The sequence below is a fragment of the Vibrio sp. 10N.261.51.F11 genome (assembly GCF_041471665.1).
GTDB lineage: Bacteria > Pseudomonadota > Gammaproteobacteria > Enterobacterales > Vibrionaceae > Vibrio > Vibrio crassostreae_C.
In genome coordinates, this window is record NZ_JBFROW010000034.1 from 57,672 (window position 1) to 115,342 (window position 57,671).

The following is a 57,671-nucleotide window of genomic DNA, read 5'->3' on the forward strand; positions in this document are numbered from 1 at the left end:
TCCAGTACTGTACGCAATCCACGCTCTACTAGCTGGTTCTGCATACGTTCTTGCGAACACTCTAGGTTTTGTACACGGTACATCTTTCTCACACGGTCTAATCGACTTCCTAGTTCTATCTGGCAACGCGTCTAAGATGGGCCTAATGGTTGTATGTGGTATTGCTTACGCTGCAATTTACTACATCGTATTCCGCACTGTGATTAAAGCTCTAGACCTTAAAACTCCAGGCCGTGAAGACGAGACTGAAGAAGAGTCAGTTGCGACTGGTTCTGAACTTGCTGGTGAGCTAGTTGCTGCATTCGGTGGCAAAGCGAACATCACTGGTCTTGACGCTTGTATTACTCGTCTACGTGTTGCAGTAGCTGATACAGCTCTTGTTGACCAAGACAAGCTGAAGAAACTAGGCGCTGCAGGTGTTGTAGTAGTAGCGGGTGGCGTACAAGCTATCTTCGGTACTAAGTCTGACAACCTTAAGACAGACATGGATGAGTGGATCCGTAACAACGGTTAATTCTCTGATTCAATAAATTGAAAGGAGGCCGAAAGGCCTCCTTTTTTGTTTTCTGCTCTATGAAAGATCTATTGTGCTTAATCTCCATTAACTCAGATACTTATCATTCAACTCGATCAGTTGATGGTTGCTCTTAAATTTTTCGTGTCTTTTATCTTTTACCCAGCGATGACACCTTTTGCTGAGATTCCAGTAGACTTCCGTTTTTTAAATACAGTCTGAGAATATTATGAAACATCGTTACTTGATCGGCCTTATGTGCTGCAGCGGAGCCTCGTTTGCTCAAGCTTCTGAAGCTCCAGCTTTGGAAGTGGGACTCGCCATTGACCAAGACCTGAGTGTCGTTGTGGAATTTGATCAGAAATACCGTGCTACGATTGGCAATGACGGCGCTGCCTTTGATTACATTTTGAAGCGTGGTCAGTTCGAGACTGAAGCTCCGTTGAGCTGGTACGTCGGTGCTGGTGCTTGGGCTGAATGGAATGACGACTTTGGCTTACGCTTGCCGTTAGGCGTGAAAGTGAATTTCTACGAAGGTTGGAATGCTTACGCTCAAGTTCACCCTGAACTCGATATGTATAAAGGTGTTGAGTTGCAAGTGGGCGGCGCTTTAGGTGTTACCTATAAGTTCTAACCTGAACTAAAACCGTTTTAATAATGAAAAAACCAGCATTTAGCTGGTTTTTTAGTTTGGGCCGATCTTATATTTTTGCTTCATTGAGCCGCTTAGAAAGTAAAACTCAGTCCGACATTGGCTTGGAATTGGTTCATCCAGTCGGTATCAAAGCGAATGATGCACTCTTGCCCGTTATTTGGGATATTACAAACACCGGAGGTATCGTTGTCGACAACCGTGCCTAACCAACGTACTTGTGTGTTCAACGCTAGTCGGTCACTAAATTTGTACTCTAAGCCACCAAAGATAGAAGTTGAGAATCCATACTTATCTTTTGCCCAGTCTACATCGACGTAAGAAGCACCCAGGCCTAGCCCTAGATAACCCGACAACACAGGCGAAGCAGGGTAGTAGATGCTGCTTTGAAGGTGCAGGTATTGGATGGAGGAGCTTAGGTTAAGCGTTTCTAATTCCGAGCTCTGATTGGAGTAGAAGAAGCCGATGCGTCCTTTTTCAAGTGGCGTTTCAATGGCAAAGGTGTAATTTTCAGAGCCTTTCATGTCATAGGTTTTACCGTCCTGGTCTTCGACACTGCCACCGCCGGTATAACCTACCATAGGTGTAATGATGATCTCCGGCGAAGCATACGCGCTTGAAACGGAGAGAAGCGTAATCAGTGCCATCATATTTGCTTTGTTATTCATGAGTATATCCTTATCCATACACTTACTAATTGTGATGGTTACATCAATATTGTGCGACTAATTTCGACGATTCTTGAAGATACTTCACACACCTGATAGTACTTAAATAGAGACTCGACAAATTAATAATAAACCAGAGGTGTCTATGGACCATAATCTGAAAAATGCCCTACAAATTACCGTGTTTATCTACATGATCATTCTTTCATTTGGCTTTATTGCGATTGGTAGTTAATACCATCTATTGCGAGGCTGAGTTTTGATACTCAGGGAATAATGAATAGTGGGATTATAACCAATATTGATACAGCAATAGACTTGGATTATTACGCTAAGTTTATTGCTGGAAAAACAGCACTAGTCGCTCAAGGTGGCGGACAGAGAAGTATTTTTACTTCTGGAGTGCTGGATGCCTTTCTTCTCTCAAATTTTGACCCCTTCGACGAATTTTTTGGTACCTCAGCAGGTGCTCTCAACTTATGCGCTTATCTGTGCCGTGATAAAGGCCTTGGCCGTTCTTTTGTTCTCGACCTCACAACCTCACCAGAGTTCTTCAATCTCTTTTCCTATATACGACACAGAAAGAACCTAGGATTAGAATGGGCACTAGAACAAATTATGGCTTACCCATATAAGCTCGATCTGGATTTAGGGCGGCAAACGCTAGGCGATCGCCACTTCTATGCGGCTGTAACGGATTCCAAAGACTTACGAGACCACTACTTCCCATTATTGGGTGAAGATTGGTACAAGGTGATGATTGCGACCTGCGCCATTCCTCGTTTGTACAATGATGAAGTCTTTATTGGTGACAGTGCTTATGTGGACGGTGGTGTATCGGCGTGTATCCCAGTTCAGGAAGCGTGGCGAAGACAAGCCCGTTCTATTGTAGTGATTCGTACTGAGCCAGTGGTTGAGGAAGGTAATACCCAATTGGTTGAAGCACCAGTTAAGGGATCTTCAGTCAAAGCGCCTAAACCAATCTCTGCCGAAGAACTGGAGTGGTTTCGCGAATCTTTCGACAGTGTTCAAGGTCATTGGCAACAGAAAGTGGAGCAGTGGAAAACCGATTGGACCTCTTTCTTCCAACAACAAATTATGCGCTCAAAAGAGCAGAAGCGTGACCGTGGGCATTTAGACCTGCTGAACGGTGGTCGCTGGCTATTTGGTGCAGATGATATTTATCGCTTAAGTCATTTGATTGGCGATAAGTTTGATTCAGGCTTGGCTGACATGCTGATGGTGCATTATCAGACCTACTCATTGACTCAGGATTTTTTGAATTCGCCACCAGACGACGCGTTTGTGGTTCAGATAGCACCTAGTCAAACGCTTAAATCGAGCTCATTAATGAGTCATAAAGATGATTTACTGCATGATTACGAATTGGGTTTAGAAGCCGGTTACCGATTTGTGGAGACCTATACCTCAACGGAAAACGCTCGCAACTCGCATATGCCACAGTTAGCCACCATTGCTGCGGGTAACTAATTCCCGAAGTTGATGAGCTAGCATGCTGTGAGCTCGTTATGCTGTTTAAGCAGATTGTAGTGAGTCGTGTTCTGAAATGAAAAAGGGTTATTGAACTTGGTTCGATAACCCTTTTAAGTTTTTGAGATTAGGCGAATCGTTTCGCCTTAAGGTCAAATATTAGGTGACAGGCAAGATTCTCATACAGTTGGTTGACCCTGCTACATCCATAATGTCTCCTTGGGTGACGATCACTAGGTCGCCAAACTTAAGGTATCCTTCTTCTTTCAGGCAATCTAACGTTGATAGTGCAATATCAAAGCTGTCTTTGGCTTCTGTCTCGAAGTAGATAGGTGTTACACCTCGGTACAAGGTACAGCGATTAAGCGTTCCTTCGTTACGAGACAGCGCGTAAATAGGCATGTCAGCACTTAGGCGAGACATCATCAGTGCAGTGCGGCCCGACTCGGTTAGAGTGACAACGCCTTTAATGCCTTCCATATGGTTTGCAGAGTAGATGGTCGCCATCGAAACGGTTTCTTCGGCAGTAACAAAGGTGCGGTCAATACGGTAATTGGATTGGTTATTAATGCCTGCCATTTTTTCCGCACCAATACAGACTTCAGCCATCGATTTTACGGTCTCGACTGGGTAGTCACCAGCTGCAGTTTCACCAGACAGCATCACAGCATCGGTGCCATCGAGTACGGCGTTGGCAACATCCATAACTTCGGCACGGGTTGGCATTGGCGCAGAAATCATTGATTCCATCATCTGAGTTGCGGTGATGACAGTTCGGTTAAGCGCTCTGGCACGGCGTATAAGCTGTTTTTGTACTCCGACTAACTCAGGGTCGCCAATTTCCACTCCGAGGTCACCACGAGCCACCATGACCACATCTGAGGCCATTATGATGTCATCCATGTTCTCAACTGTAGCTACTGTCTCTGCTCGCTCCACTTTTGCGACGAGGTGAGCTTCTAAGCCGGCTTCTCGTGCAAGCTGACGAGCATAGTGCATGTCTTCACCATTACGAGGGAAAGACACCGCTAGGTAATCCACTTTGATTTGTGCGGCGGTGACGATGTCGCGCTTGTCTTTTTCTGTTAGCGCTTCTGCGGAAAGGCCACCCCCTTTTTTGTTGATGCCTTTGTTATTTGAGAGTGGGCCGCCAATGATGACTTCGGTATGAACGCGACAGCCTTCCACTTTGGTTACTTTGAGTTGAACACGACCATCGTCAAGCAACAGTATATCGCCGGCGGATACGTCGTTAGGCAGTTCTTTGTAATCAAGGCCAACGGCTTCTTGATTGCCTTCACCTAAACCTAGGCTGCTATCGAGAGTGAACAGGTCGCCTACGGCAAGTTGGATTTTGCCATCTTTGAATGTCGACACACGAATCTTGGGACCTTGTAAGTCTCCGAGAATGGCGATTTGAGTACCGTGTCTTTTTGCTATTGCTCTGACTTTTTCTGCGCGTTGTATATGGTCGTCGCTGGTGCCGTGAGAGAAGTTCATACGGACTATATTGGCACCGGCTTTGATGATCTCTTCAAGCACGTTACCTTTATCAGTAGAAGGGCCTAGCGTTGTGACGATTTTCGTTTTTCTTAATTCGGCTGTCATGAATACTCCTAGAGTGAGGCCAAGTAATCTTTTAAAAGACTGAATTAAGTATATGCATTAATTGATAATTTATTGGGAGCTAGGAGGATATTTCTTGATTTGCCTTTAATTATTGAATTCAGGGCTCAAACGCGATGTTTTATTCTGAAAATTAAGTCGCAAATTATCGATGTGGGTGTTAATTTCCCTCGAACTATTTGACTCGATACACAAAGATTCATGTATATACGTGATACTGGTCACGGCGATATACCAAGTGACTTCACAATTACTTCGCAAAGTAAAAAAATTACCTCGTTGATGATTTCTGGAGCGTAAAATGTACATGGCTCAACCGGGCCATATTGATCATATCAAACAGGTCAATGCTGGTCGTGTATATAAACTAATTGACCTTAAAGGTCCTATTTCTCGTATCGATCTGTCCAAGCAAAGTGAGTTGGCTCCGGCGAGTATTACTAAAATTACCCGTGAACTCATTGAAGCTCACCTTATTCACGAAACGACGGTTCAAGAAGCCACGACTCGTGGGCGTCCTGCTGTCGGTCTGCAAACCAATAACGAAGGTTGGCAATTTTTGTCGATGCGTCTTGGTCGCGGATACTTGACGATCGCGCTCCATGAATTGGGCGGCGACGTGCTTATCGATACCAAGATTGATATCCATGAACGTGATCAAGACGATGTGCTTGCGCGTCTTCTCCATGAAATCGATGAGTTCTTCCAAACCTATGCCGAGCAACTCGACAGGGTGACGAGTATCGCTATCACACTGCCAGGTCTGGTGAATTCAGAGCAAGGTATTGTGTTGCAGATGCCGCACTATAACGTTGAAAACTTAGCGTTGGGGCCGGAGATCTACAAAGAAACCGGTTTGCCAGTTTTTATTGCCAATGATACCCGAGCGTGGGCATTAGCAGAAAAGCTGTTTGGTAACTCACAAGACAACGACAACTCTGTTCTTATCTCGATTCACCACGGTTTAGGTGCCGGGATCATTCTTGATGGTCGCGTTCTGCAAGGACGTCACGGTAACATCGGTGAGTTGGGGCATATCCAGATCGACAAGGAAGGCAAGCTTTGCCACTGTGGTAATCGAGGCTGTTTAGAAACGGTGGCGAGTTCTCAGGCAATCCGTGAGCAAGTCAAAGAGCGATTGGTAAATGGTGAAGAATCAACGCTAACGGTGTTTGAAGACGTCACTATTGAACAGATCTGTGCTGCCGCTGCTAATGGGGATCCGCTGGCTGTCGAAGTGATTGAACAGTTAGGCCGTTATCTAGGTTCTGCGATTGCGATTGTGATTAACCTGTTCAACCCAGAGAAAATCTTGGTGGGTGGTGTTATCAATCAGGCGAAGAGCGTGTTATACCCGGCGATTCAAAAGTGTATCGAAGAGCAGAGTCTATCGGTTTACCATAAAGACTTAGAGCTGGTGGAATCTCGTTTTTATAAGCAGGCAACCATGCCAGGTGCTGCGCTCATCAAGCAGGCCTTATACGATGGCCAACTGTTAATGAAAGTTATTGAAGGTTGACCCCTTTTTCTCGTCTTGTAGCCTTACCTTGAACCTTTCCATGTACTTAAGCTTTGTATAACATCATTTGTTGTACTTAGTTTAAGCATTCTGTGCATTGGCGCTTTGCTTTAACCTATTGAAGTAGGCTATTGTAGCCACAGTTATTATTTGTCACTAAGGTGTTGTATGTCTGGCGTTTTAAATTCGGTTGATCAGAGAACCAAACTGGTCGGTGAAAACCGTCTGGAACTCTTGTTATTCAGCTTAAATAGTCGTCAACTATTTGCGATTAACGTATTTAAAGTGAAAGAAGTCCTCAAAGTGCCAGTACTCACTCGCTTACCGGGCTCTCATCATCATATTACGGGTGTTGCGTCTTTACGTGGTGAATCGGTGCCTGTTATCGATTTACGCAGTGCCATTGGCTTTCCGCCATCTCGTGCGGAGTCTCAAGAGAGCAACCTGATTATTACGGAATACAACCGAACCGTACAAGGTTTCTTGGTTGGGCAAGTTCGTAATATCGTGAACACGACATGGACAGAAATCCAGCCGCCGCCAAAGACAACAGGCCGTGCAAACTACCTAACCGCTATTACGCATATTCAAGAAGAAGAGCAGCACAAGATCGTCGAGATCATCGATGTTGAGAAAGTGTTGGCTGAGATCATTGATTACGATGTCTCGATCTCTGAAGGCGTTTTAGATGAACAATTAGCTCAGGAGATGATAGGACGCAATGTGCTTATCGTTGATGACTCTTCAACAGCGCGTAACCAGATCAAAGGCACCTTGTCGCAGTTGGGTTTGAACATTATTGAGTGTTGTGATGGCTTAGAAGCACTGACCTTACTTAAGGGCTGGTGTGATGAAGGCAAAGACATCAATCAAGAAATATTGTTGATGATCACCGATGCTGAAATGCCTGAAATGGACGGCTACAAGCTGACACACGAAGTACGTACTGACCCAAGAATGCATGACCTATTCATCACGCTAAATACTTCATTAAGTGGAAGTTTTAATGAAGCTATGGTTGAGAAAGTAGGGTGTAACCGCTTTATTTCTAAGTTCCAGCCAGACCTCTTGGTTGAAGTGACTCAAGAGCGAATGCGTCAGATTTTATAATTAATGCTGCTGTACGGTTTGTTTTGAGTGATCTTATAGAAAACGCTTGCTAATATTCACGTAGCATATTTTTCTTAACGAAATATGCTTAACTACTAGCGTGATTTTTCACACACAATCTAAGGTAGTTCCTCTTAATGATATGGTTAACGTCTAAAGTCGTCATGACTTTGAGCTTATTACTGTATAGGGAATTTAAGAAAAGACGTACGGAAGCTGAAGTTGAGTCATAACTCAACAACTGGAATTGAAGGGAAGCGGATGCTTCCCTTTTTCGTTTTTCTTTCTCTCTTTTCTTTAGCCAATGATCGATTGAGAACAGTTGGTACTTCGCTAATGAAAATCCCGAGATTTGGTTTTCAAGCCAACAATTTCATCGGTAATATCGATAAGTTTTCCCGCGATAACATGCACGACTTCACCTTCTTTTTCTAATATCCCTTGTACTTTTAACGCCTTGGCTGTGAGATAAGCTTGCTGTTGAGCGCGTGCGGTTGCTCCCCATACCACGACATTAATATTGCCAGTGCTATCTTCCAGCGTAACAAAGGTGACACCTGCCGCGGTGCCGGGAGATTGTTTACCTGTGACTAATCCGACAACGGTGACCATAGATTTGTGTCTTTGCTGTATTAAATCTTTCATGTGTGTGAATCGACCTAATCGTCCTGCTTCTTCGAGTAAAGTGATGGGGTGCTTGTTCAATGAAATTCCGACACTGGTGAAGTCTTCGAGTAGATCTTGCATCTCATTGGGCTTGTGCAGTACATGTTCGTCATGTCCTGCCTCAGCATCGTCATAGGCTTGGCTAAACAGAGGTAAATCCGACGCCGAGTCCATGATCGCCCAGCGAGTCTGGAAGCGGTCTCCAGAAACGTTATGTAGCGCATTGGCCGATGCCAGTAGCTCGATATCTTTCTTATTCATCGATAACTGTTTCACCTGACTAGGGTGGCGATAACCGGATGGTGGACGATTGGCGAGCACGCTTTGAATTCCATGCTCGCTGAATCCTTTGATTTGTCGCAGCCCTAAGCGAATCGCTAGACCATTCTGATGAGGGGCAACCGTGTGGTCGTTTTGAGAAGCGTTCACACATACCGGAAGTATCACCACATTGTGTCGTTGTGCGTCTTGTACTAACTGTGAAGGGCTATAAAACCCCATCGGTTGGCTATTCAACAGAGAAGCGTAGAAGCACTCTGGGTAGTAGCATTTCAACCAAGCGGAGCAATACGCTAACACCGCAAACGAAGCGGAGTGGCTTTCAGGAAAACCGTACTCGCCAAAGCCGCATATCTGTTTAAAGATCTGCTCAGCAAACTCTGTCTCATAGCCGCGCTTTTGCATTCCTTCGATGAGTTTGTTTTTAAACTTAAAGACGTTGCCATTTTTCTTCCAAGCGGCCATTGCCCGTCTGAGTTGATCTGCTTCTCCGCCTGTGAACCCTGCAGCGACCATCGCGAGTTTGATCACTTGCTCTTGGAATATCGGTACACCTAAGGTGCGCGACAGTACTGATTCCACGTCTTTAGATGGATAACTGATTGGCTCAATGCCATCTCGACGCTTGAGAAACGGATGCACCATATCACCCTGAATAGGGCCTGGGCGTACGATAGCGATTTGAATCACCAAGTCGTAATAAGTCTTCGGTTTAAGCCTTGGCAGCATGCTCATTTGTGCGCGTGACTCAATTTGGAATATCCCGACTGTGTCTGCTCGCTGAATCATGCCGTAAACCTGAGGATCGTCCTTAAGGCGAGTGATCTCAGCAATGGTCAGTGATCGCCCGTGAATACGTTTGATCAGGTCGAAACATTTACGAATCGCAGAGAGCATACCCAACGCGAGCACATCAACTTTCAGCAAGCCTAAGGTTTCTAGATCATCCTTATCCCATTGGATAATGGTTCGATCGTGCATCGCTGCATTTTCGACGGGAACCAGCTCATACAAAGGCCCTGAGGATATGACAAAGCCACCGACATGTTGAGATAAGTGACGTGGGAAGCCGATAATCTCATTAACCAAGTGGATAAACTGCTGCCCCTTCAAAGAATCAGGTTGTAGCCCTAATTGAGTGAGCTGAGCCTGCCAACCTAAGCTTTTGTCCCTGCGATTGGTGTTCTTGATGAAGTAGTCGAGCTGAGTTTCTTGTAGCCCTAATGCTTTTCCTACATCCCTTACCGCGCTTTTAAAGCGATAAGAAATGACCGTTGCGGCAAGTGCAGCCCTTTCTCTACCGTATTTTTGATAGATGTATTGAATAACTTCTTCACGGCGTTCGTGTTCAAAATCGACATCAATATCGGGCGGCTCATCACGTTCTTTACTGATGAAACGTTCAAATAGCACTGAAATCTGCCTTGGGTCGACTGAGGTGATTTCTAAGCAATAACACACCACGGAATTGGCAGCTGAACCTCGACCTTGGTAAAGAATGCCTTGGCTTTTAGCAAACATCACGATGTCGTGAATCGTGAGAAAAAAGAAAGGGTAGTCGAGCTCGCCAATCAGCCCCAGCTCTTTATCTATGATTTGTTGAATGTCATTAGGGACACCTTGTGGAAAGCGAGCCTTTTTTCCTTTCTCGACCAACATACGTAGATAACTCATGGGTGTCTCACCTTGAGGAATCAGTTCACTTGGGTATTCGTAACGTAGGCTACCTAAATCAAATTCACACAGCTCAGAAATTCGGTTGCTCTCTTCCAGCCACTCAGCTTTGAATATATGAGAGAGCTTATTGATGCTGCGTAAACAGCGCTCGGCATTCGCCAGTAAGTGACTGCCCACTTCGGTAATGGGCTTTTGGTACTTTATCGCAGTGAGTGAGTGCTGTAAGGGTAAGCGGTTAGCATTGTGCATTAGCACGCCACCACAAGCTGTTATCGGCAGTTGATGATGTTGTGACAGCTCAACGCAGTAATCTGTGTACTGCTGGTCGGTTTGCTTTAGGTGTCTTTGTAAGCCGATCCAAAGCCGACCTGAATGGTGCTGGGAGAGCCATTTCCCCCAATGCGCGTCTTCATTTTTCTGTTGAGGAAGCCAAAGAATAAAGCAGTGCTTAGCCGACATGATATCCCACTCAGAGAGCTGATAATGTCCCTTACTGCTACGACGTCTCGCGTTGGTAATTATACGGCACAGCTCGGCGTAGGCTTGTCTGTTTGGGCATATCAAGATCACTTGGCACTCTTCATTTAACCAAAACATGCTCCCGACAATTTGCTTGAGTGACAGTTTATGTTGCTTGATTGCAGAGTGAACCTTAACGATGCCCGCGACTGAGCACTCATCAGTAACCGCGAGTGCTTTGTAACGTAAGAAGTCGGCCTGTAAAACAAGCTCTTCCGCATGCGAAGCTCCCTCTAGAAAGGAGTAATTACTTTGACAGAAAAGCTCTGAGTATTGCTGAGACATAACGTAATCTCACTTAACCATTGCGAGTGAACATGATTGAAAAGGGACGCTGAAATTGAATAAGTAGAACGGAGGAGCTAACAAAGTTTCTTGCTGACTTACGTTCTTACCGACTAGCTAAATAAGCCGTGCAAAAACCACTGTTTATCTGGCGTTTTAAATATCCAGAGCCACCGACCGTTTTCGCTGTGAGCAATAAAGTAGTCACGAATGACCTTCTCTCCGTCCCACCAGCCAGAGACAATGCGCTCTGGGCCTTGAGATAAGGTGACGCTTTCGGTTAAGGCTTCGGGCTCTGGCAGTAAAATACTGGGCCGGAGTCGTTGTTGATTGACGCTGAGAGCTATGGTTTGTTGCTCGATCCCTGGGGGTGTTTGCTTTTTTGCTACAGACTTACTCAGTGTTGGGAGCGAATACTGATTGGCCTTTTCTGGCCTTGGGTCGTGCTGTATTTTCGGTGTTTGAATGCAGGCTTGCCCAAGCTTTGCTTGCAGTAGTGAGAGCAAATCTAACGCGGCAAGTGTTCCGGTATTACCATCAAAAAGATCATGGTAGGCCATTTGGGGTTCTCCATGACGAATCAAGCTGAGAGTTAGCCCCTGAACCGGTGCTGTGAGCTTTAGTGACTCTAAGGTGAGATGAGTAAGGTTCGCCCATTTTTCAGCAAGGTAATCACCTTGTGCCGAATAAAAAGAGACAGGGTGATCGTCTTTATCTCTTAGGTGCAAAGTCAGAGTTAACTCGAAAGCCACTCGGTCGCGCAGCTTCAAAAAACACTCGAGTTGATTCAGTAATTTCAGCAACGGCTTTTCGATGAACAGGATGTTTTCAATATCAAACAACAGCTCCAAATATTGCTGGAAATTCTCTGGTGGGTGATAGAAATCAATCGGGTGCTTGAACTGGCCGTTAAGGCGACCGACATAATTCACCAAGTCGATATCAAAGCGGCGTGCGACCTCTTGCAAAGGCAGCTTTAATAGGTCTTCAACGGTATTGATACCGACACGGTTCAGGCGTTCTACTTGCTTGGTCGGTAGCTCACTGGAATTCAATGCTTGTTGATTGACCCAAATTTTCATCTGCTCAATATTGTTTGTTGCTTGGTTGATCGCTTGCTTACCCAAAAGGATCGCAGAAAGCGGCGAATAACCCGTAGCGAAGCTGAACTGGATATTGAGCGTTTTTAAGTGGCTTTTGAGCTCATGCCAGTAGTTATCTAGCCCGTCGTAAAGTGACAGCATGTTAGAGGCTTTAATCAACAAGCCATTAGGTGGCAATAACGCCATGTCGGAAGTGACCAGATACGCCCATTGAGCGATCTCTTTGAGCTTACTTTTCTCCAGTTCAATACTGTAAGGGTGTACGTGTAAGTTGTGACACAGCGCCGCCGCAGACCCTAAGCCCATACCAAGTGAAATTCCCGATTGCAGCGCAGCTGGGTTCGCTTGCAGTACACGGTGATCTTTTTCATCCACGATGATAATAGGTTGTTCGCGTGAGTCTTCGCTCGAACCCAATTCATTAGAGTTAAACAAGGTATCCAACTGCAGGGACGGAAAGTGCAGATAAAGCCACAACATACGCTAGCCTTGCTTCGCAATAGGAAAAGCCAGCACAGTGTTACCTGACAAAGCACGATCTAAATTGTCTTCATGAATGACGTTCTCTGTGAGTAACGGCCAGTTGTGTGTCATGTCTAGAATAAAGCCGCCATACGACCAACTGCCTTTTCTTTTTGTTACCTCTACCTTCAATCCTTGGGCGTGAGAAGACAGCTTCATGCTTAAAGAAACGGGTAGGGATAGTTGATTATGGCTGGTGGCTTTAAAGTGAAACTGCAGGCACTTACCGGTTTCGCTTGCTGCTTGTAAGCGCTTGGTTTGGTGTATTTCTAGATCGGCTCCCCATAGCAATACAGAGTGACAAGCACCGCTTTTGAGGCACTGCTCAGCCGCCCACAACGCATCGAGATCGCGTTGAGGCTGGATAACAAGAATATTCTCTAATTCAATGCCTTGGCCGTTAAAAAACTCGGCACAGATCTTCCCTGGCGGATTAATGAATATGGCCAGTTTTTGCGAGTTTTGTTGAGATAAATAGGGCGTAAGGAGGCGAAGCTCGCCGATCCCTTGTTGTGATTCAACTTCAATAACGCCGTGCGTCGGGAAGCCGCCATCAAGCTGTTTATCCAGTTGAGGATAGCCTGTTGAAGTGGTACTTCCTTGCGTTGTTGATTGTAACCCTTTCCAGATTAGCTGGCGGTCTTGTAAGTTTTTTATTAGTTCATGCATAATTAAATACCTGTATATCTATACAGTATATTTAACAATGAAAAAGATGCAAAGAGAAATGATGAAAATTAGCGGCAGTAAGTATTAGATGGTTGATTTAGATACAAAAAAAGTCGCTATGGAAGCGACTTTTTACTGTTGGTTAATGATATCAGTTACTTAGGTTGAGCATCGATACATTGGCCATTAATATCTGTCACGCTTGGGTTCATTAAATGTAGGTACAGTGGGATGATGTCGAGTGGCGTTTTTAGCTTATTCGCATCTTCTCCTGGGTACGCTTTTGCACGCATGCGTGTTTGAGTGCCGCCCGGGTTGATTGCGTTAACACGGATGTTCGTGTCTTCAAGCTCGTCCGCTAAGATTTGCATCATACCTTCGGTAGCAAACTTAGAAATCGCGTAAGTGCCCCAGAATGCGCGGCCAGAGTGACCAACCGTTGAAGAGGTAAATACGATGCGACCCGCTTCTGCTTTTTTAAGTGCAGGTAGCAGAGCTTGAGTCATCAAGAACTCAGATTTCACATTGATCTGCATAACATCATCAAAGGTTTCTTCATCAATCTGCTCAAACGGGCTTAGAGTGCCAAGAACGCCAGCATTATGCAGTAGACCGTCTAAACGACCGAACTGTGATTGAATGGTTTCAGCCATATCAACGTAGTTCTGCTTTGTCGCACCTTTTAAATCCAATGGGATAATCGCAGGTTGTGGGTAACCAGCGCTTTCGATTTCATCGTAAATGAATTCAAGGTTTTTAACATTGCGGCCTAACAGAATGACAGTTGCACCATGTTGAGCGAAGCTTAGTGCTGCTTGGCGACCAATGCCAGCACCGGCACCTGTAACCAAAATTACTTTATCTTTGAGGGCATCTGTAGAGATTGGGTGATCCACTGTGCTTATCCTTCTTTCTTTTATTATGTTCGTCATTCCATTGATGTTTAATCACACAGATAACCGCAGGAATGATGAGAAATTCTTGGTAATCGTGACAAGATGGTTACAATACACTAATTCATACAATAGGGGATATGACATTGGAATTTTTGTTGGACTACGGCTTGTTTTTAGCCAAGATTGCGACCGTTGTAATCGCCATCATCGCAATTTTAGTGATTGCTAAATCTGTAGGTGGGAAATCAAGCGCGATTAAAGGTGAGCTGGAAATCACGAACCTATCTGAACATCATAAACAGACGATTGAACAACTAGAGCACCATCTACATGATGATGCTTTCATCAAAGCCCGTGATAAAGCAGAAAAGAAAGCGGAAAAAGAGAAAGTAAAATCACGCGGTAAAGAAGTGAAGAAAGCAGCGAAAGAGGGTGAGCTTGATAGTAAGCGTGAACCACATCTATTCGTTCTTGATTTTAACGGCAGCATTGATGCGAAAGAAGTGGCTTCATTACGTGAAGAGGTAACGGCGGTTCTGGCTGTGGCTCGTGAAGGTGATGAAGTATTGCTGAAACTTGAGTCTGGCGGTGGCATGGTTCACGGCTATGGTTTAGCGTCTTCTCAACTTGATCGTATCAAAGCGGCAGGTTTGCCTCTGACTATCTCGGTAGACAAAGTGGCGGCAAGCGGCGGTTACATGATGGCATGTATCGCAGACAAAATTGTATCTGCACCGTTTGCTATTGTTGGCTCTATTGGCGTGATTGCTCAACTGCCAAACTTCAACAAACTACTTAAAAAGCACGATATTGAGTTCGAGCAGCTAACGGCGGGTGAGTACAAACGCACGCTTACTATGTTTGGTGAGAACAGCGATAAAGCACGTGAGAAGTTTAAAGAAGAGCTAGAAGAGACACATGGCCTATTCAAAGACTTCATCCGTGACCATCGTCCTGCGTTAGATCTTGAAAAAGTAGCAACGGGTGAACACTGGTTTGGTACACAAGCACATGAACTTGGACTGGTGGATGAGATCAGCACTTCTGATGACTTAGTCGTAGCGGCATGTAAGGACAAAACGGTTCTAGCGATCCACTACGTACAGAAGAAAAAGCTGTCAGACAAACTAGCGGGCGTGGCAGGTAAATCTGCAGACAGCGTGTTGATGAAGCTGATTGAACGCGGTCAAAAGCCGATTGTTTAAGCTTATTTAGTTCGAGCCTTAAAAAGAAAGCGCATAAGTCATCAGACTTATGCGCTTTTTTATTGCTCCACTTCCGAGCGGGTGACCACTATGTTGTAGGGGGAGCGGAGTTTTATACCCATAATCTACTTACTATGATGGGTATTAAATCTTGGCTCCATAGTCATTGCGTTTCGGACAAGTCGTCAGGATTTCTCGATGACCCGTGTCTTTGAGCTCTTCCAAAATCACATCAAAGCCCCACAAGCGATAGAGATGCTTCATCACTTCGTCGTAGCCTTTATCAAGCGGGATGCGGTCGTGAGGCACATATTGCAGTGTCATTGAGCGGTCACCACGAACATCGACATTAAACACCTGAATGTTTGGTTCAAGGTTACTTAGGTTGTATTGCGCCGCAAGCTTCTCACGAATCAGGCGATAGCCCGGATCATCATGAATAGCACTCACCTCAATGGTATTTTTACGGTCGTCGTCGAGTACAGAGAACAGCTTAAAGTCTCGAATGATTTTTGGAGAAAGGTATTGGCTGATGAAACTTTCATCTTTGAAGTTGTGCATCGCAAAGTGCACCGCTTCTAACCAATCACTTCCGGCTAACTCAGGGAACCACTCTCTATCTTCATCGGTTGGCTCTTCACAGATGCGTCGGATGTCTCTAAACATCGCAAAGCCAAGCGCATAAGGGTTTATCCCGCTGAAATAAGGACTGTTGTAGGCAGGTTGTGCGACGACACTGGTATGGCTGTGTAGGAATTCTAAGATGAACTTATCACTCACCAAGCCTTCGTCGTAAAGGTGGTTAAGAATGGTGTAATGCCAGAAGGTTGCCCAGCCTTCGTTCATCACTTGAGTTTGTTTTTGAGGGTAGAAGTATTGGCTCACTTTGCGAACGATGCGAACACACTCTCGTTGCCAAGGTTCAAGCAGTGGTGCGTTCTTCTCGATAAAGTAGAGAATGTTTTCTTGAGGCTCGCTAGGAAAGCGGATCTTGGTCTCTTCTTCCTTACTTTTATTTTGAGGAACGGTTCGCCATAGCTCATTCACTTGAGATTGCAGATAAGCTTCGCGTTCTTCTTGTCTTGCTGTCTCTTCTGCAATGGAAATCTTCTCAGGGCGTTTGTATCGGTCTACGCCGTAATTCATCAGTGCGTGACAAGAATCAAGGAGCTGCTCGACTTCAGCAACACCATATTTCTCTTCACAACCACTGATGTACTTCTTAGCAAACAACAAGTAATCGATGATGGAACTGGCATCAGTCCATGTTTGGAACAGGTAGTTGCCTTTAAAGAAAGAGTTGTGGCCATAACAAGCGTGAGCCATTACCAGCGCCTGCATTGTGACCGTGTTCTCTTCCATCAGGTAAGCGATACAAGGATCGGAGTTGATTACGATTTCGTATGCCAAGCCCATTTGGCCATGCTTGTAGTTTTGCTCGGTTTGAATGAATTTCTTACCAAAAGACCAGTGGTTGTAATTGATAGGCATACCAATGCTCGAGTAGGCATCCATCATCTGTTCTGAAGTAATCACTTCAATCTGGTTTGGGTAAGTATCTAAACGGTAATGCTGCGCAACACGTTTGATTTCTACGTGGTATTTCTCCAAGAGGTTGAACGTCCAATCTGGACCATCAGGCAGCATCTTGTCGTTTTTCTTTTTTGCAGCTTTGTTTTTCTCTGCAACGTTTGATTTCGCTGTCATGGCAAACTCCCTTACGCTGTCTCTTTCTGGAACAGTTCTCTAAACACAGGAAAAATATCATCCACCGTTTTAATGTTTTTCATGGCGAAGTTGTCAAAGCTACTCTCGAGTTTTTCGTATTCGTGCCAAAGTGTTTGATGAGAGCGGCGTGTAATTTCGATATAAGAGTAATACTGACAAGTTGGCAGAAGCGTGTTGACCAACAGCTCTTTACAACGAGGCGAGTCGTCAGCCCAGTTATCACCATCAGATGCTTGTGCCGCATAGATATTCCACTCATTAGCTGGGTAACGGTCTGCGACAATTTCTTTCATTAATTTCAATGCGCTAGAAACGATGGTGCCGCCCGTCTCTTGTGAGTAGAAGAACTCATGTTCGTCGACCTCTTTAGCCTGAGTATGGTGACGAATAAACACAACATCGACGTTTTCGTAGGTGCGATTTAAGAACAGATACAGAAGAACATAAAAGCGCTTCGCAATATCTTTTGTGGCCTGATCCATAGAGCCCGATACATCCATTAGACAGAACATCACGGCTTGGCTAGATGGAATAGGGCGCTTCTCGTAGTTTTTAAAACGTAAGTCGAAGGTGTCAATGAACGGCACGCTTTCAATCTTTTTACGTAACTCGGCAATCTCTTCTTTGAGGCGACCTTCCTCAAAAGGTTGTGCCGGCTCCGTCATTTTAACTTGGTCAAGCTGTTCCATCAGTAGGTTAAGCTCGCGCTTTTTACCTGCTGTCATCGCGGTTCTACGAGCCAGAGATTGCTGTAGTGAACGAACGATAGCGATGTTGGATGGAATCCCCGCGCTTTGGTAACCAGAGCGGTGAGTTTTCCATTCGGTGATTTTGTTGACCTGATTTTTCTCTAGATTAGGTAGAGCTAAATCTTCAAAGAGAATATCAAGATACTCATCTTTTGAAATTTGGAAGGTAAATTCATCTTGGCCTTCGCCATCAGGGCTTGCGTCGCCTTGGCCTTCGCCACCACCTTGACCACCACCTTTAGGGCGTTCGATTTTATCGCCAGTGATGAACTGATCATTACCTGGGTGAACGCGCTCTCTTACGCCGCCTTGACCTTGGTGAAAGTTCGGCTCTTTGATGTCTTTATGGGGAATAGTGACGTCTTCACCTGTTTCTGTATTGGTGATTGAGCGTCGGTTAACTGCATCGGCCACAGATTCTTTGATTTGCTCTTTATGGCGTCGTAAGAAACGCTGTCTATTCACAGCACTCTTATTTTTGCCATTGAGCCTCCGATCGATAAATTGTGCCATAAGAACTCCCTCTCAGCTGATGTCGCGATCCTACTTTTTATAGGTTGTAAGAGTTATTGGTTTACTAGAGCTATTCGTTTATTAGGGTATAAAGTTATTGGTTTGTACGAGCTGCTCACTTGAGCAGCTCAGTACGGTTTGGTTATGAGGATTTACGAACTCTTAGGTACCACTCAGATAGCAGTCTCACTTGCTTCTCGGTGTAGCCTTTTTCCATCATACGAGCAACGAAGTCGTCATGTTTTTTCTGATCATCCGTTGAGGTCTTAGCATTGAACGAAATAACAGGAAGTAGCTCTTCTGTGTTAGAGAACATTTTCTTCTCAATCACAGTGCGCAGTTTCTCGTAGCTCGTCCACACTGGGTTTTGACCGTTATTGTTGGCTTTGGCACGAAGCACAAAGTTCACAATCTCATTTCGGAAGTCTTTAGGGTTACTGATACCGGCTGTCTTCTCGATTTTCTCTAGTTCACCATTCAGAGAAGCACGGTCAAATAGTTGGCCTGTTTCTGGGTCGCGGTACTCTTGGTCTTGAATCCAGAAATCTGCGTAGGTGACATAGCGGTCGAAGATATTCTGACCGTACTCAGAGTAAGACTCTAGATAAGCGGTTTGAATTTCTTTACCGATGAACTCTACGTAGCGTGGCACTAGGTATCCTTTCAAGAACTCTAGGTACTTCTCGGCGGTCTCTTGAGGGAACTGCTCCCGTTCGATTTGCTGCTCAATAACGTAGAACAGGTGCACTGGGTTCGCGGCCACTTCGGCTTGGTCGAAGTTAAACACACGAGACAGGATCTTAAAGGCGAAACGCGTTGATAGCCCAGACATGCCTTCGTCAACGCCAGCATAATCTCGGTACTCTTGGTAGCTCTTCGCTTTTGGATCGGTGTCTTTTAGAGTCTCACCATCGTAAACACGCATCTTAGAGAATAGAGATGAGTTTTCAGGCTCTTTTAGTCTCGAAAGAATGCTGAATTGCGATAGCAGATCGAGTGTGCTTGGTGAGCAAGGCGCTTGGGATAGCTCACTGTGCTCAAGCAGTTTCTTGTAGATCTTAACTTCTTCAGACACACGCAGACAGTAAGGGACTTTTACAATGTACACACGGTCGAGGAATGCTTCGTTGTTTTTGTTGTTACGGAAGGTCTGCCACTCAGATTCGTTCGAGTGAGCGAGAATCATACCGTCAAATGGCAGTGCAGAAAGCCCTTCGGTACCGTTGAAGTTACCTTCTTGTGTTGCCGTAAGTAGAGGGTGTAATACTTTGATTGGCGCTTTGAACATCTCCACGAATTCCATCACACCTTGGTTGGCTTTACAAAGCGCACCAGAGTAGCTGTAGGCATCAGGATCATCTTGAGAGAAGTGTTCAAGTTTACGAATATCAACTTTACCAACCAGAGACGAGATATCTTGGTTGTTTTCATCACCTGGCTCCGTTTTCGCGATCGCAACTTGATCGAGAATAGAAGGGCGCAGTTTGATGACTTTGAATTTGGAAATATCACCGCCAAAATCGTGTAGACGTTTCGCTGCCCACGGAGACATAATTGAGCGAAGATAGCGTTTCTCAATGCCATATTCGTTCTTCAATAAGTCGCCGTCTTCGTTAACGTCGAATAGACAGAATGGGTGATCGTTTACTGGGCTTCGTTCACCGTCAGCAGACAATATATAGATTGGTAGTTTCTGCATCAGGGCTTTGAGTTTTTCAGCGAGAGAAGATTTACCACCGCCCACAGGGCCAAGTAGGTAAAGGATTTGTTTACGTTCTTCTAAACCTTGCGCAGCATGTTTTAAGTAAGAAACAATCTGTTCAATCGCATCTTCCATACCGTAGAAATCTTTAAATTCGCTGTAGCGTGAGATGACACGGTTCGAGAAAATACGACTCAGTTGAGGGTCTTGAGCAGTGTCAATAACCTCTGGTTCGCCAATGGCTAGTAATAAGCGCTCGGCAGCATTAGCGTAAGCACTTTTATCGTCTTTACACAGCCCTAAGAACTCCTGCAATGTCAGCTCTTCTTCCTTGGCTGCTTCATAACGTGATTGATAGTGGTCAAAGATACTCATAGTCACATTCCCCTTGTTAACCAGTCAAAACTGACGAGCGATTGAAAAATAGGCTCTCCCTACATTTTAAGGTTAGACCCGCTTCCACAATTTTGCTTAACAATTATGTATTTATTTACAATTTTGCGTGTGAAAAACGTGGCGAGCGCAATAGGCAACTTGAGGCGCGTAGAATCAAATTATTTTACATTCGAGGGGATCTGGCCGTTTGTTTTGAGATTTTAGGTCGCTTAACAATACTCAAAATGGATTTATGTGCATTAGATGTATAACTGGGCTCTATTGATTTTTGGAATGGAGTACCATATAATGCGCGAAGTTATCAAAAATTGCTCAATAAATAGGTAGATGTAGTGAAGAATAATGGGTTCAAAATAGTGGCTATCTGCATGTTACGCCAAATGTTCGAGTAACTGGTGGCGTTCGTTATACCAACCTTGAAGGTGATATAGAGAATAGCCCAATACTTGAAAGTGGTATCAACATGGCCGCGAACGTTGGTGTTGCTTACGTTTTCTAGTTGCTTTGGTTTTTCTCTTTGTGTGCGAACATTAAAAAAAGGGTTACTCATGATGAGTAACCCTTTTTCTTGAAACTTTTTAAAAGTTATCGCTGATCTATTAACGAATTAAGCGCTAAAGATTTGAGATAGCTCTGTCGCACATAGGTGGTACTGACGAGGGCAGTTGCGCCATGTTGTTAGCATGCGACGGTACTTCTCTAGCATTGGCATCTGGCTATTGAAGTGGTGATCGGCTTTGTCGAATTGAGGGTAAAGACCTTCAGAATCAACAAGGAAACGCACGTAGTGTACGATCTGCGCTTCAGAAGCGATATCAAAACCTAAGAACTGCAGGCGACGTTGGTCTACTTCAGCACGCTCTTGTTCTGCAAGCATTTTGTTCGACTCTTGCATTGCATGGTACATCTCCATGATGTCGATAATTTCGCGACATTCTGCTTCAGTCAAACAACCAAACTCTTTGTTAAGTTCACGCATTTGGAGTTCGTAACCACGTTCTACAATCGTTTGTAGACGCTGGTATTTCGCCGAGTTCTCAGGGTTCATTTGAGACATTAGGTAGTATTGATTTGATAGAATTAGACGCTGAGCATTGGTCATTTCCATGGGATGAGCCTCACTAAAAAACTAAATGTTATATTCTTTTGTTGCAGTAAGAGTAACAGCATTCCTACGCGTGGAAACATGATCTCAACACGGATTTAATATGATTTTTTTAATTGATAAACAAAAGTTGTAAAGAAAAGTGAAAGGATAGTTAGCGCTAGAAAAGAAAACGCCCCAATCGAAATTGAGGCGTTTAAAATAGAGGTTGAGCATCGTCTGCAGTATTAGTATTTTACGTTTGAATGATACTGGCTAAGAACAGCAACAATCTCATCCATTTTCTCTTTGCTTGGCGGATTTGTACCTTCAAGAGGGTAGTCAAAACCAAGTGCTTCCCACTTATGTGCACCCAGCTTATGGTATGGAAGCAGCTCTACTTTCTCGATGTTATCCATGTCTTTGATGAATTCACCTAGCAGATGAGCATCTTCAGGCGTGTCCGTGTAGCCAGGGACAATCACATAACGAATCCACGTCTTCTTACCGATTTTGTGTAGGTAGCGCGCAAAATCCAGAGTACGTCTGTTTGATACACCAATGAAATCGTGGTGAATCTCATCTCGCATGTGCTTAAGATCGAGCATCACTAGATCAGAGGCTTCTAGTACTTCGTCAACCACTTCAGTGTGCTTACGAATGTAGCCATTAGTATCAAGACAAGTGTGGATGCCTTCAGCTTGAGCTGCGCGGAAAAAATCACGAACAAACTCAGGTTGTAGCATCGCTTCACCACCAGAACAGGTGATACCACCGCCCGATGCTTTCATGAAATGACGGTATGATTTTGCTTCGTTGATGATCTCTTCGACCGTTACTTCCTTTCCGTCATGAAGATCCCATGTATCACGGTTATGACAGTACATACAACGCATTAAGCAGCCTTGAAGAAACACAATAAAGCGGATACCAGGGCCATCGACAGTACCACAAGATTCGAATGAGTGAATGCGACCAGTTGTAGACATGAGCTATTCTCGTAGAGGAATTTATACCGTTTATTTTATTACAAAAACGGTACATAAAATAGGGTCAAATGGTAACGAGACCTTTAAAAATAAAGGCAACCACCTGTGAAGATGATTGCCTTTATTAAACTTGAAAAGTAAAGGACGAAAGCCCTTACTGGTGGCTAGAAGAAAGCAAACATTGTGATACCGCCAGTGGTGTACACTGACTCTTTCGCTTCTTCGTAATCCGGTGTTTTTGCGGTTAGCGCGAAAGAGGCACCAACGTATCGGTTATACCAAGCGACACCCAATACAGCAGTTGCTTGAATGTTCTCTAAAGTCACATCGTAGATCGCTGGATCTTCGTTGTTTTTATTAGCGTACTCATCAACACCTGAGCGATCGCCTTCGATAGTCAGGTCGTTGAATCGGTAGCGACCTTCGAGGCCTGCATAGGTAAACCAACCAGCGTTTGATGCGCCGATCATGCCCGGTTTGAATGGGTTTTCTGTGGTGATGTTAGCTGCACCAAAGTTACCGCCTAAGTCTGTACCCCAACGAAACATGAAGCCCGTTGAAATGTCACTTCTAAAGTTACCGACGTTGATTTCAGAAACGTTAGAGATTTCGTAGTCAGTATTCGCAAGAGCTTGATTACGCATTAGGTTGAAATGGCTTAGGTAACCAACGCTTCCCGCCCATTCATCATCGACTTGGTATTCCCAACCCATCGGCTCATCCGACTTAGTGATTGAGTGAACCAGCTTTTGAGCATCTTCAGACAGTGCACGTTCGCCCGTAGTACCAAACGTGATATTAAAACGCTGGGCTTGCTGTGGGTTTAAGCTGATGTAATTGAATTCAGTGTGAAGGTAACCTGCGTATGGGCGATCATTAGGCGATGGCGTTTCTAACTCAATGTCAGAAGGCGTATACATCTTGTGGCCAATGGTGATTTCCCACTTGTCTAGAGAGCTTGCGCCCCAGTAGGAAAGACTCAATGGTTTTACCCAGTTATATGGCGTAATACTTGATGATGTGTAACCCAGAAATAAGCCGTTGGTATAGTCTTGGTCGACACCAAAAATACCATCATTATCTAAAGCAAAAGTTAACGTAGAACGCTCAGAGGCTAAAGATGAGAAAGAGAGAAGAATCAGGGGTAAACAACGCAGGTATTTCATGGAGCAGTTACTCTTAAATTATGAACCGCGATATTACCGTAATTTGACAGAATTTGTGGAAAAAAAGTGAATGGCAGGGTGCTTTTTTGCTCAACCTAACATTTCGCGGGATAGGTGAGTGTAGTGCGATTTATTTCAGATATAAAAAAGCCCCGCACATTGGCGAGGCTAATATTATTTACTGTCTATTGAGCGTGAGCTTATAGAGACTCAGTAAATGTACGTGCGATTACGTCAGCTTGTTGCTCTGCAGTTAGAGAGTTAAAGCGAACAGCGTAACCAGATACACGGATTGTTAGCTGAGGGTATTTCTCAGGGTGCTTAACTGCGTCTTCAAGAGTTTCGCGGTTAAGAACGTTAACGTTAAGGTGTTGACCACCTTCAATGCCAGCTTCGTGGTGGAAGTAACCATCCATTAGGCCTGCAAGGTTAGCACGTTGGCTGTCTTGTTCTTTACCTAGTGCGTTTGGCACGATAGAGAACGTGTAAGAGATACCATCTTGTGCGTCAGCAAACGGTAGTTTACCTACAGACGTTAGTGATGCTACAGCACCTTTCTCATCACGACCGTGCATTGGGTTTGCACCAGGAGCGAAAGGAGCGCCAGCACGACGACCGTCTGGAGTGTTACCAGTTTTCTTACCGTATACAACGTTAGACGTGATAGTAAGAACTGACTGTGTAGGGATAGAGTTACGGTAAGTCTTAAGCTTACGGATCTTGTTCATGAACGTAGAAACTAGTTCACAAGCAATATCATCTACACGAGAGTCGTTGTTACCGTATTTAGGGTAATCGCCTTCGATTTCGAAGTCAGTTGCGATGCCATCTTCGTCACGGATTGGTTTAACAGTCGCGAACTTGATTGCAGATAGTGAGTCAGCTGCAACAGATAGACCAGCGATACCACAAGCCATAGTACGACGAACGTCACGGTCATGAAGAGCCATTAGAGACGCTTCGTAGCTGTACTTGTCGTGCATGTAGTGAATGCTGTTTAGTGCAGTCACGTATTGCTTAGCTAACCAGTCCATGAATGTGTCTAGGCGACCCATTACGTCATCGTAGTTAAGAACTTCGTCAGTGATCTTGTCTGAAACAGGACCAACTTGCATCTTAAGTTTCTCGTCCACACCGCCGTTGATTGCGTAAAGCATTGTTTTCGCAAGGTTAGCACGAGCACCGAAGAACTGCATTTGCTTACCAACGATCATTGGAGATACACAACAAGCGATAGCGTAATCATCAGACTCTAGGTCAGGACGCATTAGGTCATCATTTTCGTACTGGATAGAAGAAGTATCGATAGATACCTTCGCACAGAAACGCTTGAAGCCGTCAGGTAGTTGCTCAGACCAAAGAACAGTGATGTTTGGCTCTGGAGAAGGACCCATAGTGTATAGAGAGTTTAGGAAACGGAAGTTCGAACGCGTTACTAGCGTACGACCGTCGATACCCATACCACCCATAGACTCTGTTGCCCAGATTGGGTCGCCAGAGAACAGCTCATCGTACTCAGGAGTACGTAGGAAACGAACCATACGCAGTTTCATTACGAAGTGGTCGATCATTTCTTGTGCTTGTTCTTCAGTGATCTTGCCAGCAGCGATATCACGCTCGATGTAGATGTCTAGGAAAGTCGAAGTACGACCTAGAGACATTGCAGCACCGTTTTGAGATTTAACAGCAGCTAGGTAGCCGAAGTAAGTCCACTGGATAGCTTCTTGAGCTGTTTGAGCTGGCTCAGAGATATCGAAACCGTATTTCTCAGCCATTTGCTTGATTTGACCTAGAGCACGATGTTGCTCAGAGATCTCTTCACGCAATTGCATTGTTGCAGAAAGATCTTCGCCGTTCTCGAAACGCTCTTGTAGAGAAGCGAATTGAGCCGCTTTGTCTTTCATTAGGAAATCAATACCGTAAAGTGCAACACGACGGTAGTCACCAATGATACGACCACGGCCGTAAGCATCAGGAAGACCAGTCAGAACACCAGACTTACGACATTTTAGGATATCAGGAGTGTAGATATCGAAAACGCCAGCATTGTGTGTTTTGCGGTATTCTGAGTAGATTTTTGAAACCATTGGGTCAAGAGTTTCACCGTATGCTTTACAAGAACCTTCAACCATACGCACACCACCGTTAGGGATGATTGCACGTTTTAGTGGCTTCTCAGTTTGTAGACCAACGATAGTCTCAAGATCTTTCTCAATGTAACCTGCATCGTGAGCAGTAATGGTAGAGATAACAGAAGTATCGAAATCTACAGGTGCTTTAGTTGCGTTTTCCTGTTTGATACCTTCCATTACCGAAGACCAAAGCTTGTTAGTTGCTTCAGTACCCTCAGAAACTAGGAAAGACTCGTCGCCTTCATACGGCGTGTAGTTCTTTTGAATGAAATCACGAACGTTTACTTCGCTTTGCCACTCACCTGCAGCAAAATCTTCCCAAGCTTTAGCAAATTGCTCTGCCATGACATACCTACCTTTTTAGTAGAAAAAATACGTACATTAACACTGTTGAGCCAGCGCCCCTCGTAAGGGTAGTACACTCTTATTAATAACAATATATATGAGCATATAAGCATCATATGGTTATATATATTGTCACTACCTTTTATATGTTGTCTTTACTCTATGTATTCAAGACTACGCTAAAAAATTTCTGCAAACCTTAAACTAAATCAATAAATGCCAAAAAAAGTTGAAAAAATTTGAGTGGCAGGGGTTGCCACCCAAACTTTTTTTTAATCCTAATACTACTTTTGTGTAGTAAGGACTATTATAGCCAAGCTTTTAGACCATACTGACCTTCTAGCATACCAACTGCAAGCATTGCCACTAGACAGATAACTAAAACGCCAACAGGGATAACAATCTTATCTACAAATGATAGACGCTTTGCACGCTCTTTATCACCAATTAGACCATTATTATCAAGAAGCATAGTTAGTGCCCATGCTAATACTGGGTTAACAACCGCTGAACCAAAGATACAGATACCAGCCGCTTGAGAATCTTTTGAATCCTTAACCATTTGCATACCTGCTTCAAGTAGAGGTAGAGATACACCTACAAGTAGCGCAACACGCATCACTGGTGGCCATACTGCTACGTCCATCGGGAAACCAAGAATCGCAACAATAATACATAGAGAACCAAGCAAGATTGCGCCGCCAGGGATTGGACGTTTCGCGATTGCTGCTGGGATCATGTAAGTACCCCAAGAAGATGTGATGTTACCACCACCAACTGCAGTACCTACCATTTGACGAACAGAACACATAGTCATTGTGTCATCAACATCCATCAGAACTTTTTCAGAGCGTTTAGGGTAGTTCAGTTCTTGGAAGATACGGTGACCTAGGAAGTCAGGAGACCACATTGCTACAGCAAGGATTGCAAATGGTAGAGATGCGATGAAGTGTTCAACGTTTGGCAAGCCAAGCATCCAACCTTCTGAAGTAGAACCCCACCAGTAAACTGGGTTTAGGTTTGGAATACCCATTTCAGTTTCGAATACGATGTCGAAACCAGCACCTAGAACTAATGCAATAGCAAGGCCTGTGAATGCACAAACAGGGATAGCTAACCAACGCTTGTTCACTTTTGCTAAGAAAGCGTAGATAGCAATAGTAATAGCAAGAACGATTAAACCAACGTAACCCATGCTGCCCGCTTCAACGGTAGAAGATTGAAGACCAACCGCCCACTCTTGAATTGAGTTGATTTGGCTCATGGTACCGGTTAAGCCTAAGAATATGAGCAAGCCACCTGCTGTACCTTCAGAAGTTAGGTTAACAAGTTTAGATCCGCCTTTTAGGAAACTTAGGATGAGACCGAACACACCGATCAGGATGGCCAATGCAAGAGGGTGAGCACCAGCGAGAGCGATGGTACCGATAAGAGGGATCATTGGGCCGTGGTTGCCGGCAAGGTTTGCTTTAGGGTTAAAGAAACCAGAAGCAAGGATACAAAACAGTAGTGCAGGAATAAGCATTTCTACACGAGCGACTTCAATTGCGAAGTCTTTACCTAGGTTTACGTGATCCCAAGCTTGAGTTAGGCCATCAGCCCACGACATCATTACTGCAGAGTACATCGCAATGATACCAATAGTACCAGCAAGTGCAGGAACAAGATCTTCAAGTTCAAAGCGGAAGTCACGACCTGGAAGGTTTAAACCGAAGCGGCGAGGCTTCATGATTTGAAGTTCGTGATCTAGATAATCTGAGCGGCTCTCAAATTCAGAAGCAGGACGGTGTAGCTCTTTATAGCTTTTCTCTTCTACTTCAGAGTTCGCATTATTGACAACGTCTGACATAGATTCCTCATATTTTTTGTTAGTAATTCTAAAATTGAATTCTATAAGTTCGCGTAATTGCGTTATTTCTTAGTTATAACTCATTAACATTATGTTGCACGGTTTTGCTGTGCTTTATGCAGCTAAGTTAAAAGAAATGTTTGGCATTTTTAATGCCTTATTCTTTGCTGAGGAGTCTAACAAGCTTACCCTTTAGGGTGATTGATCTTGATCACTTTATGAGTATATGTGAAAGAAAGCTACAAAACGCAGCGATTCATTAACTTCCCATTGATGAATCGTGTAATTAGTTTTCACAAATTGACGTTTACCTATCTTCTTCGAGCCTTTGTCGTCATGGCTCGAGTTCAATACTCAATTCTTACTGAGTTATTTCACTATTACTTGCTTCCCAACTGTTCCGAGTGAAATGCTTACAATGTAATAACCTTAAAATAATTGTGCCTTACGGTGTGTATGTAGTGTTGAGCGTGCAGATTATATTTTGCAGATCTCGGCGTATCTAAGTTCACAAAACTTGTTTTTCTTGTGAGACATCAAGCTACGTGAATCTCATTTTGATTAACTTTATTTAAACAATGTAAGGGGTGTAATTGCAGCTTATTGATAGAACTCATTCATTAAATTGAGGCGAAAACGCTACCTTTTGCATAATAAGTCAGAGTGAATCGCTATTTATGCCCATTTATCAGGTTAATAATTTGTTGCATGTTGTTTCGTGTGGTGCTAGTTTGTATCGCATGAAAAGGTCGGAGTACCTTGCATTTTCACAAACTTGGGAGAGAAAGCGCATGAAAGATGTACCAGCGCTGGACATAAAGGATCTACACAAAACGTTTGGTCAAAATGAAGTTTTAAAGGGAATTTCACTTTCTGCGCATAAAGGCGATGTAGTATCGATTATCGGATCTTCAGGGTCGGGTAAGAGTACTTTCCTTAGATGTATCAATCTTTTAGAGACACCTACTGCAGGCGAGATTTGGGTTAATGGCGAATTAATTCAAATGAAAAACAACCGCCAAGGTGTTTCTGTTCCTGCCAATGAAAAACAAGTACAGCGAATCCGCTCTCGTCTGGCGATGGTTTTTCAGGGTTTCAATCTGTGGTCTCACCTGACCGTTCTTGAAAATGTTATCGAAGCGCCTGTTCACGTCTTAGGTGTACCTAAAGCACAAGCGATTGAAAATGCAGAGCTACTACTGAAGAAAGTCGGCCTGTATGAGCGTAAAGATTACTACCCGGGTCATTTGTCTGGCGGCCAACAACAGCGTGCTGCTATTGCGCGAGCGCTAGCGGTTGATCCGGAAGTTATGCTGTTTGATGAACCTACATCGGCATTAGACCCTGAGTTAGTAGGCGAAGTGCTTGGTGTAATGCGAGATCTAGCAGAAGAAGGAAGAACCATGCTTGTGGTAACACATGAAATGGCTTTTGCTCGTGACGTATCAAACCATGTGATGTTCCTGCACCAAGGTCTAGTGGAAGAACAGGGCGATCCAGCTAAACTGTTTACGGAACCTGAATCTGAACGTTTACAACAATTTATCTCATCGATTTACTAATCAGAATTGAAACGCCGTTGCCAACGGTAAACAGCGACGGTGTGAACAATAAAACACAACAAGTAAGTTAATAAGCAACAACAAACACAATATTAAAACTAGCAAAACATAAAAACCTAAATCACAGGAGTAGGGATATGAAAAAGTGGTTATTAGTCGCGGCACTTGCTGCAACTGCTGCAACGGGCGTAGCTCAAGCAAAAGAATGGAAAACAGTACGCTTTGGTATTGAAGGTGCTTACCCTCCATTTAGCTGGACAGAAGCTGACGGGTCACTGAAAGGCTTCGATGTCGATATGGCTAACGCACTTTGTACTGAAATGCAGGTGCAGTGTAAGATCGTTGCACAAGACTGGGATGGTATCATTCCTTCTCTACTTGCTCGTAAATATGATGCGATCATCGCGGCAATGTCTATCACGGAAGAGCGTAAGAAAAAAATCGACTTCACTGGTAAATACGCACTTATCCCAAACAAGTTCATCGCTAAGAAAGGTGCAGGCCTTAACTTTGATGATCTAAGCGGTCAAAAGATTGCAGTTCAACGTGCAACAACTCACGATAAATACCTAACAGACAACTACGGCGATACAGTAGAGATCGTTCGTTACGGTTCATTCGACGAAGCTTACCTTGATCTAGCAAACGGTCGTGTTGCTGCTGTACTAGGTGATGCATCTGCTCTAGAAGAAGGCGTGCTGAACAAAGCTGGTGGTGAAGACTACGAGTTTGTTGGCCCCTCTCTAACGGATCCTAAGTGGTTCGGTGAAGGTATGGGTATTGCTGTTCGTAAGCAAGACAAAGATCTGACTAAGCAATTAGATGCGGCAATCCTTTCACTACGTGAAAAAGGCATCTACCAAGATATCGCGGCTAAATACTTCAACTACGACGTATACGGTCAGTAATCTTTAGCGTCAATTCTTAAGGGAGAGGTTCTCCTCTCCCTGTCTTACCAACTTTTTCGCAGTTCTGTTGGAATCCATTATGTTTGATTTACAAGGATATGAAGCGTCGATCCTGAAAGGGGCGGTGCTCACAATCGAAGTTGCCTTGCTGTCGCTAATTTTAGCTATGGTTCTTGGTATGCTAGGTGCCTTAGCAAAACTCGCGCCTTATCGCTGGGCTCGTGCTATTGCAACCCTCTACACAACCGTCATTCGAGGCATTCCAGATCTCGTACTGATGATGCTGATTTTCTTTGGTGGACAAATCCTTTTAAACAACAGTTTGTATTCCATCAACGAGTGGCTCAACGAGTGGTTTGCATCCAGTGATCCTAACCACGAATGGACCGCTTACTTACCTGATTATATTGATGTCAGCCCATTTGTTGCTGGTGTCTTAACCATAGGCTTTATTTTCGGTGCCTATATGGCAGAAACGTTCCGTGGTGCCATCATGGCTGTCGACAGCGGTGAAATGGAAGCGGCAAAAGCTTATGGTATGAGCCCTGTAAAGGCGTTTCACCGCATACTGCTACCGCAGATGATTCGTCACGCATTACCGGGTTTTGGGAATAACTGGCTGGTATTACTTAAAACCACTGCGCTGGTTTCGATTATTGGCCTAGAAGACATGGTACGTGTTAGTGCACTGGCGGCGGGTTCAACCAAAATGCCATTCACTTTCTACATGACTGTGGCGATTATCTTCTTATTCTTCACCAGTGTTTCAACGGGCTTACTTAAGCTGGTTGAACGTAAATTCAGTATCCACGCGAGGTAGTTATGGACTTTTCATTGATAATTGAAAGCCTGCCGATTTACCTTGGTGGTTTATGGACAACGGCTTGGATGGTTTGCGTTGCTTTGATCATTGGCTTATTCGTCGCCATACCACTAGCTATCGCTCGTAACAGTCCAAATATGCTGATTAATGCTCCGGCTTGGTCATTTATCTATTTCTTCCGTGGTACGCCATTACTGGTTCAGCTGTACCTGATTTACTACGGTATGGACCAATTCTTCCCAGTGAAAGACACATTATGGGAAAACGCGTGGTTCTGTGCTTTGGTGGCATTCATTCTTAACACGTCAGCTTATACTGCTGAGATCATTCGCGGTGCGATTAATGGCTTACCGAAAGGTGAAGTGGAAGCAGCAAAAGCTTACGGCATGAGCACACCTAAGACTTACCGTCGTATCATCTTACCAAGTGCTCTACGTCGTGCATTACCGGCTTACAGTAACGAAGTTATCTTCATGCTTCACGGCTCTGCGGTAGCGGGTATCGTAACCATTATGGACTTAACCGGTGCAGCACGTTTGGTTAACTCACGTTACTACGCTCCATTCGAGTCTTTCCTAACGGCAGGTCTGTTCTACATGGCACTAACGTTCATCATCATCGCGATTTTCAAATTCGCAGAGAAGCGTTTCCTTGCTTATCTAAGACCCCTTAGCTAATTGCACGGTATTCACACAGTTAACAAAACGGCGCTCATTGAGCGCCGTTCTTATTTAGGGTTTGTATAGGAATTAGTTGAGTAGCTCTTTGAAGCAAAAAGGACTTATTACACAAGCAATAAGTCCTTTAACTTTGTTTCTGATTTACTAGTTCAAAAAGCAATTAAACTTCATTAACGCCAATGAAATCACCATCAAAGGATGCATCAGTGTAGATGATGACTTCTTTGCCTCCTTTGGTGAAGCTATAAGCGGTAATCGTTTCAGTTCCATCGAGTCCAAGTTTATCTTGCATATCTTGGTCTAGCGTCACTGATGTTGCGGTTTGGTATTGGAATCCTTGAAGATGACTTGCGTCGATATCTTCAATTCCTAAAGCAAAGAATTCAGCAACTTGGTCGTCGTTCTTTGCTCTATTACCATCAAGGTCATGGTTTTGATTGAAGGTTTTACCTAGAGAAATAGTCAGTTTGTCATTAGCTGAGTCTCCCCCTATGACTGCTTCAAACCCATTGATGTTTGACCCCTTCGACATGTCGATATCGACACCACCAGGGTCATTGGCGACCAGTACATCGAACCCTTTACCACCATGAATTAGAGTATCCTCTGCATCAAAGGCTACTGTATCGTTGCCTTTACCAGCACGGATTTCGTCTGCACCACCACCACCAATGATGATGTCATCGCCTTTACCGCCTTTGATATGGTCGATTCCGTCTCCGCCATCAAGCCAATCATCGCCTTTACCACCAAACAATTGCTCTGGTTGGTCGTCGATTTCAACGGTGGTTACCACATCATCGAAGTCACCATCACCGCCAGGGTTGTCATTCCAGAACTGATTTCCGAGTTCTGTACCCGGATTGAAGTTGTTAATGCCGCTAACATCTAAGGTAAGGTTGCCGTTACTACCGACTAAATCTTGTACGCCCAGCAAGAAGGGGTGGTCACTATTGTTAGAGCTGGTCGCTTGTTGAGTGTTTAAGTCAATTGCGATACTTTCGCCTGAGACGAAACCGTCATTCCCGCCATCTGGGATAATGAAGAACCCGAGCGTATCAACGCAATCATCACAGTGCCCCAAATCGAGACTAAAGCTGTTGCCAGCTTCAGAGTTTGGAAGGTGATCTTTCACATTCCCCCAAATGACTTCAGCGTTTACATTGCCTTCACTGTCTTTTGTGAAGTAACCAAACGAATTTTCGAAGCCCGCTTCGGTGCCTTCCATAGTGACGTCAATAGTCCCTCTGAAGCTACTTACATCGTAGTAACCCGTCTCAGGATCGAGTTCAGGTATGCCACCTTTGGCGTTGTCACCACCAAGAATGACATCGTCCCCACGACCACCGCGCAATATATCGGTTCCGTCACCCGTTAGGCCATCGGTGGTAACAGAAGTGACGTAGTAGTCACTTGAATCGGCATTAGCGTTTCCGTTTTTGTCAAATGCAGGACCAACGGCAGTAAACTGAAGTTCATCAAAGGCTTTAAAGCCAGTGTCATCAGGACCGATGTTTAGATAACCGCTGTTGTTATTGCCATCCGCTAAATCGCTCGCAATGAAATCGCCCTCAGCGACCAGAATACCTTCCCGATATGCTGCCCAATGGCCTGCCTCATCTACGCCATTGTCGCCTTCATTTAAGTAGAGGTTGGAAATGCCGACTTTAGCAATCATTGTATGTTCGTCTAAGCTGACGGAAAACATCTCTGATGCACCTTCACCGGTAACGCCGTCGTAGCTGAAGCCAATTTGAGCAAGCACGCCAGCCTCTGCTGCGCCATCTACCCCATAACCTGTACCGCCAGAGCTTGCATTACCTGTATCAACGGTGCCGACAGAACCATCAGCGTTGTAGGCGGTTGAATTTGCTGATAGGTCGACGGATGTCGTTGGATCTGCTAATTCAAACTCGCCGGTTCCTTCGTTAAACGACAGCGCTTCAAAGTTATCGCCGATAATTACGTCATTCCCTTTACCGCCTCGAATCAAATCGTTCCCAGCAGCGCCTTCATTTGCAGCGTCTGGCCCGTTATCACCGATTAGCACATCGTTATGCAGTACTTGCTTCAATGACACATTGTCAATCAGAGCCCCAAAGGTATCTTCTGCACCGTCGGCAATAAAATTGAGTGAGTAATTTCCTGAAGAGAGATCGACATCTTCGCTAAACAGATCCCAATCATCATCTACGCCGTCAATGTCTTGGAAAGACTTCTCGAATACAACGTCGGTGCCCGCCATTATTTGGACTGTGAAAGGAGCGGTGGTACTATCGCCTCCTTTATTACGGAAAGCGTAGGAAAAATCGAGTTGATATATACCGTCGTCATCGACCGTAAATGTTTGGGAGACGGTTGAATTTGAATTCGCGCCATGCGAGTCTAATTCTAGGAAGTGACCACTGGCGATATCAGTCCCGTAACCATCAGCTGGGACACCGCCATGCAGTTGTTCTTGAATCTCGATACTGCCAACCTCGGCGTTCCATGCACCGGCGCTTGGCGCTGTTCCCCATGTATTGCCAAGGTCAAAATCTTCAAAATCACCATCGCTGATTAGGTTTTCGCCAAATTCTGCACCAGCGCCTCTGTCACCATAAATAATGTCATTGTTCGCACCGCCTTCAACATAATCATCACCGGCACCTGCAACCACAATGTCGTCAACACACTCTTCTCCTAGCGCTTCTAAATCTTTATCGCGTGCCGCGCTTAAATCGCGGTTAACGCCGGCTTCATCACCAGCATTGAGCGAATGATTCCAAGCTTCAACCACATCGTTTCCGGCACCTGCTTTAATTGTGTCCGATCCACGTCCAGCAGCGATAAAGTCATCGCCGCTGCCGGCATGCACAATGTCGTCGCCTTTACCGGCTCGTACTTCGAGGTTATCGCCGCTGAGGTTAGAAAGGTCATTGTTGACATCTCTAGATTCTGGGGTGGGGAGGTTAGGACCATCTACTAGTATATTGGTATCATTGCTACCATTACTTTTCAGTCCTGCTGCTGTATTGGTTACTTCTGCCATCGTTTTTTCCTCATATATCATTCGATACATAGAGGCAGCCCAGCCATCTCGCTTCATCCTTGAGATCTGCGGCTTTCCGTCCTCACCTCACGATGAGTTTGGCTTTTTCTTCTCGCGCTTGGTTAAATTTCTCTCATTGCCTTATAGGCGCTCACAGAGAGTGGATTGAGTAGATACTCGAGCGGTGTTTGTTGCTCAAGTAAAATCATCACTTCTGCGGGCATGCCCGGATACAATGAGATGTTTTCTAATGCTTCTAGCTCAGACTTATCTAACGATACTCTCGCTAAGTAAGCAGAAGATCCTGTGGCTTGATCGCTAATGCGGTCAGCCGAAATATGGACTAACTTTCCACGAATCGGTGGTGTTTTACGGAAACTGTATGCGGTCAGTCTTACTTGGGTATCCAACCCAATTCGTAAGGCTTCAATGTCTTCTGGCTTGACTAACGCTTCTACAATCAACTCGTCATTTTGCGGAACCAATTCCATTAAGGTTTCACCGGGTGGAACAATGGCATTTTCGGAGACCACATTAAGTCCAACCACCACACCACTTTGAGGTGCTCTTATTTCAACCCGGGTAAGAATATCTTGAGCATTGACCATAGCTTCTCTGGTTTCATTCAGCTTTCGTTCTAAATCTTGTATCTCTTCGCCGAGCGTTTTGGCGTAAGTATAATCCGCGTTGATCAGCTCTAATTTCGCTTCGGCGATGGTGCGCTTGGCGTGTCCGATTCTAGCTTTGAGGTCAGCAACGTTACCTTGTAATTGAGAGCGTTCTCGCTGTAAATCCAATAAGCGAGATTTGGATGTGTTACCGGAAACAAGCAAATCTTGGTGCATTTGTACCTGTTCTTCTAAATACTTCAGGCTTCGATTTCCGGCTAAGAATCGTTGTTGGAAGCCTTGCAGATCAAGTTTTGATTGCTCGACTTTTTGCTGTAACACATCGGATTCACCGGATTTTAACGATTGTCTTTTGCTGAAAAGTTTACTCTGCGTATCAAGTAAGCTTGATACGTTTGGGTCACTCATAAGGGAGAGTAATCTCATATCAAATTGAATTTCTTGATGACTCGCTAACTCTGATTGTAAGCGGTTCAGCCGCGCTAAATCACTTTGCCACTGAGCTCTTAGCCTTAGAAGCGATGCTTGAGCTTGTGTGTGACTTAACGTGATGAGCAGTTCGTCTTTTTGAACATGGTCGCCGTCAGAAACATGGACGATTTCTACAATCCCGCCTTCTAAGTGCTGAATGGGTTTTCGCTTTGATTCTACGATAATCACGCCTGGCGCAATGGCAGCAGAAGAAAGCGGGGCTAGGTATGCCCAAGCAGCAAAGCCACCAAGAGTAGTCACAAGAACTACCCAGATGAACACCTGTATTTTGAATGTAGAAAAGATCAGTTTTCTACCATCGTCGAAGTGAATACCTTTATCGTCATGATGAATACTAGCCATTCGACACCTCCGAGGAAGCGACATTGAAGAGCGACCGGACAACTTTACTCGCTTCGCCTGCTTGCGTTATCTGGCCGTTTTTCAATTCAACAACCCAATCGACATGTCTGAGTAAGCTTGGGTTATGCGTTACCATCACGACAGAAATGGATTTCTCTTTCGCCAATTGTAATAGCGAAACAAGAAACTCTTCGCCTTCTTTGTCGAGATGGGAATCAGGCTCATCAAGCACGAGTAGCTTAGGTGAGAAAACCAATGCTCTTGCGATGGCAAGTTTCTGGGCTTGTCCACCAGATAACTGATGACCAAAAGAACCGATAATCGTTTCATATCCATTCGGTAAGGCGACAACAGCATCATGCACACCGGCTTGAATAGCGGATCTGACGATTTGGCTATCCGTAACGTTGGAATCAAATCGGGCGATATTTTGTTTGACAGTGCCATGTAAAAAGTCGATGTGCTGAGGAACATAACCGACGGTGTGTTTGAACTGATTCAGATTCCACAACTCAACATTGAGTCCATCGATAGAAATGCCACCTTTTGAGGGCGATATGCCGTTAGTGATCATTTTGCAGATGGAAGACTTACCTGACCCGCTAGGGCCTATCAATGCGACTCGATTTCCTGATTCCAGTCTTAGCTTCAAACCATTAAGAGTCGGCTTGTTAAGTTTTTCAGACGCGAACCATGTGACGTTGTCGATGACCAGATCACCTTTAATTGTTTCCAACTCGGTTCGCTCGGTATGTTTAGTATGAGAAGCAAATTCCTTAGCTAAGCGTTTGTTTGCATCCAAACCAGTTTTCCATGCTTGAATACCACTAGAGAGCATCTCAATTGGCTGGAGTGCTCTCGCCATTAGGATTGAACCCGCAATCATTCCACCAGCAGACATGGCATTTTGAATGACTAGACTTGCTCCGACAGCCATGATGATGAGTTGAAGGACCATACGTATGTAACGAGAAAATGCACTCAGTGAACAGGTGGCTTGATCTAAATGGCTTCGAGACCAGCTCTTCTCCGCCAATATTTCTTGGTAGGTCTGACTTAAACCTTGTTGTTGATGTTGGCTAAAGATCGTGGCGTGTTTTTGAAAGCACTCGTCGTTTTTTCTTTGTGTTGCGAGCTGGCTTAAGTAAGTGGTTTTAAAGTGCTTAGATTTAACCCAATGAGAAAACAATGTTGTCATGAGAATAAAAACAACGGCACCCACACCGACTAATCCTATATATGGATGAATCGCAAACATAATAATAAGAAAAAGGGGAGTGAATGGCAGATCAAACATGACAAAGTAGGCTGGAGAAGAGAGTAGGCTCTTTACCTCACTTATATCGTTGAACAGATGTTTTTCTTTTGATTTCGATGAGAAGGAGGTTTGTTCAAATAGCTGCTGAGACGCGATAAATTCAAATTTGATCGCTTTCTTTTGTGCATACTTGGCTCTAGACGCGTCAAGGAACGCTTGGGCTGTAAGTAGGAACACAGCAATGAAAGCCAAGAATAGAAGCGTATCTAAACTTTGACTTGAGAGGACTCGATCAAACACTTGAAGGCTGAATAAGGGAACGACTAACATCAATACGCTGATCGCTCCGCTGACCACCATCATCGGAAGTAAACTACGCAGATTAATTGGATTTATACCGGCCCAAGGCTTTGCGTCCATACAAAACTCTCTCCATTGGTTGTCCAAATAGTATAGATGGGCAGTGGCGAGAATGTGAACTATCTCAAGCTTTTTGAGTGGATTTGAGCTAAGTAAAAAAAATGCACAAGCTAAACAAAAGCTTGTGCATTTTTGATTTGAAATTTAATTTGGATTTTATTTAAACGTCGACCAAATCGGAGCGTGATCTGACGGTTTTTCAATGCCGCGTAGCTCGTAATCGATGCCAGCTTCAGTACACTTATCGGCAAGCTTTTGAGTCGCTAGGACTACATCAATACGCAGGCCGCGGTTGTCTACGAAGCCTTTTGAGCGGTAATCAAACCACGAGTATTGATCATTCACTTCAGGGTGCAGCAAGCGGAAGCTGTCTACAAAGCCCCAATCCATCAATGTTTTCAACCATTCGCGCTCTTCTGGTTGGAAAGAACATTTACCAGTTTTTAACCAACGTTTCGCATTAGGTTCACCAATGCCGATGTCTGCGTCGATAGGGCTGATATTAATGTCGCCCATCACAATCACTTGCTCATCTTTGTTGTGATAATCGTTTAAGTAAGTCATTAAGTCTTTATAGAACTGGCGTTTGTACGGGTATTTTGTTTCATGCTTGATGTTATCCCCTTGAGGGAAGTAGCCATTTAGCACGGTAACCTTTTCACCATTTTCATCTTCAAACGTCGCCATGATCATGCGTTTTTGATGGTCTTCATTATCTGTTGGGAAACCCTTCTGCACAGAAATAGGCTCTTGCTTACACAACATTGCCACACCGTAGTGGGCTTTTTGACCGTGGAAGTAAACCTTATAGCCCATTGCTTCAACATCAGCAATTGGGAAGGCTTCATCGTGCACTTTTATCTCTTGCAGACCAATCACGTCGGGTTGGTGTTTGTCGATAATAGCTTGCAGTTGGTGAAGGCGGGCTCTAAGACCGTTGATGTTGAAGCTAATTACTTTCATTTGTTTTTATACCTCTCGTAAACCTTTGTCACTGCTTGTTTTTAAAGGTTTTTGATTTGGTGGATTTCATGGTTCATCGTATTTAACCATGCTTAATAATTTCTGTCGCCACTTTGTAGAGACAAAATGGCGACATTAAATGATGTGAATACTTACAGTTACGTAGAATCTATTGAGTCTTAAGTAAATCCAAAAAGAACGCGTATTCAAGTGCGTCTTCTTTTAATCGTTTAAATCGGCCAGAAGCGCCACCGTGACCGGCTTCCATATCGGTTTTGAACAGCAATACGTTGTTGTCTGTTTTCATTTCACGCAGCTTCGCAACCCATTTCATTGGCTCAAAGTACTGCACCTGTGAGTCATGCAGGCCTGTCGTTACCAACATGTTCGGGTAGTTTTGTACCTTAATGTTGTCGTACGGTGAGTACCCCAGCATGTAATCGTAGTAGGCTTTATCGTTCGGGTTACCCCATTCGTCATACTCATTGGTGGTTAGAGGAATCGATTCATCGAGCATGGTTGTCACAATGTCTACAAACGGAACATGTGCACCAATACCACGGTACAGTTCTGGTGCTTGGTTGATGATTGCTCCCATCAATAGACCGCCAGCAGACCCCCCAACGGCGAACACTTTATCTTTCGCGCCGTAGCCTTCTTCAACAAGCTCTTTGGTTACATCAATAAAGTCGTTGAACGTGTTTTGTTTGGTCAGTTTTTTGCCATCTTCATACCAAGGGCGACCAAGCATTTCTGAACCGCGGACATGTGCGATGGCATAAACAAAACCTCTATCCAGTAGGCTTAGGCGAGTTGAGCTGAAGGTAGGTTCAATCGTAGAGCCGTAAGACCCATAGCCGTATTGGTAGATTGGGTTAGTGCCGTCTTTCTTAAATAAGTCTTTACGATAAACCAAAGAGACAGGAACTTGCTTACCATCGCGAGCCGTAATCATGATTCGCTCTGATTGGTAGTTATCCGCTTCGAAATCACCTAATACGGGTGTTTGCTTCATGAGCTCGGATTCACCTGTACTTAGGTCGAAATCATAGTAAGTACCTGGCGTGGTTAAGCTGCTGTAATAGATACGAACTTTTGCGTTATCTAATTCATAGTTACTCGTTAGGTAAGCGGCAAATGCGGTGTCGTTAAATTCAAGTGGAAACTCGTGGCCTGTTGAGAGTTGGCGAACTTTCACTGTAGACAAGCCATCCGCGCGTTGCTCGTAGACAAGATGGTCATCAAACAACTCGAAATCTACAAGCTGAGTATTATCGTCTGCTGGGATGACATCGACCCATTTTGAGCGATCATGCATCTCTTCAGCTGTGACTTTCATTAAACGGAAATTGACCGCTTGGTAGTTGGTGTAGATGTAATACCAATCACCTAGCTTAGCGATGCTGTACTCTATGCCGGTCTCTTTTGGGTAGAAAGCCTCAGCTGTAGCCTTTGGGTTGTTGGCATCGATGACTGAGACACCGCTGGTTTCTGTGCTCGAATGCCAAATGTAGACCTGTTCTCCATCTTTGCTTTTACTCAAAGAGGTGTAGTAAGCGCTATCGGCTTCTTCGTAGATTAACTGATCGCTTGCCTGAGCTGTGCCTAACACGTGGCGGTAAACTTGATAACCCAGCAATGTTTGTGGATTTTTTTTGATGTAGTAGAAGGCTTGGTTGTCGTTTTGCCACGCGATAGCACTTGAAGCGCCTTCAATTTCATCTTTTAGGTATTCACCTGTTGTGAGGTCTTTGATCTTGATGGTGTAAATGCGGCGGCTTAGCGTATCTTCGCCATAGGCCAACAAGTTTTCGTCTGGGCTGATCGTTAAGCCACCAATACTGAAGAATTCATGCTCTTTTGCTAGCTCGTTTACATCTAAGATGACTTGCTTGTCTGTGCCTAAAAAGTTTTTTTCACGCAGGTGAACTGGGTATTCGTTGTCGCCTGTGACCTTATTCGAGTAGTAGTAACTGCCTTTGCGAACCGGTACCGAATTGTCGTCTTTCGCGATTCGGCCTTTAATCTCTTCAAATAATTGTTTTTGTGCTGCTTCTGTATGTTTCAACACCGTATCTGCGTACTGATTCTCTTGCTCAAGTTGTTGCAATATCTCTGGATCTTGGCGTGCATCATCGCGCATCCAATAGTAATCATCGATTCGGATTTCACCATGAATCGTCATTGCGTGAGGGACTTTCTTAGCAACGGGTGCTTGGGTTTGCTGAGCGACGAGCTGTGATTGAGAGTAGTGGTTCATGGTTGAGATTCCTTGATTGCTGCATCCGGCGACAAGCGCTATTGATACGGCTAATGTGGTTAAAGCGATACGCATCTGTATATCCTTAGTGTGTACCTTACTCGTTTTAATGCCAGCATCCTTTGTTGTGAGAGTTCAGGTACGTTGGTGTTCTTCCAGTGATATTATTTATAATTGGATTCTGGATATGCACCTTCATCGTAAGTGTCTGTTATTGTTTTCAAAAAATCAAAGCAATGTTAAATGAAATTACTGATACGTGAGAGTGGAAGGAATAAATGTGCAACAAAAAGGGACACACTTTTCAGTATGTCCCTTTCCTTTATTTAGCAAGATTCGAGTTTTACGTTAAATAGCCAATGGCATTTCGTTTGAGTGGTCAGGTTTACGATTAACCCAACGTAAACCAAGCATAGCGATGAATGACATAGCAATCATCAGGCAACCGAGTGGCAGTTGGTCTTGAGCTGGGAAGAACGATGCCAATAGTGTTGCGATGCCAGCACCTAGGTTTTGCATACCACCTAAAATCGCACCTCCAGTACCAGCGTGGTACGGGAATGGCGAAAGTGCCCCTGTTGTTGCTGCTGGGAATAATATGCCAGCGCCCAAGAAGTAAATTGTGGCACCGCCAATCAAAGTTAATGCTGTTGTTTGACCAAACAGACCCGGTATCAATACCACTGTTGAGCCTACCAATATCGCAACCAGACCAACATTCAATGCACGGCGCTCAGAGCGACGTTGTGCGATGTAACTAGATAAGCCTGCACCGACTAAGTAACCTGGAATAGGCAAGACAAACAGCAAGCTTACTGTGGTTGCCGGTAAGCCAAGTACGCCACCAAGCAACACACCTGCCGCTGCTTCAAATACGGCTACACCAGCAAAGGTTGCGACTAATACCAATAAGAAACCTTGGAAACGTTTATCAGACAGAACGAACTTGTAGCTGTTGGCAACCGATTCATGCTTGCGTCGTTCTTTCGGCAGTGTTTCCATCATGCTCGTCATCATAGTGATCACAACAGCAATACCAAACAGCGCAAGGAATAAGTAGCTAGAACGCCAGCCGAAAACTTCTGTTAGGTAACCACCCAGTACAGGAGCCATCAATGGTGAGAAAATCACACACATGCTAATCAAGCTGTTTGCACGGTGCAGCTCTGCGCCTTCAAAACAGTCGCGAGTCAATGTACGAGACATCGCACCACCACAACCGATGCCCAAACCTTGGATAAAGCTGCCCGCTAAGAACCATTCATATTCGTGAGCGAACAATGCTACCAAAGTACCGATGATGTAGATGATCAAACCAATCACGATGATCGGTTTACGACCTAGGCGATCTGAAAGTGGGCCGTAAACAAATTGCGACAGACCATAAGGGATCAAGTAACACGCCATCACTGCCTGCAGTGAAGATGCCGAAACTAAGAACTCACCTGCCATATGACCGATAGAAGGCACGTACATCGTTTGAGTCATTTGACCTACGGCAGTCAGAATAGCGATTAAAAAGGTAAGTTTCGCTAATGGAAACGAGGCGGACATTTGCGTATCTCTCCAAAAATTAAGACGTAAAAAGCCTTAGCGCTCCATTAAAGGAGAGCCAAATGAATAAAGTTTTCAGGGAATCTAGGCGTGAGATATTAGAGCTTGATTGCGGGCTTAGCAATCAAAAAGTGTGAAGTTGATCAAGATAAAAATCTATAACTTGGATTATAAAAACTAATCCGAAGTTACTGCATTTTAAAGAGGGAGAGGGTGGAGTGGGCTTCCTTTAAATATCGATGTTCTGGCTATGTCCAAAGCGCTAAAACCTAAGCAACACAGCTAATGATTATATGAGTACATCATTTGAAATCACAGAAAAAAGGAAGAAAACACGCTCTATTAACATTTGTATAAACTTTCGTTTTATATGTAAGCAATTTGTGCTGTAATTATCCGCTAAGCTATTCGTCTAACTCATTTACATTGTGTACAGCAATTCGTTGTCGATGTGATAGTTATGGTTATGGAAGTCTTTTGGCTTAAATAAGGATATTAAATGCGCTCTCTATCGGTACAGTGGAAAATAACCCTCTTAGCAGGTTGTTGTTTAATCATTACGTCACTGTCTCTTATTGGTTTCTCGATCTACAACGCAACGAGCAATCAACAAGTCATCAAATCTCAAAGTTCAGAATCAGTTATCAATAAAACTCAGCAGCTGCTGGCGTCTGTTTCTCAGCTTAATGCTCAAGAAACTCAACGTTATGTAGACGAAGCTATTTACCGCGCAGAGATGCTTGCGGCCAGTGCTCAGTTTCTAAAAAACAATGCAGACGAAAACTTTACGCCAAGTGAAGAGCTTCGTACCGCCTTGGATGAAATGGTTCGTCGCTCGGTTTTAAACTTCGACTCTATTCAAGGTGCGTATCTAGTTTTCAAGCCTAATTTACTCGATAGTGAAGATGCGAATTATGTCGATGCTGATTATGTTGGCTCTAACGAAAAAGGTCGTTTTGCTCCTTACTGGAAGGTGGCAGATAACGGTGAAAATGTTCTAGCGAACGTTCTTTCAGAATCTATCTTGAATGATGACAGCAATAGCGAACGTTTTTACTGTCCTTTGTCTTCAGGGCAAACATGTATTAGTACGCCTAGAGTGGTTAACAGCGGAGGTGTAGCACTACTTACGTCCTCTATTTCAGTCCCTATTTTGGTTGACGACGTTGCTATTGGTTTTCTTGGTATTGATCTAAGACTCGATGGTTTAACCAGTGTGATTACTCAATCTGACCAGAGCTTGTTTAACGGTGCGGGTAAAGCTTATGTGGTTAGTCTAGATGGTTCAGTCATCGCTTCTGATGATTCAAGCATTGCAGTTGGTTCAATCTTCCAAAGTGACAATACAAACAGTGATTTAATGACCGACTTTATCTTTGGTGGTGAAGTGACAACGCAATGGAGCGAGAACGGTGAGTGGTTACTTGCCTTTGCGCCTGTTGTTGCGGCTAACCAAACTTGGGGTGTGTTGTTTGAGATTCCGAGAGAGAGCGTCGTCGCTGATGCCAACAAATTGGATTCCATCATTAGTACTAAGCTAAGTGAAGGCATTAAGACGGAAGTGATTGCCGGTACTGTGTTCATTTTGTTCGGTTTAGCCATTATCGCATTTGCTTCCCTTTCAATTGTGAAGCCTATTCGACAAGTGGTTGAGCGACTTAATGACATCGCTTCTGGTGAAGGGGATTTGACACAGCGTTTAGAGGTTAAGTCTCAAGACGAAATAGGTCAGTTATCTAAAGGGTTCAACTTATTCTTAGACAAGCTACAACACACGATCAAAGAAGTTATTCACACCACTGAACAAGTGGCGAGCACGACAAGCCAGGCTAAAGCATCGGCATCAAGTACCCGAGAAAGTAGCGAATCTCAATTTAAAGAAGTCGATCTTGTGGCGACAGCGGCCGAAGAGATGACTCAAACAGCGGGCTTAGTGGTACAAAATGCAGAAGTGGCGGTTGATGCTGCTTGTGAAGCGAATCGTTCTGCTCAACAAGGGCAACAAGTCATCGAACTTTCAGCCGGTGAAATGAGAAAGCTGGTGGAACGTATGTCGAGTGCTGTTCCTATTGTTGAAGAGTTGGCAAAAAATAACGGTAACATCACCGAGATCTTAAGTGTTATTGAGGGGATTTCTGAGCAAACTAACTTACTGGCATTGAATGCGGCGATTGAAGCGGCTCGTGCTGGCGAACAAGGCCGTGGCTTTGCTGTTGTTGCGGATGAGGTAAGAAACCTCGCAAGTCGCACACAATCATCGGTTGGTGAGATCAGAGCGGTGATCGACAAGGTTCATGCTGGAACTCAAGATGTCGTTGAAGCGATACAAGAAGGCAATATACTTGCAAACGACACAGCACTACACGTTCAGAAAGCAGTTGAAGATCTGGGGTCGATCTTTACTTCTATTGAGGCGATCAGTGATATGAACAGTCAGATCGTTCGAGCAGCTGAAGAGCAACAATCGGTTTCCGGTGAAGTAAATCAAAGCGTGGTTAATATTCGCGATTTGAGTGCGAAGATCTTGGAGCAAGCCGCGGCTTCTGAGCAAGTGGGTAATGAAATTGACCAGCTGTCTCAACAACAACAGAAATTGGTCAATCAGTTCAAGGTATAGTTGTTCAAGGTATAAGCATTAATCCTTAACCAATTCTTGAATAGAAAAAGGGACAAATGAAGATTTCATTTGTCCCTTTTTTAATTGTTTCTCTAGAAGCTGGTCAATAACCAGCGGTTGACGCTGCTTACTCTTCGATAAACCAGTAGCCTTTGTTGACCAATTCAGTCACGACAGTTATGCCCGAAGGAGATAGGGCAGTAGCCGAGGTAATCATGGTCTCATCGCAAAGTATGTTGAGTAACGAAGAATCCGCTTCATCAACCTTAACCACCTCACCATTAATGTAAGCTGTGTTGCTTTCATTTTCGTGGTAGAGCGCTTTTAAGCCTGATACTCGGTGAATCTCACCTTCAGACTCTAAGTGTTGAGCGATCTCTTCTTGAGTCCATAGTGGCTCAGGAGCAACGATATCAAGTTGGTGGCGTGATTGGCTTAGCAGACAGCCCATGAATTCACTGATGGTTTCAGGTTGCTCTAGTGCAGATTTCAACATGTCTGTGAGATTGCTTAAATCCGATGAACGAATTTTTCCGTAGCCTTCTTGCGTTTTGAATTCTGGATCGTGCAGGTGTACGTCACCCATATCATGAGCAAGCACAAAATCGGCAAAGTTGCTGATTAGCTCTTGCTCTTTAGGGGAACGGTAGCCAATAGAGTAGCTCATCGACGGCTCTAATGTGTTCCCTTCATGTGGGAAACCTGGCGGGATATAAAGGATATCGCCCGGCTCTAAGGTTTCATCAATGATTGGCTCAAATCCTTCTATTTGGCGTAGAGCAGACGCTTGAACGGTCTCTTTGTACTGACCAACATCTTTCGCGCCCACTTTCCATTGACGTTTACCTTGGCCTTGAATGATGAATACATCGTATTGATCAATATGAGGGCCAACACCGCCTTCAGGTGCTGAGTAGCAAATCATGAGATCGTCGAACAACCAGTTTGGTAATTGTTGGAACGCTTCAGTCAGCTGATTTGCACCTTGATGCCAATGGTTGGCTGCTTGAACGATCAATTGCCAATGTGTTTCAGTGAGTTCACCAAACTTCTCTTCAGTGAATGGACCGTGTTCGGCTGTCCATTTGTTGTCGAGGTTAGAAACAAAGCGAGAATCCACTTCTTCTTCCATCGATAAACCAGCAAGTTCTTCCGGCGAAATTGGGTCGACGAAGTTCTGGAAGCCACCTTTTAAGATGGTTGGTTTCTTATGCCAGTAATTTTCAAGAAACTCGGGCATAGAAAAGCTAAGTTGGTACATGTGAATCCTGTATATTTTTTGCTAGATGCTAGATGCTAGATGCTAGATGCTAGATGCTAGTTTGGCTTGTAAATCTTGCTGGACAATCTTAATTGCTTCTAACGCCACCTTTGGGTCGATCTCGTTGCTTTCGAGTAAGTAGATCAAGTCGACAGCTAACTTAACTTCTTCAGGTGCGTTATCCAGTGGTGATGATGTGTTATCAGTGCTCATTTCGCGTAGGGTTCTCTAAGTTAATCAATCTCTCAATGTTCTTCATTGAGTCCTCACAGCGTTCCAATCGTTCTTTTGCGAGTTGCCAAGCCTCTTCCGCTTTTTTCTTATGGTGGCGTGGCGCTGAATCAAACGCTAACTTTCGTGTTTGAACTAAATCGACGAGCCGCTTTTGCCAATCTTGGTGTTGTGCGAGTTCGTTGTATAAGTCGTTTAAGCTTTTTCCTGACTTGCTTTTTCGGTCCAAGCGTAAATCGTGGTTGGCTAACTCTCTTTGGATTGCTGCAATCTGATTGGTCAGCTTTTCTGTCAGGTAGTTGGCTCTGGACGCGGTCAGTTGATTTGAGGTTTGTTCACGTACAATGGTGCGGTACGTTGCCTGAGTTTCAAGTGCATAGGGAAGCAAAACAGAGGCGCCGCATTTAAATAAGGCTCGGTCAAACAAGGCTTGATGATAAGCCCCTCGAGATTTGTCAACCTGCGAGCAATGGCCAATCAAGGTATCAATAACACTTTTTAGCTTTGAAAATTGATTCATTTCACTTCCCGTTGGCTACTGCCTATAAGTTCACAAACCAAGCTTCGTATGCCAGTTTAATTGCAAGTACGCTTACAACTGTAACAAACACAGGTCTTATAAATGTAGCACCGAACCGAATAGCAGAGTGAGCGCCAACAAATGCACCGGCCATCAAACAAAGGCCCATGGTTAAACCTAGAACCCAATCAATATGACCAAGAATCGCGAAGGTCACCAAAGAGGTAAAGTTACTGGTAAAGTTCATGGCTTTGGATAGACCAGAGGCAAGTAAGATGTTTAAGCGATAAAGCGCCATAGAGCTTACCGTCCAAAACGCGCCAGTTCCTGGGCCAGCAACCCCATCATAAAAGCCAAGAATGAATCCTTGGTACTTTTGTTTTCTCTTAAGCACAGGGCAAGGTTTAGGAGACACATTATGGCTCACATCTGGAGTCTTATGAAAAATGGTATAGACCGCTGCGGCAAGAATGACTAACGGCAATACCTTCTCTAACCACTCGGTGCTAATGGCATCAACAGTGAGTGTGCCGATGGTCGCACCTATTAAAGTAGATATGAATGCATTGACCCAACACTCAGGCTTGAACAGCTTTTTACGGTAGTAAGTGAATGCAGCTGTAGATGAAGCGAAGGTTGCTGCAAGCTTGTTAGTACCCAATGCGATGTGTGGCGGTAAACCAAGTGACAGTAAAGCTGGAACGGTTAACATCCCTCCGCCACCTGCGACAGCATCAATAAAGCCTGCTGCAAATGCAACCAGAGCAAGTATGACCAACATGGTTGGCTCAATCATTTCCATAAATAGCTAGTGTTCTCGTTATCGGCTGATAGGGCAGCCACATGAAAAATCTATGGATTAGTCATGTTGGGTTGTGGATGCAAGGGCCTAGCGATGAAGGCCCATAACTACCTCAAGGGCAGGGGATATTAGTATTTTATTGTTCTTTTAAAAGGCGGTAGTGAATCGAGTAGGGACTTTCCGTATCGCTTCGTTACTATGCGTCTATCAAGGATCGTGACTTTACCAGAATCTCTTTCCTTACGCAGTAGTCTACCCACAGATTGAATAAGCTTTTTACTCGCATCTGGAACAGTAATCTGCATAAAAGGGTTACCACCGCGTGATTCAATATATTCTGAATGTGCTTGCTCTACGGGAGAGGTAGGAACACCAAAAGGAATCTTGGTAATAACGAGGTTTTCAAGAAGCTCACCCGGTAGATCAAGACCTTCAGAAAAGCTGCCAGTTCCAAAAAGAACGCTGGTTTTACCTTGGTCTATTAGCTTTTTATGTTTTTTTAGAATTTCAGTTCGTGAAGTATCGCCTTGAACCTGCAATGCCCACGACTTTTTAACGAAATCTGTTGTTAAAGCCTCTGCAACTTTGTTCATTTGCCAGTAAGAAGAGAATAGAACGAGATTGGCTTTTTTGTCTTCTATTACCTTAGGCAAAATTTCAATAAGATATTCGGTAAACTGAGGTGCTTGTGGTTCGTACTTCATTGCTGGAACGATAAGCTCAGCCTGATTCTGGTAATCAAACGGTGATGCCAAAGCCAAAAATTGTACTCCATCTTCTGCTTTTTGGCTGATACCTGCTTGATGACAGAAAAAGCTGAAAGAGTTGAGCGCCCTCATGGTCGCAGATACTAATACCGCACCCACACAGCGGCTCCAGATTTGTTGATCCAGTTGCCAACCTACCTCTAGTGGCGAAACATTAACAACGAAATCGCCTTCGCTTTCTTTATTCAGTTCGAGCCAACGAGCCAAAGGAGCACCTTTTTCTCTCTTCGGTTCAGCCATTAAGCGCCAAACTTGAGCAAGGTTCTCTGTTCTTTGTATATAGAAGCCAATTTCTGCCAGTGCCGGCTCTGCAAGCTTTGCTGAAAGCTCGCCGTCTTTAACTCGTTCCGCAATCAGGTCTGCAATCTTCGCAACTGCTTGGCTCGCCTTTTGTGTGAGTTGCTTGAGGTCTTTTGATTCATTCTCAAGCCACTCAGGTAAGTCGCCATGTTCGAAGCGATACAAGCCGTCTTCAAAGTGGTTAGCGTCAAACTGTTTACTCATTTGAGTCAGGGTAGGGATCAGCTGTTGCACTGAATCTTGCAGTTCATTTCGAAACCGGTGGACACGTTTCTCGTCAGCGAGGCCTGAAAGCTTAGTGATGGATTGGTTCAAACGCTCCAACCATGACGCCGCGCCTTTTAAGCTCGCAGCCGCAGAAGAGTGATCTCTGGCTACATGCGGTAAATGGTGAGCTTCATCGAATATATAGATGCTATTTTCTGGCTCAGGCAGTATCACACCGCCTCCTAGGTCTGCATCCGCCATCACCAAGCTGTGATTGGCAATTATCACGTCTGCTTTATCTAGCTCTGAGCGCGCTTTTTGGAAAGGGCAGTCTCTATGAGTAGGCATACTGTTATTACAGCTGTGCTTATCGCTGACAATCATCTGCCAAATCATGTTGTCGATGGGTTTTGGCCACGAATCACGGTCACCATCCCATTTACCTTGGGTTAGGCTACGATACATGGTTTGAAGTTGGTCGATATCCTTCTTCTTTGGCTTAGATTCGAACATGGCCATTTGTCCGCCATCAACCCCGCAGGCAGCGGCTAGCTTTTCGGAACAACAATAACGCTGTCTGCCCTTCGCTAATATGAAAGAAAACTCTCGATCAGTCAGTCTTCTATATAGAGGGAGATCTTTATTGACGAGCTGTTCTTGTAGCGCAACCGTCGCCGTTGATATGACTATTTTTCGGTTATTGAGCACAGCGACAGGAATAGTTGCCATTAAATAAGCCAGTGATTTCCCGATCCCGGTTCCCGCTTCTGCAACAATCATGCGATTACTTTTGTGGTATTGACCACAAAGTGTCTTCGCTATTTCTGCAACAAGGTAATTTTGAGCACGTCGAGGTACAAAGTTGTCCAACTGATCTTGGAGGTTTTGATAACTGGTGCGAATAGATTTTTGAATTTTAGTAGTTAGCATACTGTGACCTACGTAACGGAGCGAGGATAGTAGCACATATCACTAGTCGGTACATTTACGGTGAAATAGCTTGCTTTTGAATCAAAGGTAGATCTTGTTCACAAAAAAAAACTGAACCATCAGGAACTTAACTATTTTATTTATGTTGCGAAATATAAATATTAAAAAAGACTGGCTTGTAGGCGTTAAGTTCTGAAAGTTGGCGTTTATATGAGTTGATTGCGGTGTTAAATGCTGTTTTGTTCTTTTTTTGGATTATTATATTTCCTGATAAAACTAAGGATAAGCTGCTCGTAAAACAATGAAAAAAAATGTAAGCGATTGATTTTGATGGTTTTGTGTTTTTTTTAGGTTTGTTTTTAGTTTATTTGACACGCAGGATAATCTTTTGCAATCTAGACCTCGAAATTTAGTGACGGTGGTTAACCAACAAAGAGTGGTAATGACCAGTCATAAAAATAAAAGGGAACCGGGCAAGGATCTCCCATTCTTAGAAAAGGCAGTGGATTTATTATGAAAAAGACTCTATTAGCACTAAGTGTTATGTTTGCAGCGACGTCTGCACAAGCAATCGAAATTTACAACAACGAAGGCGTGACTGTTGACCTAAGCGGCGACATTGAAGTTGTTTACGTAAAAGGCTTCGATAAAGACTCTGATTTTGAGCAGCAAATTCAAGATGCGGATTTTGGTTTTGACGTACGTTACGCAATGAACGACGAAGTTTCTTTCGGTGGTTACTGGGAGTTTGACGGCGCTTCAAGCGACGTAACAAGCGGTAAAAACACATCTGCTGAAGTTGGCGATGTTTACGTAGCATTTTACACGCAAACATACGGTTCTGTTAAATTCGGTCGTACATGTGGTGCTCTAGATGATGCTGGTGTTGGTTCTGATTACCAGTTTGGTGTGAGCTCTTTCTTCGAAAACGGCAGTGACTTCTGTGCTGACGAAATGGTTCGTTACGACATTGATACTGGTATGTTCTACGCTACAGCATCTCTTGCTCAAGATAAAAAAGAACAAGATAGCCTTGGTAAAGACGGAGCTTACTACGACCTTAAACTTGGTGCACGTGTAGCTGATTTTGACTTCACTGCATATTTCGGTGATGCTGAAATGAAAGCGACTGCTGTAACAGCAGAAGACTCGATTTGGGCTCTAGAAGCTCGCTTCTCAGGAGTTGAAAACTTAAATCTTGAGTTAGGTTACTACGCAACTAGCATGGAAAATGGCCCAGTTAAGGTTGATGCAGATACTATCGCATTTGCTGCTGATTACACTATTGATGCAGTAACCATTGGTGCTGGTTACAGCATTGCGGACAGCGATAATGACGCGAATGATGAAGACAAATGGTTTGTAAACGCTGGTTACGGCTTTGCACCAAATACTACTGGCTACATTGAAGTTGGTGGTACAGATCAGAAAAACACTGACACTGGTGTTGCTGTAGGTGTTAAAGCTAGCTTCTAATCGAGTTTAGTTAAATACTTTCTTATAAAGCCACCCAAGGGTGGCTTTATTTATTTTTACAGTTTAATATTTTATATAACAATTACTTAATTATTTTTGGCAACGTGCCTGATGAAAGGAGTCAATCTCTGTGATGTTTAAAAAGCAATTATTCTTTGTTTTAACTATGTTGGCATTTTCTGCACATGCTATAACTCTGATTCCTAGCAAAGGTGTCTCTGTTCTTTACATTAATGGTGTAGAGGCTGATTCTAAGTTGGGGACGAATATAATAAGGAATGGTACGACTCAAGTTGTTGTCCGAATGGACAAAGAAGTAGGCCGTGGTAGTGGCAATGGAGTATTTACTTCTAAGCCATATTTATTAACGTTTGAAGCGGGTGGGAATGAAATTAAATTGGATCACCCAGTCGCTCGAAGTAAAAGCGAGGCAGAAAAAGCTTTCAAAAAGCAAAATCCCGATTGGCGTTTAACTCAAGACGGTAACGAACTTGTCTATCAACAAGAGTTACTTCAAGGCAAGAAAGGTCTACTTCCATTTATGGGAATGGACAAGCTTGTAAAAGAACATAACGATCAACGAGGAATCACGTTTGTCGATGGTGCGTTAGTCACTGCCACGACTACTGCGATAGTTCCCTCTCCAGTTACAACTCAATCGGATACTCCGAAACTAGATCTTAAAACTGCCCCAAGCGTTGTGGGAAGTGTTACTCAAAATGTCGAGCAATTGAAAGCTTGGTATCTAAAAGCTTCTAAAAAAGAGCGCAAAGAATTCCGTAAGTGGATGATTGACCAAGAGTAATCAATCTTCATGTGTAAAAAAGCGAGATATAATAAATATCTTGCTTTTTTATATTGCTATGAGTTAAATCTCTTTCCACTCACCAGGCTGTAGCTGCCCCACATTCATGTTGCCCATTGAATAGCGGATAAGACGTAGGGTAGGGAAGCCGATATTGGCTGTCATGCGTCTTACTTGGCGGTTACGTCCTTCAATGATTGTAATAGCCAACCATGTTGTCGGTATCGCGGCTCTGAAGCGGACTGGAGGATTTCTATCCCACACTTCAGGTTCTTGCATCACTTCTACTTTAGCCGGTAGTGTCATGCCGTCTTTTAGTTCGACACCTTTTCTCAATTTATCTAAATCTTCCTCAGAAGTTGCGCCTTCAACCTGTACCCAGTATGTCTTTGGGGATTTTGAGTTTGGTTGAGTTAACTTAGCTTGAAATATCCCATCATTGGTTAAGACCATTAACCCTTCGCTGTCGCGGTCAAGGCGACCTGCAGCATAAACGTCTTTCACTGGAATAAAGTCCGCTAGCGTTTTTCTCCCTTCGCCATCTGTAAATTGGCTTAGAGTATCGAAAGGCTTGTTGAACAGAATTACTTTGCGATCTTCGAGCGCAACCTTAGGTTTTGCATTGGTAGGCTTGCCTTTATATCGGTGCTTGCTTGAGTGAGATTTGTTGTGCGAATTGCCAGTGTTATTCTTATCACTGCTTCGGCTTTGTCTATTACCGCTTTGTTTTAATGTTGCACCAGAACGAGCCGGTTTGTCTGAACGAGATGCGCTGCGTGAGCGAGTAGACATGTTAACTACCTTGCAAAAATGTAAACGAAGTGTGCTGAAAAGTTTTCACTGAAACGGAATTGAGCTATCATTTGCGCGCCTAAAAGACACAAAATAGAACAAGTTGATGGACTCTTAAGCCTGATTTGTTTAATTATACCTTCGTGTTTTATTATAACAACGCACTCACGGATTTGGTTCATGCTGTCATCAAGATTGTATGAAAAATAAGATAGAGTACGACTATCGAGTAAGCAGTTTTCACTCTTAGAGTGGCTTACTGGTCAATTTATAACACGCTCACTACTTTAAATGAGCTTGTAAGAACTATAGGGAAATTTCATGCCTACTGAAAAACCAACGATCATCTATACCATTACAGACGAAGCTCCGGCGCTAGCAACATACTCTCTGCTGCCTATCATTCAATCTTTTACAGCTTCTTCTGGTATTAACGTTGATACTCGCGACATTTCACTTGCAGGGCGTATTATTGCCAACTTCCCTGACTATTTGAACGAAGAGCAACGTATTGGTGATGCATTAGCAGAACTAGGTGAATTGGCTAAGACACCAGAAGCAAACATTATCAAGCTTCCAAACATCTCTGCATCTGTACCTCAGCTTCAAGCAACGATCAAAGAGCTACAGTCAAAAGGTTACGCACTTCCTAATTACCCAGAAGAAGCAAACACTGACGAAGAGAAAGCAGTAAAAGCGACTTACGACAAAATCAAAGGCAGTGCAGTAAATCCAGTATTGCGTGAAGGTAACTCGGATCGCCGCGCTCCACTTTCTGTTAAAAACTACGCGAAGAAGAACCCACACTCAATGGGTGCTTGGTCTGCAGATTCTAAGTCGCACGTTTCAAGTATGGACGACAAAGACTTCTTCGGTAGCGAAAAGTCAGTAACCATTGAAGGTGCTACAGAAGTTAGCATTGAATTCGTTGGCAAAGATGGTGCGAAGAAAACATTGAAGCCAGCTTTTGCACTGCAAGATAAAGAGATCATTGATGCGTCAGTGATGAATAAGGCCGCTTTGGTTGCATTCTTCGAAAAAGAAATCGCATCGGCTAAAGAGCAAGGTGTACTGCTTTCTCTTCACTTGAAAGCGACGATGATGAAAGTATCTGACCCAGTGATCTTTGGTCACGCGGTTAAGGTTTACTACAAAGACGTATTTGCTAAACACGGTCAGCTGTTTGAAGAGCTAGGCGTTGATGTAAATAACGGCATCGGTGATGTCTACGCGAAGATTGATGCGCTTCCTCAAGAGCAGAAAGAAGCAATCGAAGCTGACCTGCAAGCGGTATACGAGACTCAGCCACCACTAGCGATGGTTGATTCGGACCGTGGCATTACTAACCTACACGTACCAAGCGATATCATTGTGGATGCATCTATGCCTGCAATGCTGCGTTCTTCTGGTCAAATGTGGGATCCAGAAGGTAAGCAAAAAGATACCAAAGCAATGATCCCAGATCGTAGCTACGCGAGCATTTACCAAGCGGTTATTGATTTCTGTAAAGAGAACGGCGCGTTCGATCCAACAACGATGGGTAGCGTACCAAACGTTGGCTTGATGGCTCAAAAAGCGGAAGAGTACGGTTCTCATGATAAGACTTTCATCCTTGAAGCTGCTGGTCAGGTTCAAGTTGTTGACGCTTCAGGCGCTGTGCTTCTTGAGCAAGACGTAGAGGAAGGCGATATCTTCCGTATGTGTCAGGTTAAAGATGCACCAATCCAAGACTGGGTTAAGCTTGCGGTAACGCGTGCTCGTGCATCGGGTGTTCCAGCGGTATTTTGGCTAGATGCGTCACGCGCACATGATGCTCAGCTTATCAAGAAAGTTGAAGCATACCTTCCTGAATACGATACCGATGGTCTTGAAATTAAGATCCTTGCTCCACTTGAAGCGACTCAATACTCACTGGTTCGTATCAAAGAAGGCCTAGATACTATTTCGGTTACTGGTAACGTATTACGTGATTACCTAACTGACTTGTTCCCGATTTTAGAGCTTGGTACATCAGCTAAGATGCTATCGATTGTTCCACTAATGAACGGTGGTGGTCTGTTTGAAACAGGTGCTGGCGGCTCTGCTCCTAAACATGTTCAACAAGTAGAGAAAGAAAACCACCTGCGTTGGGATTCTCTAGGTGAATTCTTGGCACTAGCGGCATCTCTAGAGCACCTGAGCGTAGTAACAGGTAACGCTAAAGCACAAGTTCTAGCTGATGCGCTTGATAAAGCGACGGGTGAGTTCCTTGATAACAACAAGTCTCCTTCACGTCGAGTAGGTGAGCTTGATAACCGTGGTAGCCACTACTATCTAGCGGCATACTGGGCTAAGGCGCTTGCTGAGCAAACGGCTGACGCTGATCTCGCTGCTGAGTTTGCAAGTGTGGCAAGTCAACTGGCTGAAAGTGAAGAAGCGATCGTTGCAGAGCTGAACAACGCTCAAGGTGTGGCTGGCGACTTAGGTGGTTACTACCTACTTGACGATGCATTGGTTTCAACACTAATGCGCCCAAGCTCAACGCTAAACGCGTTTATTGATGCATAGTGATTGGACTCATCGTTAGTCAGTCATGAACGTGATTTGCTAACGAGTTGCTTAGGCTGATAGCTAAGTTATAGATAAAGTCAAAACGAAAGACGCTTTAACGATAACGTTAAAGCGTCTTTTTTTGTTCTTTTGTAATACCTCAAAGACCTAGCTTAATAAGAATACACCCGTGAACTAATGGTCTAGTGAGCAACTTTATAGCCCCTAAAACGAAAAAACCGTTCACGTAATCCTGTGTTACAGGTATTAAATGAGCGGTTTCAATATTCTGTTTACCTATCAGCCGTTAATGACGACTGCTGGAGGTTAACATGAGTTGGCAATCGCCTATTTTGCGGCGCTGCCTTCTACAGGAACAACTGAGCTAGCATGCGAGCCTTTAGGTCCACTTTCTACTTCATAGTCGACCTGCTGACCAGCCTTTAAGGTTCGATAACCTTCCATTTGTATTGTGGAGTAGTGCGCGAAAATATCGCCGTCTTCACCTTCTGGACAAATAAAGCCAAACCCTTTGGCATTGTTAAACCATTTTACTGTACCTGTAGCCATGCTATACATCCCTCATGCATTTTGTTACTAACGTTGTTATATCAATTGTTGTAAGTGCGATTGATATCATTCCTACCAGCTAAAGAATTTCAGCTAATAGCTTGAATCTCGTACATTGCTTACGGAAATTAACGCTACCCTGCGTAATTATTCCTTATTGTTAATTTTTGAAGCGTGTTACTGATTTTAATTCATGTTGCAAAAATGTATTAAAAAACCTTTTAGCTCCAATGTAGCTAATGATTGAGCACAGTCAATAGTAAATTGGTATAAAAGTGATCAATTTTAATAACAAATCACATTCGAGATTAACCGTAAACTATTAACCAAATAGTAACTTAGCGGTAATCTTATCGTTAGTATCAATAGTTATGGCGTCTTTTTAATCAATCACATATGTTAATCTTGTTAATCGAGATCTTTTATTTGCAGCGATGGAAATGGTGGATTAGGCTCAGTATAGAGGAATATTTTTTGGTACTGTTTCTAGGTGCAGTTTCTTAGTACACGGTAAAGCGTGAATGTGGTAAATTTGAGTTAGGTAAACACTCACGACTTCCGAAAAATAACCCTTAGCAAAGCGATATGAGCAGAAACTTTGAATGGGCATCTCCAGGCTCAGATTTACTGGAGAAAGAAGCAACAAAAGTAAAGCCACCGGCGATGTATAACGTTGTGTTGAATAACGATGACTACACGCCCATGGACTTTGTAATCGAGATCCTAGAGCGATTCTTCTCACTAGATATCGAAAAAGCAACGGAAGTGATGCTCAAGGTTCATTATGAAGGTAAAGCTATATGCGGCACATACAGTGCTGAAATAGCGGAAACAAAGGTAGCGCAGGTCACGATGTACTCAAAGGAAAATGAGCATCCGCTACTATGT

Annotated in this window: 43 protein-coding genes, 1 pseudogene and 1 riboswitch (2 of these 45 cut by a window edge); of the genes and pseudogenes, 17 read left to right on the forward strand and 27 right to left on the reverse strand. The window is 44.1% G+C overall.

Annotated features, from left to right (window positions below):
- Positions 1–514 carry the 3' portion of a PTS glucose transporter subunit IIBC gene (ptsG, locus tag AB4351_RS11815; RefSeq protein WP_017062145.1) on the forward strand. 917 nt of this gene lie to the left of the window's left edge, so the window shows 514 of its 1,431 coding nt (coding positions 918–1,431); its start codon lies off the left edge, out of view; the stop codon is at positions 512–514.
- Between the two features lie 229 nt (positions 515–743).
- Positions 744–1,148 (forward strand): hypothetical protein, encoded by a 405-nt coding sequence (locus AB4351_RS11820; protein WP_017062144.1) that lies wholly within the window; start codon positions 744–746, stop codon positions 1,146–1,148.
- 92 nt (positions 1,149–1,240) lie between these two features.
- On the opposite strand, the gene AB4351_RS11825 is transcribed toward AB4351_RS11820, so the two are convergent.
- The gene (locus AB4351_RS11825) at positions 1,241–1,834 is read right to left on the reverse strand and encodes an outer membrane beta-barrel protein (RefSeq protein ID WP_017067207.1); all 594 of its coding nucleotides are present in this window, start codon (positions 1,832–1,834) and stop codon (positions 1,241–1,243) included.
- Between the two features lie 145 nt (positions 1,835–1,979).
- Here AB4351_RS11825 and AB4351_RS11830 point away from each other — a divergent pair, with 145 nt between their 5' ends.
- Positions 1,980–2,069: a YnhF family membrane protein gene (locus AB4351_RS11830; RefSeq protein WP_100214626.1), complete on the forward strand. Its 90-nt coding sequence runs from the start codon at positions 1,980–1,982 to the stop codon at positions 2,067–2,069.
- A gap of 41 nt (positions 2,070–2,110) precedes the next feature.
- On the forward strand, positions 2,111–3,325 hold the full coding sequence (locus AB4351_RS11835) for a patatin family protein (RefSeq protein ID WP_372126093.1): 1,215 nt from the start codon (positions 2,111–2,113) through the stop codon (positions 3,323–3,325).
- Positions 3,326–3,484: 159 nt separating this feature from the next.
- Here the strand turns inward: AB4351_RS11835 and pyk are convergent, their stop codons facing one another.
- Positions 3,485–4,933 (reverse strand): pyruvate kinase, encoded by a 1,449-nt coding sequence (pyk, locus tag AB4351_RS11840; protein ID WP_102321122.1) that lies wholly within the window; start codon positions 4,931–4,933, stop codon positions 3,485–3,487.
- 319 nt (positions 4,934–5,252) lie between these two features.
- Between pyk and AB4351_RS11845 the strand changes: the two genes are divergently transcribed.
- Positions 5,253–6,470, forward strand: a complete 1,218-nt coding sequence (locus AB4351_RS11845; protein WP_017062140.1) for an ROK family protein — start codon at positions 5,253–5,255, stop codon at positions 6,468–6,470.
- Positions 6,471–6,638: 168 nt separating this feature from the next.
- The gene (locus AB4351_RS11850) at positions 6,639–7,580 is read left to right on the forward strand and encodes a chemotaxis protein CheV (protein WP_017062139.1); all 942 of its coding nucleotides are present in this window, start codon (positions 6,639–6,641) and stop codon (positions 7,578–7,580) included.
- A 333-nt stretch (positions 7,581–7,913) separates the two neighbouring features.
- On the opposite strand, the gene AB4351_RS11855 is transcribed toward AB4351_RS11850, so the two are convergent.
- The 4 genes from AB4351_RS11855 to AB4351_RS11870 form a co-directional block, all read right to left on the reverse strand.
- On the reverse strand, positions 7,914–11,006 hold the full coding sequence (locus AB4351_RS11855; protein WP_372126096.1) for an error-prone DNA polymerase: 3,093 nt from the start codon (positions 11,004–11,006) through the stop codon (positions 7,914–7,916).
- Between the two features lie 113 nt (positions 11,007–11,119).
- Entirely contained in the window at positions 11,120–12,589 is a 1,470-nt protein-coding gene (locus AB4351_RS11860; RefSeq protein ID WP_372126099.1) for a DNA polymerase Y family protein, read from the reverse strand.
- Positions 12,590–12,592: 3 nt separating this feature from the next.
- Positions 12,593–13,300, reverse strand: a complete 708-nt coding sequence (gene imuA / locus AB4351_RS11865) for a translesion DNA synthesis-associated protein ImuA (protein ID WP_102427867.1) — start codon at positions 13,298–13,300, stop codon at positions 12,593–12,595.
- 155 nt (positions 13,301–13,455) lie between these two features.
- Entirely contained in the window at positions 13,456–14,232 is a 777-nt protein-coding gene (locus AB4351_RS11870; protein WP_372126101.1) for a YciK family oxidoreductase, read from the reverse strand.
- A gap of 107 nt (positions 14,233–14,339) precedes the next feature.
- On the opposite strand from AB4351_RS11870, the gene sohB reads away from it, so the two are divergent.
- Complete coding sequence (sohB, locus tag AB4351_RS11875; RefSeq protein WP_009849001.1) at positions 14,340–15,401, forward strand: protease SohB; 1,062 nt, start codon at positions 14,340–14,342, stop codon at positions 15,399–15,401.
- A gap of 144 nt (positions 15,402–15,545) precedes the next feature.
- On the opposite strand, the gene AB4351_RS11880 is transcribed toward sohB, so the two are convergent.
- The 3 genes from AB4351_RS11880 to AB4351_RS11890 all read right to left on the reverse strand — a co-directional run bounded on the left by AB4351_RS11880 (position 15,546) and on the right by AB4351_RS11890 (position 20,468).
- Entirely contained in the window at positions 15,546–17,108 is a 1,563-nt protein-coding gene (locus AB4351_RS11880) for a SpoVR family protein (protein ID WP_017062134.1), read from the reverse strand.
- An 11-nt stretch (positions 17,109–17,119) separates the two neighbouring features.
- The gene (locus AB4351_RS11885) at positions 17,120–18,391 is read right to left on the reverse strand and encodes a YeaH/YhbH family protein (protein ID WP_372126103.1); all 1,272 of its coding nucleotides are present in this window, start codon (positions 18,389–18,391) and stop codon (positions 17,120–17,122) included.
- A gap of 142 nt (positions 18,392–18,533) precedes the next feature.
- Positions 18,534–20,468 carry a PrkA family serine protein kinase gene (locus AB4351_RS11890; RefSeq protein WP_372126104.1) on the reverse strand — a complete coding sequence of 645 codons (1,935 nt, stop codon included), beginning with the start codon at positions 20,466–20,468 and terminating at the stop codon, positions 18,534–18,536.
- 379 nt (positions 20,469–20,847) lie between these two features.
- Between AB4351_RS11890 and AB4351_RS11895 the strand changes: the two are divergent.
- Positions 20,848–20,988: pseudogene (locus AB4351_RS11895) on the forward strand (MipA/OmpV family protein); the annotation flags it as partial.
- Positions 20,989–21,096: 108 nt separating this feature from the next.
- Here the strand turns inward: AB4351_RS11895 and AB4351_RS11900 are convergent.
- The 5 genes from AB4351_RS11900 to AB4351_RS11920 all read right to left on the reverse strand — a co-directional run bounded on the left by AB4351_RS11900 (position 21,097) and on the right by AB4351_RS11920 (position 28,054).
- The gene (locus AB4351_RS11900; RefSeq protein ID WP_017070032.1) at positions 21,097–21,597 is read right to left on the reverse strand and encodes a YfbU family protein; all 501 of its coding nucleotides are present in this window, start codon (positions 21,595–21,597) and stop codon (positions 21,097–21,099) included.
- Positions 21,598–21,821: 224 nt separating this feature from the next.
- Positions 21,822–22,562, reverse strand: coding sequence for a pyruvate formate lyase 1-activating protein (gene pflA / locus AB4351_RS11905; RefSeq protein ID WP_010437353.1), 741 nt, complete (start codon positions 22,560–22,562; stop codon positions 21,822–21,824).
- 164 nt (positions 22,563–22,726) lie between these two features.
- Entirely contained in the window at positions 22,727–23,728 is a 1,002-nt protein-coding gene (locus AB4351_RS11910) for a lipid A deacylase LpxR family protein (RefSeq protein ID WP_017062129.1), read from the reverse strand.
- A 200-nt stretch (positions 23,729–23,928) separates the two neighbouring features.
- Positions 23,929–26,205, reverse strand: a complete 2,277-nt coding sequence (gene pflB / locus AB4351_RS11915; RefSeq protein ID WP_102427865.1) for a formate C-acetyltransferase — start codon at positions 26,203–26,205, stop codon at positions 23,929–23,931.
- 307 nt (positions 26,206–26,512) lie between these two features.
- Positions 26,513–28,054, reverse strand: coding sequence for a DUF3360 family protein (locus AB4351_RS11920; RefSeq protein ID WP_372051810.1), 1,542 nt, complete (start codon positions 28,052–28,054; stop codon positions 26,513–26,515).
- Between the two features lie 791 nt (positions 28,055–28,845).
- Here AB4351_RS11920 and AB4351_RS11925 point away from each other — a divergent pair.
- From AB4351_RS11925 to AB4351_RS11940, 4 genes are all read left to right on the forward strand, one after another.
- Positions 28,846–29,616 carry an ABC transporter ATP-binding protein gene (locus AB4351_RS11925; protein WP_004736532.1) on the forward strand — a complete coding sequence of 257 codons (771 nt, stop codon included), beginning with the start codon at positions 28,846–28,848 and terminating at the stop codon, positions 29,614–29,616.
- Positions 29,617–29,753: 137 nt separating this feature from the next.
- Complete coding sequence (locus AB4351_RS11930) at positions 29,754–30,524, forward strand: ABC transporter substrate-binding protein (protein WP_017062125.1); 771 nt, start codon at positions 29,754–29,756, stop codon at positions 30,522–30,524.
- A gap of 79 nt (positions 30,525–30,603) precedes the next feature.
- Positions 30,604–31,344 carry an ABC transporter permease gene (locus tag AB4351_RS11935; protein WP_017062124.1) on the forward strand — a complete coding sequence of 247 codons (741 nt, stop codon included), beginning with the start codon at positions 30,604–30,606 and terminating at the stop codon, positions 31,342–31,344.
- Positions 31,345–31,346: 2 nt separating this feature from the next.
- Positions 31,347–32,024: an ABC transporter permease gene (locus AB4351_RS11940; RefSeq protein ID WP_017062123.1), complete on the forward strand. Its 678-nt coding sequence runs from the start codon at positions 31,347–31,349 to the stop codon at positions 32,022–32,024.
- Between the two features lie 163 nt (positions 32,025–32,187).
- On the opposite strand, the gene AB4351_RS11945 is transcribed toward AB4351_RS11940, so the two are convergent.
- From AB4351_RS11945 to emrD, 6 genes are all read right to left on the reverse strand, one after another.
- Entirely contained in the window at positions 32,188–35,058 is a 2,871-nt protein-coding gene (locus AB4351_RS11945) for a hypothetical protein (protein WP_017062122.1), read from the reverse strand.
- Positions 35,059–35,088: 30 nt separating this feature from the next.
- Positions 35,089–35,171: riboswitch (cyclic di-GMP riboswitch) on the reverse strand.
- Between the two features lie 9 nt (positions 35,172–35,180).
- Positions 35,181–36,521: an HlyD family type I secretion periplasmic adaptor subunit gene (locus tag AB4351_RS11950; RefSeq protein WP_017062121.1), complete on the reverse strand. Its 1,341-nt coding sequence runs from the start codon at positions 36,519–36,521 to the stop codon at positions 35,181–35,183.
- Positions 36,514–38,199: a type I secretion system permease/ATPase gene (locus AB4351_RS11955; RefSeq protein WP_372126108.1), complete on the reverse strand. Its 1,686-nt coding sequence runs from the start codon at positions 38,197–38,199 to the stop codon at positions 36,514–36,516. The genes AB4351_RS11950 and AB4351_RS11955 overlap by 8 nt, the downstream gene beginning before the upstream one ends.
- Positions 38,200–38,355: 156 nt before the next feature.
- Positions 38,356–39,162 (reverse strand): exodeoxyribonuclease III, encoded by an 807-nt coding sequence (gene xthA / locus AB4351_RS11960; RefSeq protein WP_010437369.1) that lies wholly within the window; start codon positions 39,160–39,162, stop codon positions 38,356–38,358.
- A 169-nt stretch (positions 39,163–39,331) separates the two neighbouring features.
- Positions 39,332–41,422, reverse strand: coding sequence for a S9 family peptidase (locus AB4351_RS11965; protein WP_372126140.1), 2,091 nt, complete (start codon positions 41,420–41,422; stop codon positions 39,332–39,334).
- A 348-nt stretch (positions 41,423–41,770) separates the two neighbouring features.
- The gene (gene emrD, locus AB4351_RS11970) at positions 41,771–42,976 is read right to left on the reverse strand and encodes a multidrug efflux MFS transporter EmrD (RefSeq protein WP_017065927.1); all 1,206 of its coding nucleotides are present in this window, start codon (positions 42,974–42,976) and stop codon (positions 41,771–41,773) included.
- Positions 42,977–43,475: 499 nt separating this feature from the next.
- Here emrD and AB4351_RS11975 point away from each other — a divergent pair, with 499 nt between their 5' ends.
- A complete protein-coding gene (locus tag AB4351_RS11975; RefSeq protein ID WP_372126110.1) occupies positions 43,476–45,593 on the forward strand; it encodes a methyl-accepting chemotaxis protein in 2,118 nt (705 codons plus the stop codon).
- A gap of 127 nt (positions 45,594–45,720) precedes the next feature.
- On the opposite strand, the gene AB4351_RS11980 is transcribed toward AB4351_RS11975, so the two are convergent.
- The 5 genes from AB4351_RS11980 to dinG form a co-directional block, all read right to left on the reverse strand.
- Positions 45,721–46,854 carry a JmjC domain-containing protein gene (locus AB4351_RS11980; protein ID WP_372126111.1) on the reverse strand — a complete coding sequence of 378 codons (1,134 nt, stop codon included), beginning with the start codon at positions 46,852–46,854 and terminating at the stop codon, positions 45,721–45,723.
- A 42-nt stretch (positions 46,855–46,896) separates the two neighbouring features.
- Positions 46,897–47,067: a pleiotropic regulatory protein RsmS gene (rsmS, locus tag AB4351_RS11985; protein WP_017111064.1), complete on the reverse strand. Its 171-nt coding sequence runs from the start codon at positions 47,065–47,067 to the stop codon at positions 46,897–46,899.
- On the reverse strand, positions 47,057–47,605 hold the full coding sequence (locus AB4351_RS11990) for a primosomal replication protein (protein WP_372126114.1): 549 nt from the start codon (positions 47,603–47,605) through the stop codon (positions 47,057–47,059). The genes rsmS and AB4351_RS11990 overlap by 11 nt, the downstream gene beginning before the upstream one ends.
- Positions 47,606–47,627: 22 nt before the next feature.
- A complete protein-coding gene (locus AB4351_RS11995; RefSeq protein WP_017062114.1) occupies positions 47,628–48,407 on the reverse strand; it encodes a TSUP family transporter in 780 nt (259 codons plus the stop codon).
- A gap of 128 nt (positions 48,408–48,535) precedes the next feature.
- Complete coding sequence (dinG, locus tag AB4351_RS12000; RefSeq protein ID WP_136978344.1) at positions 48,536–50,611, reverse strand: ATP-dependent DNA helicase DinG; 2,076 nt, start codon at positions 50,609–50,611, stop codon at positions 48,536–48,538.
- 513 nt (positions 50,612–51,124) lie between these two features.
- Between dinG and AB4351_RS12005 the strand changes: the two genes are divergently transcribed.
- On the forward strand, positions 51,125–52,087 hold the full coding sequence (locus AB4351_RS12005; RefSeq protein ID WP_372126116.1) for a porin: 963 nt from the start codon (positions 51,125–51,127) through the stop codon (positions 52,085–52,087).
- 133 nt (positions 52,088–52,220) lie between these two features.
- Positions 52,221–52,892, forward strand: a complete 672-nt coding sequence (locus tag AB4351_RS12010) for a DUF2057 family protein (protein WP_372126142.1) — start codon at positions 52,221–52,223, stop codon at positions 52,890–52,892.
- A gap of 63 nt (positions 52,893–52,955) precedes the next feature.
- Here the strand turns inward: AB4351_RS12010 and AB4351_RS12015 are convergent, their stop codons facing one another.
- Positions 52,956–53,684, reverse strand: a complete 729-nt coding sequence (locus AB4351_RS12015) for a pseudouridine synthase (protein WP_372126119.1) — start codon at positions 53,682–53,684, stop codon at positions 52,956–52,958.
- Between the two features lie 321 nt (positions 53,685–54,005).
- On the opposite strand from AB4351_RS12015, the gene AB4351_RS12020 reads away from it, so the two are divergent.
- A complete protein-coding gene (locus AB4351_RS12020) occupies positions 54,006–56,231 on the forward strand; it encodes an NADP-dependent isocitrate dehydrogenase (protein ID WP_372126122.1) in 2,226 nt (741 codons plus the stop codon).
- A gap of 330 nt (positions 56,232–56,561) precedes the next feature.
- Here AB4351_RS12020 and cspD read toward each other — a convergent pair whose 3' ends face one another.
- Positions 56,562–56,783: a cold shock domain-containing protein CspD gene (gene cspD, locus AB4351_RS12025; protein ID WP_004736548.1), complete on the reverse strand. Its 222-nt coding sequence runs from the start codon at positions 56,781–56,783 to the stop codon at positions 56,562–56,564.
- Positions 56,784–57,368: 585 nt separating this feature from the next.
- Between cspD and clpS the strand changes: the two genes are divergently transcribed.
- On the forward strand, positions 57,369–57,671 hold the 5' portion of the coding sequence (clpS, locus tag AB4351_RS12030; protein WP_004737430.1) for an ATP-dependent Clp protease adapter ClpS. The gene runs 18 nt beyond the window's last position; only the first 303 of its 321 coding nucleotides appear in the window; its start codon is at positions 57,369–57,371; the stop codon falls past the right edge of the window.

Bases quoted from the DNA above. Each gene is read 5' to 3' on its own strand.
- AB4351_RS11820 (WP_017062144.1), top strand. From the start codon at position 744: ATGAAACATCGTTACTTGATCGGCCTTATGTGCTGCAGCGGAGCCTCG.
- AB4351_RS11825 (WP_017067207.1), bottom strand. From the start codon at position 1,834: ATGAATAACAAAGCAAATATGATGGCACTGATTACGCTTCTCTCCGTT.
- AB4351_RS11830 (WP_100214626.1), top strand. From the start codon at position 1,980: ATGGACCATAATCTGAAAAATGCCCTACAAATTACCGTGTTTATCTAC.
- AB4351_RS11835 (WP_372126093.1), top strand. From the start codon at position 2,111: ATGAATAGTGGGATTATAACCAATATTGATACAGCAATAGACTTGGAT.
- pyk (WP_102321122.1), bottom strand. From the start codon at position 4,933: ATGACAGCCGAATTAAGAAAAACGAAAATCGTCACAACGCTAGGCCCT.
- AB4351_RS11845 (WP_017062140.1), top strand. From the start codon at position 5,253: ATGTACATGGCTCAACCGGGCCATATTGATCATATCAAACAGGTCAAT.
- AB4351_RS11850 (WP_017062139.1), top strand. From the start codon at position 6,639: ATGTCTGGCGTTTTAAATTCGGTTGATCAGAGAACCAAACTGGTCGGT.
- AB4351_RS11855 (WP_372126096.1), bottom strand. From the start codon at position 11,006: ATGTCTCAGCAATACTCAGAGCTTTTCTGTCAAAGTAATTACTCCTTT.
- AB4351_RS11860 (WP_372126099.1), bottom strand. From the start codon at position 12,589: ATGTTGTGGCTTTATCTGCACTTTCCGTCCCTGCAGTTGGATACCTTG.
- imuA (WP_102427867.1), bottom strand. From the start codon at position 13,300: ATGCATGAACTAATAAAAAACTTACAAGACCGCCAGCTAATCTGGAAA.
- AB4351_RS11870 (WP_372126101.1), bottom strand. From the start codon at position 14,232: ATGACGAACATAATAAAAGAAAGAAGGATAAGCACAGTGGATCACCCA.
- AB4351_RS11880 (WP_017062134.1), bottom strand. From the start codon at position 17,108: ATGACAGCGAAATCAAACGTTGCAGAGAAAAACAAAGCTGCAAAAAAG.
- AB4351_RS11885 (WP_372126103.1), bottom strand. From the start codon at position 18,391: ATGGCACAATTTATCGATCGGAGGCTCAATGGCAAAAATAAGAGTGCT.
- AB4351_RS11890 (WP_372126104.1), bottom strand. From the start codon at position 20,468: ATGAGTATCTTTGACCACTATCAATCACGTTATGAAGCAGCCAAGGAA.
- AB4351_RS11900 (WP_017070032.1), bottom strand. From the start codon at position 21,597: ATGGAAATGACCAATGCTCAGCGTCTAATTCTATCAAATCAATACTAC.
- pflA (WP_010437353.1), bottom strand. From the start codon at position 22,562: ATGTCTACAACTGGTCGCATTCACTCATTCGAATCTTGTGGTACTGTC.
- AB4351_RS11910 (WP_017062129.1), bottom strand. From the start codon at position 23,728: ATGAAATACCTGCGTTGTTTACCCCTGATTCTTCTCTCTTTCTCATCT.
- pflB (WP_102427865.1), bottom strand. From the start codon at position 26,205: ATGGCAGAGCAATTTGCTAAAGCTTGGGAAGATTTTGCTGCAGGTGAG.
- AB4351_RS11920 (WP_372051810.1), bottom strand. From the start codon at position 28,054: ATGTCAGACGTTGTCAATAATGCGAACTCTGAAGTAGAAGAGAAAAGC.
- AB4351_RS11925 (WP_004736532.1), top strand. From the start codon at position 28,846: ATGAAAGATGTACCAGCGCTGGACATAAAGGATCTACACAAAACGTTT.
- AB4351_RS11930 (WP_017062125.1), top strand. From the start codon at position 29,754: ATGAAAAAGTGGTTATTAGTCGCGGCACTTGCTGCAACTGCTGCAACG.
- AB4351_RS11935 (WP_017062124.1), top strand. From the start codon at position 30,604: ATGTTTGATTTACAAGGATATGAAGCGTCGATCCTGAAAGGGGCGGTG.
- AB4351_RS11940 (WP_017062123.1), top strand. From the start codon at position 31,347: ATGGACTTTTCATTGATAATTGAAAGCCTGCCGATTTACCTTGGTGGT.
- AB4351_RS11945 (WP_017062122.1), bottom strand. From the start codon at position 35,058: ATGGCAGAAGTAACCAATACAGCAGCAGGACTGAAAAGTAATGGTAGC.
- AB4351_RS11950 (WP_017062121.1), bottom strand. From the start codon at position 36,521: ATGGCTAGTATTCATCATGACGATAAAGGTATTCACTTCGACGATGGT.
- AB4351_RS11955 (WP_372126108.1), bottom strand. From the start codon at position 38,199: ATGGACGCAAAGCCTTGGGCCGGTATAAATCCAATTAATCTGCGTAGT.
- xthA (WP_010437369.1), bottom strand. From the start codon at position 39,162: ATGAAAGTAATTAGCTTCAACATCAACGGTCTTAGAGCCCGCCTTCAC.
- AB4351_RS11965 (WP_372126140.1), bottom strand. From the start codon at position 41,422: ATGAACCACTACTCTCAATCACAGCTCGTCGCTCAGCAAACCCAAGCA.
- emrD (WP_017065927.1), bottom strand. From the start codon at position 42,976: ATGTCCGCCTCGTTTCCATTAGCGAAACTTACCTTTTTAATCGCTATT.
- AB4351_RS11975 (WP_372126110.1), top strand. From the start codon at position 43,476: ATGCGCTCTCTATCGGTACAGTGGAAAATAACCCTCTTAGCAGGTTGT.
- AB4351_RS11980 (WP_372126111.1), bottom strand. From the start codon at position 46,854: ATGTACCAACTTAGCTTTTCTATGCCCGAGTTTCTTGAAAATTACTGG.
- rsmS (WP_017111064.1), bottom strand. From the start codon at position 47,067: ATGAGCACTGATAACACATCATCACCACTGGATAACGCACCTGAAGAA.
- AB4351_RS11990 (WP_372126114.1), bottom strand. From the start codon at position 47,605: ATGAATCAATTTTCAAAGCTAAAAAGTGTTATTGATACCTTGATTGGC.
- AB4351_RS11995 (WP_017062114.1), bottom strand. From the start codon at position 48,407: ATGGAAATGATTGAGCCAACCATGTTGGTCATACTTGCTCTGGTTGCA.
- dinG (WP_136978344.1), bottom strand. From the start codon at position 50,611: ATGCTAACTACTAAAATTCAAAAATCTATTCGCACCAGTTATCAAAAC.
- AB4351_RS12005 (WP_372126116.1), top strand. From the start codon at position 51,125: ATGAAAAAGACTCTATTAGCACTAAGTGTTATGTTTGCAGCGACGTCT.
- AB4351_RS12010 (WP_372126142.1), top strand. From the start codon at position 52,221: ATGTTTAAAAAGCAATTATTCTTTGTTTTAACTATGTTGGCATTTTCT.
- AB4351_RS12015 (WP_372126119.1), bottom strand. From the start codon at position 53,684: ATGTCTACTCGCTCACGCAGCGCATCTCGTTCAGACAAACCGGCTCGT.
- AB4351_RS12020 (WP_372126122.1), top strand. From the start codon at position 54,006: ATGCCTACTGAAAAACCAACGATCATCTATACCATTACAGACGAAGCT.
- cspD (WP_004736548.1), bottom strand. From the start codon at position 56,783: ATGGCTACAGGTACAGTAAAATGGTTTAACAATGCCAAAGGGTTTGGC.